The organism is Paenibacillus naphthalenovorans (genome assembly GCF_001465255.1).
GTDB classification, from domain to species: domain Bacteria; phylum Bacillota; class Bacilli; order Paenibacillales; family NBRC-103111; genus Paenibacillus_G; species Paenibacillus_G naphthalenovorans.
The window spans coordinates 1,265,211-1,322,881 of sequence record NZ_CP013652.1; the positions used below are offsets into that span (position 1 = coordinate 1,265,211).

The 57,671-nt window shown below is 50.3% G+C and carries 59 protein-coding genes (1 of these 59 only partly in view); all 59 read left to right on the plus strand.

Annotated elements, in window-relative coordinates; genetic code table 11:
* Positions 1-40 carry the 3' end of a flagellar hook-basal body complex protein FliE gene (gene fliE, locus IJ22_RS06095; RefSeq protein ID WP_062407951.1) on the plus strand. The gene continues 260 nt to the left of window position 1, outside the view, so the window shows 40 of its 300 coding nt (coding positions 261-300); its start codon lies beyond the left edge, outside the window; it ends in the stop codon at positions 38-40.
* Positions 41-94: 54 nt separating this feature from the next.
* Entirely contained in the window at positions 95-1,687 is a 1,593-nt protein-coding gene (fliF, locus tag IJ22_RS06100) for a flagellar basal-body MS-ring/collar protein FliF (protein ID WP_054818881.1), read from the plus strand.
* A gap of 13 nt (positions 1,688-1,700) precedes the next feature.
* Complete coding sequence (fliG, locus tag IJ22_RS06105) at positions 1,701-2,717, plus strand: flagellar motor switch protein FliG (RefSeq protein WP_062407953.1); 1,017 nt, start codon at positions 1,701-1,703, stop codon at positions 2,715-2,717.
* Positions 2,710-3,531 carry a FliH/SctL family protein gene (locus IJ22_RS06110; protein WP_062407955.1) on the plus strand — a complete coding sequence of 274 codons (822 nt, stop codon included), beginning with the start codon at positions 2,710-2,712 and terminating at the stop codon, positions 3,529-3,531. Before fliG ends, IJ22_RS06110 begins: the two co-directional genes overlap by 8 nt.
* A gap of 4 nt (positions 3,532-3,535) precedes the next feature.
* Complete coding sequence (gene fliI / locus IJ22_RS06115) at positions 3,536-4,855, plus strand: flagellar protein export ATPase FliI (protein WP_062407957.1); 1,320 nt, start codon at positions 3,536-3,538, stop codon at positions 4,853-4,855.
* Between the two features lie 8 nt (positions 4,856-4,863).
* Positions 4,864-5,304: a flagellar export protein FliJ gene (gene fliJ / locus IJ22_RS06120; protein WP_054818883.1), complete on the plus strand. Its 441-nt coding sequence runs from the start codon at positions 4,864-4,866 to the stop codon at positions 5,302-5,304.
* A 24-nt stretch (positions 5,305-5,328) separates the two neighbouring features.
* A complete protein-coding gene (locus IJ22_RS06125; protein ID WP_062407959.1) occupies positions 5,329-6,240 on the plus strand; it encodes a MotE family protein in 912 nt (303 codons plus the stop codon).
* A gap of 22 nt (positions 6,241-6,262) precedes the next feature.
* A complete protein-coding gene (locus IJ22_RS06130; protein WP_062407961.1) occupies positions 6,263-7,876 on the plus strand; it encodes a flagellar hook-length control protein FliK in 1,614 nt (537 codons plus the stop codon).
* Positions 7,877-7,917: 41 nt separating this feature from the next.
* The gene (flgD, locus tag IJ22_RS06135) at positions 7,918-8,361 is read left to right on the plus strand and encodes a flagellar hook assembly protein FlgD (RefSeq protein ID WP_062407963.1); all 444 of its coding nucleotides are present in this window, start codon (positions 7,918-7,920) and stop codon (positions 8,359-8,361) included.
* Positions 8,362-8,739 (plus strand): TIGR02530 family flagellar biosynthesis protein, encoded by a 378-nt coding sequence (locus tag IJ22_RS06140; protein WP_062407964.1) that lies wholly within the window; start codon positions 8,362-8,364, stop codon positions 8,737-8,739.
* Positions 8,740-8,837: 98 nt separating this feature from the next.
* Positions 8,838-9,671 carry a flagellar basal body rod protein FlgG gene (flgG, locus tag IJ22_RS06145; RefSeq protein ID WP_062407966.1) on the plus strand — a complete coding sequence of 278 codons (834 nt, stop codon included), beginning with the start codon at positions 8,838-8,840 and terminating at the stop codon, positions 9,669-9,671.
* Positions 9,672-9,728: 57 nt separating this feature from the next.
* The gene (locus IJ22_RS06150) at positions 9,729-9,950 is read left to right on the plus strand and encodes a flagellar FlbD family protein (RefSeq protein WP_062407968.1); all 222 of its coding nucleotides are present in this window, start codon (positions 9,729-9,731) and stop codon (positions 9,948-9,950) included.
* A 24-nt stretch (positions 9,951-9,974) separates the two neighbouring features.
* The gene (locus IJ22_RS06155; protein WP_171005859.1) at positions 9,975-10,430 is read left to right on the plus strand and encodes a flagellar basal body-associated FliL family protein; all 456 of its coding nucleotides are present in this window, start codon (positions 9,975-9,977) and stop codon (positions 10,428-10,430) included.
* Positions 10,431-10,481: 51 nt separating this feature from the next.
* On the plus strand, positions 10,482-11,480 hold the full coding sequence (gene fliM / locus IJ22_RS06160; protein WP_054818887.1) for a flagellar motor switch protein FliM: 999 nt from the start codon (positions 10,482-10,484) through the stop codon (positions 11,478-11,480).
* The gene (fliY, locus tag IJ22_RS06165; protein ID WP_062407970.1) at positions 11,470-12,789 is read left to right on the plus strand and encodes a flagellar motor switch phosphatase FliY; all 1,320 of its coding nucleotides are present in this window, start codon (positions 11,470-11,472) and stop codon (positions 12,787-12,789) included. Before fliM ends, fliY begins: the two co-directional genes overlap by 11 nt.
* A gap of 30 nt (positions 12,790-12,819) precedes the next feature.
* Positions 12,820-13,182, plus strand: coding sequence for a response regulator (locus IJ22_RS06170; protein WP_054818888.1), 363 nt, complete (start codon positions 12,820-12,822; stop codon positions 13,180-13,182).
* A 221-nt stretch (positions 13,183-13,403) separates the two neighbouring features.
* Positions 13,404-13,883, plus strand: a complete 480-nt coding sequence (locus IJ22_RS06175; protein WP_062407972.1) for a flagellar biosynthetic protein FliO — start codon at positions 13,404-13,406, stop codon at positions 13,881-13,883.
* Positions 13,880-14,641, plus strand: a complete 762-nt coding sequence (gene fliP, locus IJ22_RS06180) for a flagellar type III secretion system pore protein FliP (protein ID WP_054818889.1) — start codon at positions 13,880-13,882, stop codon at positions 14,639-14,641. The genes IJ22_RS06175 and fliP overlap by 4 nt, the downstream gene beginning before the upstream one ends.
* A gap of 23 nt (positions 14,642-14,664) precedes the next feature.
* Positions 14,665-14,934, plus strand: coding sequence for a flagellar biosynthesis protein FliQ (fliQ, locus tag IJ22_RS06185; RefSeq protein WP_054818890.1), 270 nt, complete (start codon positions 14,665-14,667; stop codon positions 14,932-14,934).
* 10 nt (positions 14,935-14,944) lie between these two features.
* Positions 14,945-15,724 carry a flagellar biosynthetic protein FliR gene (gene fliR / locus IJ22_RS06190; RefSeq protein ID WP_062407974.1) on the plus strand — a complete coding sequence of 260 codons (780 nt, stop codon included), beginning with the start codon at positions 14,945-14,947 and terminating at the stop codon, positions 15,722-15,724.
* Between the two features lie 20 nt (positions 15,725-15,744).
* Positions 15,745-16,836, plus strand: a complete 1,092-nt coding sequence (flhB, locus tag IJ22_RS06195; protein WP_062407976.1) for a flagellar biosynthesis protein FlhB — start codon at positions 15,745-15,747, stop codon at positions 16,834-16,836.
* Positions 16,837-16,860: 24 nt separating this feature from the next.
* Positions 16,861-18,894 carry a flagellar biosynthesis protein FlhA gene (flhA, locus tag IJ22_RS06200; protein WP_062407978.1) on the plus strand — a complete coding sequence of 678 codons (2,034 nt, stop codon included), beginning with the start codon at positions 16,861-16,863 and terminating at the stop codon, positions 18,892-18,894.
* Positions 18,891-20,177: a flagellar biosynthesis GTPase FlhF gene (gene flhF, locus IJ22_RS06205; protein ID WP_054818891.1), complete on the plus strand. Its 1,287-nt coding sequence runs from the start codon at positions 18,891-18,893 to the stop codon at positions 20,175-20,177. Before flhA ends, flhF begins: the two co-directional genes overlap by 4 nt.
* Positions 20,174-21,049, plus strand: a complete 876-nt coding sequence (locus IJ22_RS06210; protein ID WP_054818892.1) for a MinD/ParA family protein — start codon at positions 20,174-20,176, stop codon at positions 21,047-21,049. Before flhF ends, IJ22_RS06210 begins: the two co-directional genes overlap by 4 nt.
* 50 nt (positions 21,050-21,099) lie before the next feature.
* The gene (locus IJ22_RS06215; RefSeq protein ID WP_062410877.1) at positions 21,100-22,182 is read left to right on the plus strand and encodes a protein-glutamate methylesterase/protein-glutamine glutaminase; all 1,083 of its coding nucleotides are present in this window, start codon (positions 21,100-21,102) and stop codon (positions 22,180-22,182) included.
* Between the two features lie 46 nt (positions 22,183-22,228).
* Positions 22,229-24,283: a chemotaxis protein CheA gene (locus IJ22_RS06220; protein ID WP_062407980.1), complete on the plus strand. Its 2,055-nt coding sequence runs from the start codon at positions 22,229-22,231 to the stop codon at positions 24,281-24,283.
* Between the two features lie 46 nt (positions 24,284-24,329).
* The gene (locus IJ22_RS06225) at positions 24,330-24,797 is read left to right on the plus strand and encodes a chemotaxis protein CheW (RefSeq protein WP_062407982.1); all 468 of its coding nucleotides are present in this window, start codon (positions 24,330-24,332) and stop codon (positions 24,795-24,797) included.
* Positions 24,798-24,829: 32 nt separating this feature from the next.
* Positions 24,830-25,417, plus strand: a complete 588-nt coding sequence (locus IJ22_RS06230) for a chemotaxis protein CheC (protein WP_137670112.1) — start codon at positions 24,830-24,832, stop codon at positions 25,415-25,417.
* Positions 25,414-25,908, plus strand: a complete 495-nt coding sequence (locus IJ22_RS06235) for a chemotaxis protein CheD (protein ID WP_054818894.1) — start codon at positions 25,414-25,416, stop codon at positions 25,906-25,908. Before IJ22_RS06230 ends, IJ22_RS06235 begins: the two co-directional genes overlap by 4 nt.
* Positions 25,909-25,911: 3 nt before the next feature.
* Positions 25,912-26,325 carry a hypothetical protein gene (locus IJ22_RS06240; RefSeq protein ID WP_062407984.1) on the plus strand — a complete coding sequence of 138 codons (414 nt, stop codon included), beginning with the start codon at positions 25,912-25,914 and terminating at the stop codon, positions 26,323-26,325.
* A gap of 18 nt (positions 26,326-26,343) precedes the next feature.
* Positions 26,344-27,126 carry a FliA/WhiG family RNA polymerase sigma factor gene (locus IJ22_RS06245; RefSeq protein ID WP_062407986.1) on the plus strand — a complete coding sequence of 261 codons (783 nt, stop codon included), beginning with the start codon at positions 26,344-26,346 and terminating at the stop codon, positions 27,124-27,126.
* A gap of 21 nt (positions 27,127-27,147) precedes the next feature.
* Positions 27,148-28,557: a flagellar assembly protein A gene (locus IJ22_RS06250; protein ID WP_062407988.1), complete on the plus strand. Its 1,410-nt coding sequence runs from the start codon at positions 27,148-27,150 to the stop codon at positions 28,555-28,557.
* A 42-nt stretch (positions 28,558-28,599) separates the two neighbouring features.
* On the plus strand, positions 28,600-28,923 hold the full coding sequence (locus IJ22_RS06255; RefSeq protein WP_054818895.1) for a hypothetical protein: 324 nt from the start codon (positions 28,600-28,602) through the stop codon (positions 28,921-28,923).
* Positions 28,924-28,948: 25 nt separating this feature from the next.
* The gene (locus IJ22_RS06260) at positions 28,949-29,566 is read left to right on the plus strand and encodes a DUF6115 domain-containing protein (RefSeq protein WP_054818896.1); all 618 of its coding nucleotides are present in this window, start codon (positions 28,949-28,951) and stop codon (positions 29,564-29,566) included.
* A complete protein-coding gene (locus tag IJ22_RS06265) occupies positions 29,559-30,053 on the plus strand; it encodes an MltG/YceG/YrrL family protein (RefSeq protein WP_054818897.1) in 495 nt (164 codons plus the stop codon). The genes IJ22_RS06260 and IJ22_RS06265 overlap by 8 nt, the downstream gene beginning before the upstream one ends.
* A gap of 256 nt (positions 30,054-30,309) precedes the next feature.
* Positions 30,310-31,008, plus strand: a complete 699-nt coding sequence (rpsB, locus tag IJ22_RS06270) for a 30S ribosomal protein S2 (protein WP_062407990.1) — start codon at positions 30,310-30,312, stop codon at positions 31,006-31,008.
* Between the two features lie 94 nt (positions 31,009-31,102).
* On the plus strand, positions 31,103-31,753 hold the full coding sequence (gene tsf, locus IJ22_RS06275; RefSeq protein WP_054818899.1) for a translation elongation factor Ts: 651 nt from the start codon (positions 31,103-31,105) through the stop codon (positions 31,751-31,753).
* Positions 31,754-31,849: 96 nt separating this feature from the next.
* Positions 31,850-32,575 (plus strand): UMP kinase, encoded by a 726-nt coding sequence (gene pyrH, locus IJ22_RS06280; protein WP_062407992.1) that lies wholly within the window; start codon positions 31,850-31,852, stop codon positions 32,573-32,575.
* Between the two features lie 2 nt (positions 32,576-32,577).
* Positions 32,578-33,132: a ribosome recycling factor gene (gene frr / locus IJ22_RS06285; RefSeq protein ID WP_054818900.1), complete on the plus strand. Its 555-nt coding sequence runs from the start codon at positions 32,578-32,580 to the stop codon at positions 33,130-33,132.
* Between the two features lie 57 nt (positions 33,133-33,189).
* Entirely contained in the window at positions 33,190-33,957 is a 768-nt protein-coding gene (locus IJ22_RS06290; RefSeq protein ID WP_062407994.1) for an undecaprenyl pyrophosphate synthase, read from the plus strand.
* 18 nt (positions 33,958-33,975) lie between these two features.
* Positions 33,976-34,764 (plus strand): phosphatidate cytidylyltransferase, encoded by a 789-nt coding sequence (locus tag IJ22_RS06295; protein ID WP_062410878.1) that lies wholly within the window; start codon positions 33,976-33,978, stop codon positions 34,762-34,764.
* Between the two features lie 21 nt (positions 34,765-34,785).
* Positions 34,786-35,937, plus strand: a complete 1,152-nt coding sequence (locus tag IJ22_RS06300; RefSeq protein WP_082660706.1) for a 1-deoxy-D-xylulose-5-phosphate reductoisomerase — start codon at positions 34,786-34,788, stop codon at positions 35,935-35,937.
* Positions 35,938-36,100: 163 nt separating this feature from the next.
* Positions 36,101-37,360, plus strand: a complete 1,260-nt coding sequence (gene rseP / locus IJ22_RS06305) for an RIP metalloprotease RseP (protein ID WP_062407997.1) — start codon at positions 36,101-36,103, stop codon at positions 37,358-37,360.
* A gap of 32 nt (positions 37,361-37,392) precedes the next feature.
* Complete coding sequence (proS, locus tag IJ22_RS06310) at positions 37,393-38,850, plus strand: proline--tRNA ligase (protein ID WP_062407998.1); 1,458 nt, start codon at positions 37,393-37,395, stop codon at positions 38,848-38,850.
* A gap of 181 nt (positions 38,851-39,031) precedes the next feature.
* Positions 39,032-43,345 (plus strand): PolC-type DNA polymerase III, encoded by a 4,314-nt coding sequence (locus tag IJ22_RS06315; RefSeq protein WP_062407999.1) that lies wholly within the window; start codon positions 39,032-39,034, stop codon positions 43,343-43,345.
* 159 nt (positions 43,346-43,504) lie between these two features.
* Positions 43,505-43,963, plus strand: coding sequence for a ribosome maturation factor RimP (gene rimP, locus IJ22_RS06320; protein ID WP_054818901.1), 459 nt, complete (start codon positions 43,505-43,507; stop codon positions 43,961-43,963).
* Between the two features lie 62 nt (positions 43,964-44,025).
* Positions 44,026-45,123, plus strand: coding sequence for a transcription termination factor NusA (gene nusA, locus IJ22_RS06325; protein ID WP_062408000.1), 1,098 nt, complete (start codon positions 44,026-44,028; stop codon positions 45,121-45,123).
* Between the two features lie 43 nt (positions 45,124-45,166).
* Positions 45,167-45,484, plus strand: coding sequence for an RNase P modulator RnpM (gene rnpM, locus IJ22_RS06330; protein WP_054818902.1), 318 nt, complete (start codon positions 45,167-45,169; stop codon positions 45,482-45,484).
* Positions 45,474-45,767 carry a YlxQ family RNA-binding protein gene (locus tag IJ22_RS06335; protein WP_062408001.1) on the plus strand — a complete coding sequence of 98 codons (294 nt, stop codon included), beginning with the start codon at positions 45,474-45,476 and terminating at the stop codon, positions 45,765-45,767. Before rnpM ends, IJ22_RS06335 begins: the two co-directional genes overlap by 11 nt.
* 24 nt (positions 45,768-45,791) lie before the next feature.
* Positions 45,792-48,476 carry a translation initiation factor IF-2 gene (gene infB, locus IJ22_RS06340; RefSeq protein WP_062408002.1) on the plus strand — a complete coding sequence of 895 codons (2,685 nt, stop codon included), beginning with the start codon at positions 45,792-45,794 and terminating at the stop codon, positions 48,474-48,476.
* 7 nt (positions 48,477-48,483) lie between these two features.
* Positions 48,484-48,840 (plus strand): 30S ribosome-binding factor RbfA, encoded by a 357-nt coding sequence (rbfA, locus tag IJ22_RS06345; RefSeq protein WP_062408003.1) that lies wholly within the window; start codon positions 48,484-48,486, stop codon positions 48,838-48,840.
* Positions 48,837-49,820 (plus strand): DHH family phosphoesterase, encoded by a 984-nt coding sequence (locus IJ22_RS06350; RefSeq protein ID WP_062408005.1) that lies wholly within the window; start codon positions 48,837-48,839, stop codon positions 49,818-49,820. Before rbfA ends, IJ22_RS06350 begins: the two co-directional genes overlap by 4 nt.
* Positions 49,817-50,749, plus strand: coding sequence for a tRNA pseudouridine(55) synthase TruB (gene truB, locus IJ22_RS06355; RefSeq protein WP_062408006.1), 933 nt, complete (start codon positions 49,817-49,819; stop codon positions 50,747-50,749). The genes IJ22_RS06350 and truB overlap by 4 nt, the downstream gene beginning before the upstream one ends.
* 51 nt (positions 50,750-50,800) lie before the next feature.
* Positions 50,801-51,754 (plus strand): bifunctional riboflavin kinase/FAD synthetase, encoded by a 954-nt coding sequence (locus IJ22_RS06360; RefSeq protein WP_054818106.1) that lies wholly within the window; start codon positions 50,801-50,803, stop codon positions 51,752-51,754.
* Positions 51,755-51,922: 168 nt separating this feature from the next.
* Entirely contained in the window at positions 51,923-52,192 is a 270-nt protein-coding gene (gene rpsO / locus IJ22_RS06365; RefSeq protein WP_062408008.1) for a 30S ribosomal protein S15, read from the plus strand.
* 267 nt (positions 52,193-52,459) lie between these two features.
* Complete coding sequence (gene pnp, locus IJ22_RS06370; protein ID WP_062408010.1) at positions 52,460-54,562, plus strand: polyribonucleotide nucleotidyltransferase; 2,103 nt, start codon at positions 52,460-52,462, stop codon at positions 54,560-54,562.
* A 143-nt stretch (positions 54,563-54,705) separates the two neighbouring features.
* Complete coding sequence (locus tag IJ22_RS06375; protein WP_054818108.1) at positions 54,706-55,737, plus strand: polysaccharide deacetylase family protein; 1,032 nt, start codon at positions 54,706-54,708, stop codon at positions 55,735-55,737.
* A gap of 65 nt (positions 55,738-55,802) precedes the next feature.
* Positions 55,803-57,053, plus strand: a complete 1,251-nt coding sequence (locus IJ22_RS06380) for a M16 family metallopeptidase (RefSeq protein WP_062408011.1) — start codon at positions 55,803-55,805, stop codon at positions 57,051-57,053.
* On the plus strand, positions 57,046-57,501 hold the full coding sequence (gene dut / locus IJ22_RS06385) for a dUTP diphosphatase (RefSeq protein WP_256830222.1): 456 nt from the start codon (positions 57,046-57,048) through the stop codon (positions 57,499-57,501). The genes IJ22_RS06380 and dut overlap by 8 nt, the downstream gene beginning before the upstream one ends.
* Positions 57,502-57,671 lie beyond the last annotated feature (170 nt).

Sequence of the window (57,671 nt, forward strand, 5' to 3'; positions counted from 1 at the left end):
CATTGAAGCTTATCAAGAGATCATGAGAATGCAGGTCTGATCTGATCTTGATCTTGATAAATTCTGGTGACGGTCAATCGGATGGGGTGAAACAGTGAACGAGAACCTACTCCAATATTGGAATAGAGCGAAGCAATATTGGACTCAGTTTAGCAAAACGCAGAAATTAACATTAATCGCAACTGTGATTATTGTCATACTTACGATTGGAATCATCAGTTATAATTTATCCAAAACGGAATATGCTCTTGCTTATACGAATTTGCAGCCGAGCGATGCGGCAGCGATCAAAGCGTATTTGGACGAGGCCAAGATTCCTTACCAGCTTAGTGAAGACGGGAAGAGCATCGGAGTCCCGAGAAGCCAGGTGGCCGATGTTAAATTAGGCGTTGAGTCCCAGGGGCTGAACAAGAATGGCAACATCGGCTATGGCTCCTTCAACCAAAGCAGCACGTTTGGGACGACGGACCGGGAATTTGACGTCAAGTACCTGAATGCAGTTCAAGGCGAACTTCAGCAGTTGATCAATTCCAACACGGCCATTAATAGTTCAAAAGTACTAATTAATTTGCCGAAGGAAAGCGTCTTTCTGCCTGCCGGCGGAGAACCGGAGAAAGCATCCGCCTCGGTTGTGCTGGATATCAAGCCGGGGTACTCGCTGGATCAGGCCAAGATCGATACGATGTACAATCTGGTTTCCCACAGCATCAAAGATTTGCCTATTGAAAATATTACTATTTCCGATCAGAACGGTAATTTGCTTGAATATTCCAAAGGCCAGAATCAAATCAACAATGCATCGAACATGGCCATGCAGCAGTTTGAAATTAATAACAAATTCCGAAATGACGTACAGCGGAATGTTCAACAAATGCTCGGAGGAATCCTCGGCAGAGATAAAGTGATCGTCAGTGTCTTCTCGACGATGAATTTTGATCAGACCAGACGTAAGGAACAATTGGTAACCGCCCCGAACACGGTAGATCAAACCGGTCTGGACATCTCCATTCAGGAGATTCAGAAAAATTATACAAGCGACGGTGCTCAGCAGGGCGGGGTGCCGGGAACGGGAGCAACGGACGTGCCGGGTTATCCGGGCACCGCCAATAACGGAAGAACCAATTCTGAGGAGCTTCAAAGAACGGTCAACCGCGAGGTCAATCGAATTACGAACGAAATTGTACTCACGCCTTATGTTGTCAAGGATTTAACCATCAATGTGGGCATTGAACCTCCAGACCCGCTGGATATCAATTCATTGACTCCGCAGACGATTGAAGCTGTCCGACAAATCCTGGTGAACATAGTCCGGGCCGCATTGGCGGATAGCGGAACCGCGTTTACGGAAGAAGAATTGGCCAGGAAAGTCACCGTGTTCCCCCAAACGTTCGCTAGAACGAACGATAATCAGGGGGTAAACGCGAATTCGATGCTGCTTTACGGTGCTCTTGGCGGCTTGGCCCTTGCATTGCTCGGGGGCGGCGCTTACTGGTGGATACGCAGACGCAGAGCCCAGCAAGAGGTTGACGAAGAGATTGTGGACGAAACACCAAAAGTGGAGTTTCCGACGATTGATATCGATAATGTAAACAATGAAAATCAGGTGCGTAAACAGTTAGAGCAGTTAGCCAAGAGGAAGCCGGAAGAGTTTGTTAATCTGCTTCGTACTTGGTTAGTAGAAGAATAGAGGTGTACATGGCTTGGCTAAAGTGCAGCAAGCGACTTTGACGGGCCGACAAAAGGCCGCTATTTTATTAATCAGTTTGGGACCGGAAGTGTCCGCTCAAATTTTCAAGCATCTTCGTGACGAAGAAATCGAGCAGCTCACTTTGGAAATAGCCAATGTCAGGAAAGTGGATAATGTCGAGAAGGATGCCATATTGGCTGAGTTTCACCAAATTTGTCTGGCGCAGGAATTCATTTCTCAGGGCGGTATCGCATATGCCAAGGAAATTTTGGAGAAGGCCTTAGGGTCACAGAAGGCACTCGATATCATCAACCGATTGACGGCGACGCTTCAGGTCAGACCATTCGACTTTGCGCGTAAAGCGGATCCGGCTCAGATATTGAATTTTATCCAGAATGAAAATTCCCAGACCATCGCCCTCGTGCTCTCCTATTTGCAGCCGGAGCAGGCTTCCATTATTTTATCGTCGCTGCCGCAGGAAAAGCAGGCCGATGTGGCGAAGCGGATTGCGCTTATGGACAGCACCTCGCCGGAAGTCATCAGTCAAGTCGAGCGTGTGCTGGAACAGAAGCTTTCCGCTACGGTGACCCAGGACTATACGAATGCGGGCGGGATCTCGGCGGTAGTCCAAATCTTAAACGGTGTTGACCGGGGGACCGAACGTACCATTCTGGATTCACTTGAAATTCAGGATCCCGAATTGGCGGAGGAAATCAAGAAACGGATGTTCGTCTTTGAAGATATTGTCAATATCGACAACCGTTCGATTCAGCGCATTATACGCGATATCGAGAATGCCGATTTGCAATTGGCGCTGAAAGTTGCCAGTGAAGAGGTGCGTGAAGCGATCTTCAAGAACATGTCCAAACGGATGGCTGAAACATTCCGGGAAGAAATGGAATATATGGGTCCCGTTCGGCTGCGTGATGTGGAAGAAGCCCAAACACGCATTGTAGCCACGATAAGACGTTTGGAAGAAGCCGGTGAAATTATCATCGCTCGCGGCGGAGGGGATGATATTATTGTCTAATGTCATCAAACTATTTCAGTATGTAGCTGTCGAAGACACGAAAATTGTCGAGCCTCCGGCTGCTTCTGTTCTTAAACAAGAACATCCGGAAGAGACAGAAGATCATCTGCCGGAACATCATCAGGAATTAAACGATCTGCTGCAGATGAAAGAACAGATTCTGCATGATGCCGAGTCGTTTGCTGAAGAACAGGTGCGGGCAGCCATGGAAGAGGCGGCGGCCATCAGACAGCAAGCGCAAGCCGAGATCGAAGCGTGGTGGCATGAACGCAGGCTCAAGGACCAGGAAGCCTTGAACGAAGCGAGAGACCGGGGCCATGCTCAAGGCTATCAAGAAGGAATGGCACAGGTCGAGATGGAGCTTCGTGAGCAATATGAAGCAACGCTTCAGGAAGCATCGCAGATTCTGGAGCAGGCCTATCTGTTGAAGCAGCAAATTATTCAGGAAGCCGAACCGTTCCTGATCGAGCTTAGCTGCTCCATTGCAGAGAAAGTGATCGGGCGCCAGTTGACGCTTGAACCCGAATGGATCATCGATTCCATCCGAAAAGTGCTTTCCCGGCGGAGGGAGAAGGGAATCATTACGCTGTGCGTATCCCCTGCCCAGTTCTCATACATACAAGATGCGCGTGAAGAGCTTTTGCTAGCTATCGATTCGCAGGCGGAACTGCAAATTATACCGGACGCTTCCGTATTGGATCAGGGATGCGTAGTCCGGTCAACCTTTGGGAGCATTGACGCGAGAATCGATACCCAACTGAAAGAAATTAAAACTGCGCTCCAGCAGTTGGCTGTGCGAAACGAGGGATCTTAAGCTTATGCAGGCGCCAAGCGCTCAAAAGTATATCGAACACCTAAATCAAATGGACACGATCCGGGTGAACGGAAAAGTGACGCAGGTGATCGGGCTGACGGTAGAATCGGAAGGACCCGATGCAAGCATAGGCGATGTTTGCTATATTTATCCATTGAAGTCGAACACGCCGCTAAAAGCCGAAGTCGTAGGCTTCAAGAACAATAAAGTCATTCTGATGCCGCTCGGCGAGCTGCAGTCCATAGGCCCTGGCTGTGATGTAGTCGGCACAGGCAAGCCGCTCACTGTACAGGTAGGACATGAACTGCTTGGCAAGGTGCTCGACGGCTTGGGCCAACCGCTCGACGGGACCTATTTACCGTCCCGGATGACGCATTACTCTACCAATAACATGCCTAGCAACCCGTTAATTCGTCCGCGTGTCTTGGAACCGATCAGCGTCGGCGTACGATGCATTGATGGTCTGCTGACGATCGGTAAAGGACAGCGTGTAGGGATTTTTGCCGGGTCAGGCGTTGGTAAAAGTACGCTGATGGGCATGATTGCGCGCAATACGTCTGCGGATGTGAACGTGATTGCACTCATTGGCGAACGGGGCAGGGAAGTGCTTGATTTTATTGAACGTGACCTCGGTCCGGAAGGATTGGCCCGTTCCGTGGTCATTGTCGCAACGTCCGATCAACCTGCTCTCATTCGGATTAAAGGCGCATTGATTGCTACGAGCATTGCCGAATATTTCCGGGATCGCGGCTTGAATGTCATGCTGATGATGGACTCGGTAACCCGCTTCGCCATGGCTCAACGGGAAGTGGGACTGGCCGTAGGCGAACCTCCTGCCACGAGGGGATACACGCCGTCCGTTTTCGCGGCATTGCCGAAACTGCTCGAAAGGTCCGGAACGGGACCTAAAGGTTCCATCACTGCATTTTATACCGTGCTTGTCGACGGGGATGATATGAATGAACCGATTGCCGATGCGGTCCGCGGAATTTTGGACGGGCATATCGTTCTCGACCGGAGCATTGCCAACCGTGGCCATTACCCGGCCATTGATGTATTGTCCAGCGTTAGCCGCGTCATGAAAGAAATTGTTCCGGCAGAACAACTGCTTGCAGCGGAGAAATTAAAGATGCTGCTGTCTACATATAAAGATTCGGAGGATCTCATCAATATTGGGGCGTATCAAAAAGGCTCCAATCCGGAAATTGATCTGGCAATTGATTCCATCCAGTCGATTTGGGATTATACCAAGCAGCGGGTAAACGAGAAGCTGACTTTTGCTGACGCTCAAGAGCGATTAATTCGAGAATTTTACAGGGGATGAGATGAAACATGCGTTTTCAGTACGCTTTTCAAAAAATCGTTGATCTTAAAACGAATGAAAAGACTCAAGCGGAATGGATGTTATCTCAAGCGATCGTAAAACTGCGCGAAGAGGAATCGACTCTGGCTAAGCTGGAGGATGCGAAGAAGGAGCTGCAGGAAAAGCTGCATAAAGTTTCCGAAAATCGTACAACCGTTTCGAACCTGCTGCTGCTGCAAAGTTACGTTGATCATATCGATCTGCGCATAAGAGACAAGCATCAAGATTTGCATACGGCCAAGACGAACGTGCAGATCAGGCAGGACGATTTGACAGGAAAATTGCTGCAAGAAAAGGTGTGGACGAAAGCCAAGGAAAAAGCTTATCAAAAATTTTCCGCCGGCGTGCTGAAAGTTGAACAAAATCGGTTAGACGAAATGGCGACAAACCGATATCAAAGGCTATCATAGTCATAATTTGAAGGAGGTGAGGTCATGGCAAACGCAAATACGGAGCAATCGTCGTCTTACGGAGCCATGGAACGGTTTCTGATCTGGTTCCTCATTCCTTTTGTTTTTACTGCTGTACTGTTAGGCGTGCTGATGACCATCTTCGGCTATGATGTCATGAGTAATGCTGTGCGTACAGTGAGCAAGATTCCGGTTATAAATTCGATCCTTCCAATAACCAATGCCGAGGACGGGAATCAAGATCCGCAGCAGACGCAGGGTGAGGCCGTACCTGGGCAAGAGCCGACGGTTGCAAATTATGCTGAGCAGCTTGAGCAAAAGGAGCAGGAGCTGAAGCAAGCTGAAGCAGCGCTTCAGCAGCGTGATCAAACGATCAAAGATCTGCAATTGAAAAACAGCGGTTTAGAAGAACAGATCAAGACCAAGACGATTTCTGAAGATGAGTACACGGCTCAAATTCAACAGTTGGCCGGGATGTACGCAAAAATGTCACCCTCCAAGGCTGCACCGATCCTGGAGAATTTGACCAAAAACGAATTGGTGCTGGTTCTGGGAATGATGAAACCGGATGAACGGGTCAAAGTTTTGGAGCGCATGGATCCGGCGAAAGCTGCCGAGGCTTCTATTCTGTTAAAAGACCAAACCAGCGTAAGGGATACGCAAATTGCCGCCCTTCAGGAAAGGCTGAATCAATCGGTCTCTGCGACGTCACAAGCGGACACCCATTTAAGCAAAGATGATCTTGGGTCTACATTTGCGAATATGACGCCCAAAAGCGCCGCAACGGTTTTAATAGAAATGCAAAAGTCAAATCCGGACAAAGTTCTCTCCATATTAAAGTCGATGGACAGCATGGGGCGTTCGAGGGTATTGTCCGCTGTCTCCGAGCAATCCAAAGAGACCGCTGCTTTGCTTTCTGCACGACTCGTTCAATAAACCCGAAAGGAGGTGAAATAAAATGGAAATTACAGCCCAAACATCAACAGCCGGATCTGTCGGTACAACGGCCGGTGGAACGGCAGGAGCGGTTAATTCGGGAACCGGCGGCTCCGGTTTTTCCACGACGCTCAACGGGATGCTGATTTCAGCCCATCCGCAGGCAGGTAAGGATTCGGCTTCAGCCGCGACCGGCCTTTCGGTTTTGACGGGCCTGATTACCCCTATTCTGATGGCTGCTGTTCAAACAGACGAATCTGCAGCAGCGCTGACAGGCGAGCAAATCCAAGGCTTAATTCAACTGCTGGAGAAACCGCAGGACGGTGAAGAGGAACATTCCTTATTATCGAACCCTGATCTGCAAGCATGGCTCGTTCAGCTTCAGTCGATCCTGGCGGCTCTTACCCCGAACCCGCAAAATGGTGCTGACGACGGCACATGGGAAGGCGGTTTGGCTCCGGTGTCTCAGGCTAATGATCATTTGGAAGAAGCATTAAATCCAATGCTGTTTATTCCGCTGATTGCAGCTGCGCCCACTGCGGAGAATCAAGGAACGGAAGGGGAGAGCAGCAGTACAATACAGGCAGGAATCTCCCTTTCCGAAGCGGTTCAAATGTTGAATCGGTTGAAAGAAATGATTGAACAAGGCCATAAAGACCCGCAGCTTCAGCAAACGTTGAAGGAGCTTTCTGCGGTCTTGGTTTCTGCAGCAGCAAGCGAAAGCCATCTGCGTAAAGAAGCCGAGCGTGCGGATCGTCCGTCTCAACCGTCGCTCATCGTAAAACCGATAGCGGATGTGGAGACTTCCGGGACACAAGAGACCATCCGGGTGGCCGCTAACCCGCTGAGTAAGCTTGAAATGCTGGCAGCTAAGCAATCGGTTGCCAAGCATTCTGCGGAGCAGCTGGCAACGGATGTGGAGACCTCCGGGACACAAGAGACCGTCCGGGTGGCCACTGCCCAGTTGAGTAAGCTTGAGCTGCTGGCGGTGAAGCATACGGTTGCCAAGCTTTCTGCGGAGCAGCCGGCAATCCAGGATCAACCCTTATTCGAACCGTTGGTGCCGGCTGATTCCGAACCGGTAAACGGACAGCATCCCGTGATGACCGTGCAGGATTGGATGAAGGGAGCTCAAGCGGGAAATGCGATGCCGAAGCATCCGGTACTGCATATGTCCGCTGGTACATTTGCCAATGATATGACGCAGTTTGTCGTCAGCTCGTTTTCTCTTGCCACGTCCGCAGACGGTTTAACCGAAGCCAAGATCTCATTGTTTCCGCAGCATCTTGGACATGTGGAAGTGAAACTGACGATGCACAACGGCATGCTGGTAGCCCAATTCATGGCGGACAGCTTGTCTGGTAAAGAAATGCTTGAAAGCCAGTTAACCCAGCTTCGGACGACATTGCAAAACCAAGGCATTCAAGTCGAAAAGCTCGAGGTCGGCCAGAGTCAGAGCTTCCAGTCCGGCATGTTCCAAGAAGATCGGCGGCAGCAGTCCTCCGGTCAATCCTCCAAGCAAAACAAATCGGGCAGAGGCAGTGTAGAGAGCATGGAGGAAGAACAGCCGATAAACATATCTGCTAACTTGAATAAGGCATTGAACGACAAGGGCTCCATCGATGTGACGGCATAAACCGTCTTATCGGATCATAACGGCCAGCAGGAGGTGATTCCGTGACAGACTCGAATATCAGTACCCGAAACGTATGGCCTTATTACGCCAAAGAAAATGTTCAGCGCGCAGGCTCTGAAGACAAGAATCAATTGGGCAAAGATGAATTTTTGAAAATTTTGATCGCCCAATTAAAAAATCAAGATCCGACCCAGCCATTGCAGGATAAAGAGTTTATCGCCCAAATGGCTCAGTTCACCTCGGTGGAACAGTTGACCAATATGGCCGGTGAAATGAAAATGCTCCGACAATCGCTCGGATTTGCATCCGGATTGATTGGGAAGAGCATTACTTGGACTTATGTGGATAGTAATGGAGACACACAAACGAAATCCGGCATAGTCGAGTCCATCACGGTAAAAAAGGGCGAGCAGTTTGCAAAGGTAAATGGAGAGGAAGTTACGCTCGATAAAATCAGCCAAATTTCGAATCCGGAGGAAAGCTAAATGACGGAGCGAATAACGATTGGCCGTCTTTATCCGAATGTGGTGACTCCAAACCACTCCATTAAGACAGCGGCATCCCCCCCAAACGGTAACTTATCGTTTGATAAAATTTTACAAAAACAAACGCTGCGTTTCAGCCATCATGCCGAAGAACGATTGCGACAGCGGGGGATTCAGTTCCAGCCCGAACATCTGGCCAAAATCAATTCGGCCATCGATAAAGCTGCGACCAAAGGCATGAAAGAATCGCTTATGCTGATCGATGATACGGCCTTGATTGTGAATATTAAGAGTCGTACCGTGGTTACGGCCATGGACGAAGCCTCTATGAAAGACAACTTGTTCACGCAAATTGACAGTGCCATCATCATTTCTTAAATGTTTAGGCCGGCCCGCTGCGCGGAGGCCTCGGTTGTGGATCGACTGAAACAACCGGCATTTCAGTACATATTCGCATTCAGGGAGGAAATCTAACGATGTTAAGATCTCTGTATTCTGGCGTATCAGGTATGAGAGGATTTCAAACCAAGCTGGACGTCATCGGCAATAACATTGCCAACGTCAATACGGTTGGTTTTAAGGCCGGCCGTGTCATGTTCAAGGATATTCTCAGCCAAACCGTCTCCGGCGTGTCGGCACCTACGGACGAACGTGGCGGCGTCAACGCGAAGCAAATCGGACTTGGTGTTACCGTCGGTGCCATTGACACATTGCACACGCCGGGCAGCGCCATGACGACGAACGTCGTAACGGACCTGAGAATTGACGGTGACGGCTTCTTCATGCTGAGAGCAACGGAAGATCAAGAACAGCCTTTTTTGAGCCGTGCGGGGAATTTCACGCTGGACTCCAACCGCAGGCTGGTCAACGCTGACGGACTCTTCGTGTCGGACAGCGAGGGAGGGATTATCCAGCTTGACGATACGGTGACGGCCTTTTCAATCTCACAGTCGGGCGAGCTGATCACTGTAGGAGAAGATGGAACAGCGACTCCGAGCGGTGTCTTTATTGGCGTCGTAAAGGTAGTTAATCCTTCCGGGCTCGAGAAAATCGGCGGTAACTTGTACCGCGTGACGCCTAACGCGATGCCGCCAGACGCGCAAGAGCTGCCTACCGGGGAAGAGGCTCAGGCGAATAATCCGGTTACCGGCACCGGCGCCATTATCTCCGGACAGCTCGAAATGTCCAATGTCGATTTGACCTCGGAGTTTACCGAGATGATTATTGCCCAGCGCGGATTCCAGTCTAACTCCAGAATTATCACGACTTCGGATGAAGTACTTCAAGAGGTCGTTAATCTGAAACGATAATCTGAGGGATGGGGGAGGATTTCCTCCCCCAATTACTAAGTATACCGGAGGTAGCTGATGATTCGCTTGACTCGGCTTAACGGAAAGCAAATTACGATTAATGCTCTCCTGATCGAAACGATCGAGGAGACACCGGATACAATGATTACTCTAGTAACCGGTAAGAAAATAATGGTGCTGGAAAAAGTGGATGATACTGTTGCCATGGTTCAACGATTCTTGCAGTCGGTTGGGCTTGTAGGCAGTATGATAAAAAGCCTGGATTCGGAGGGGTCGTAATTGTTTAGGAGTAAAATATTCATCATGGTGGTGGCCGTCCTCATCGCCATTACATTAATTTTGACGGCAGCTTTCATCCTCTGGAATTATATGGATAAAGCTAACGGCACCCTCCGGGATCAGGCGCAGCAATCGGCCAGTGAAGTCAAGTCGGGCAAGAAGCTTACTCCGGATGAGGTGCGGGACAACACCTTCAGCATGAAGGATGTGTTGACCAACCTTTCTGGCGGAAACAACAAGTTCATTAAAGTAAGCTTTGCCTTTGAACTGGAAAATAAGAAGGCGAGGGAGGAGTTTGAAAAGCTGGAAACGCAGATGAAAGCGATCGTGATCCAAACGCTCGCCGATATGACCCCGGATCAAGTGTCGGGAAGCAAAGGCTTTGACAATCTCACTTCAGCCCTTATGAATAAAATGAACCCGCTTCTGCAGCAAGGAAAACTGAATCAAATATTGATTACCGACATTGTTCTCCAATAGCAGAAATCTTAATAAGGCAAGTAGAGTTACGGCACGAAGGAGGTGACGCTAATGGTAGATGTACTTTCTCAGAATGAGATCGACGCTTTGCTCGCGGCGCTATCATCAGGAGAAATGGATGCGGAAGAGCTTAAAAAAGAAGAGACGCAGAAAAAAGTCAGAGCCTATGATTTTAAGAGAGCGGTTCGTTTCTCCAAAGATCATATCCGAAGTCTTACTCGGATCCATGAGAACTTCGCGCGATATCTGACTACCTATTTTTCCGCCCAGCTCCGTACCTTTGTGCAAATCAATGTCGTACAGGTCGAGCAGCTGCCCTATGACGAATTTATTCGGTCCATACCCAAGATGACGATTCTTAACATCTTTGAAGCCGAACCTTTGGAAGGACGAATGGTGCTGGAAGTACATCCGAACGTAGCGTTTGCGATGCTGGACAGGCTGCTGGGAGGTGTGGGTACGTCCCCAACCAAAATTAATGCACTGACGGAAATCGAAACGATCGTGATGGAACGCATCTTCAGCCGGGCGTTTGAAAGTCTGCAGGAAGCATGGAAAACGGTTGTGGATTTGTCACCGAGGCTGGAAGCCTTGGAAACCAACCCGCAATTTATGCAGATTGTTTCACCTAACGAAACCATTGCACTCATTTCATTGAGTACTAAAATCGGAGATACAACCGGGATGATCAACTTGTGCATACCTCATGTCGTTATTGAGCCGATTATGCCGAGATTGTCAGTTCATCATTGGTTTGTATCCCAGAAAAAGACCAGCGCGCCGGAAGAAATGACAGCCCTTCAATCGAGGCTTCATAAAGCAAAATTGCCAGTGATTGCAGAGCTTGGCACATCCCAAATATCGGTCAGGGAATTTTTGAATCTGAACGTCGGCGATGTGATTACATTGAACCGGTCCGTCGAGGAGCCACTGCATATTCGGATCGGGGATAAGCTGAAATTTTTCGGAAGTCCGGGAACGACCCGAGGCAAGCTGGCTGTGCAAATCAATGAGATTGTCCAAGAAGGAGTAGAAGAGTATGACGAATAATAAGGATTATTTGTCTCAAGAAGAAATCGATGCCTTGTTGAGACAATCGGCTGAAGTCGATTCAGTCGGCGGTTCCGGTTTTGCTCCAAAAGTGGAAGATTATTTGTCCTCGTTGGAACAAGACGCATTAGGCGAAATCGGCAATATTACCTTTGGCAGTGCCGCTACCGCATTATCCACGCTGCTTGGAAAGAAGGTAGATATTACCACGCCTAAAGTGTCCGTCATTGCGCGAGAGGAATTGATCGAGGAATTTCCAAAGCCTCATGTCGCAGTTCATGTCAATTATGTCGATGGGTTTCACGGCATCAATCTTCTTGTCATTAAAACGCGGGATGCTCAAGTCATCGCCGATTTGATGATGGGCGGTGATGGAACAGGGCAAACCGACGAATTGAGCGAGATCCATATTAGTGCGGTCCAGGAAGCGATGAATCAAATGATGGGTTCCTCGGCTACATCCATGTCGACCATCTTTAACCGGTTTGTCAATATTTCACCGCCTGGGATTGATATTCTGAACTTGTCGGAAGGAGAAGGAACGGCTGCGCTGCCTCCGGAAGAAGTGTTCATCAAAGTTTCTTTCCGGTTAACGATTGGAGATCTGATCGATTCGACCATTATGCAGCTGCTTCCGGTCCCCTTCGCCAAAGATATGGTATCCATTCTTATGGGAGGGGGGGAATTTCAGGAAGAGACGGTTGCCGAACCGCCTGCTCCATCGGCGCCGCCCGCACCAGCTGCACCAGCGCCAGAACCGTATGCACAGCATGCAGATCATAAGCCGGTGAACGATTATTATTCAGCGCCGCCTGCACAGCAGCCGCCGCCTTACGGCCAACCGTCCCAACAGCCGATGTACGGTCAACCGCCGCAGCAGCCGCCGGTATATCAACAACCGATGTATGGCCAACCGCCGATGCCGCCAAATCCACAGGCTTATCCGTCGCAGCCTGCCGCTTACGGCATGCCGGATTCACGGAATGTCAATGTACAGCCGGCTCAGTTTACCAACTTTACACCGACGAATCTGACTCCTGCGGAAGATACGAATTTGAACCTGCTGCTCGACATTCCTCTGAAGGTTACTGTTGAGCTGGGGAGAACACACAAAGTCATAAAAGACATATTGGAGTTGTCTCAGGGTTCTATTATCGAATTGGACAAGCTGGCAGGGGAACCGGTCGATATTCTGGTGAACAACAAGCTGATCGCTAAAGGCGAAGTGGTCGTTATTGATGAAAACTTTGGTGTTCGTGTTACGGATATCGTAAATCAATGGGACAGAATTCAAAAATTACAATATTAGATTAAGCAACCTTGGGAGGACTGTGTAATTATGGCAAACCGAATTTTAATTGTAGACGATGCAGCATTTATGAGAATGATGATCCGCGACATCTTGACTAAAAATGGATATGAGGTTGTCGGTGAAGCCAATGATGGAGCTCAAGCGATAGAGAAATTTAAAGAGCTTTCCCCGGATTTGATTACAATGGACATAACCATGCCGGAAATGGACGGGATTCAAGCGTTGAAGGAGATTAAGAAGATTGATGCTAATGCAAAAGTGATTATGTGTTCTGCGATGGGGCAGCAAGCAATGGTTATTGACGCCATTCAGGCAGGGGCAAAAGATTTTATCGTAAAACCGTTCCAGGCTGACCGTGTTATTGAGGCTATTAAGAAAACCTTAGGGTAGATGATACCGAAGCGTTGGGGAGAGTCTACGAAGACGGAAGGGAATGTAGAGCGTTGACCAGACTCACAACCAAATGGTTGTTTTTCGCTGCAGTATTTTGGATACAAACAGCAGCGGCTGCTGCTGTTTGTTACGGCGAAACGGGCACGCCCCCCCATGAGCCGGGGATGCTTGATTCATCGGAGCCAATACCTGGTGTTTCACCAGGGGACACGCTTTGGATGATTGTCAAAGTCATATTGTTTCTTGTTCTTATTATCGGCATTTTCTTCATCATAATGAAGGTCATCTCGCAACAAAAAAACAAATTTTTATCGGGCCGTACGCTTCGCTCGCTTGGCGGACTGTCGCTCGGTCCGAATAAATCCATTCAAATCGTAGAAATCGGGAATGCCTTGTATGTTGTAGGCATCGGTGAAAACATACAGCTGCTTGACAAAATTACCGATGAGGCCGAGGTTGCCCATATCGCGGAGATGATGGCCAGCGGGACGGCTTTTACGGGTCCTTCCTTTGCATCGTTAGGGGAATTCATGAAAAAGCTGCGTCACAAACCGCAGGTAGACGAAGAGATGGAAGTGACCGCATCGTTTCAGCAGGTGTTTCAAACCAAAATGCAGCAGATGACAGACCGAAAGAAAATGATGGAAGAGATGCTGAAGCAAGAGAATAATTCAGATCGGTTGAATGATAAATCATGAATCACAGACGCAGGCTTTACCTGGTTCTCTTACTTTTATGCTTGTCGGGAATGTTATCCGGCCAAGCGTATGCAGCAGATCCGATTCCGGGAATCAATATCGATATCGGGACTTCCGGCGATCCGCAAGGAGCCTCGAACACGGTTACGATATTGCTGATGATCACGATCTTAAGTATAGCCCCGGCTATACTGGTTCTCATGACCAGCTTCACCCGCATCATCATCGTACTCGGCTTTGTTCGTACTTCATTGGGTACGATGTCGATGCCGCCGAATCAGGTGCTCATCGGGTTAGCGCTGTTTCTTACCTTTTTCATCATGGCTCCGACATTGGGAGAGATCAATCAAACCGCGCTGCAGCCCTACATGAGAGGAGAGCTTACACAGACAGCGGCTTTGGATAATGCATCTGTTTCTATGAAAAAGTTTATGTTCCAGCATACGAGGCAGAAGGACCTGAAGCTGTTTCTGGATTATTCCAAAGCGGCTCCGCCGACCGGCGTAGAAGATACGCCTTTGACGGCCCTCGTTCCGGCTTATGCGATCAGCGAGTTGAAGACCGCCTTTCAGATGGGCTTTATGATTTTTATTCCGTTTCTTGTTATTGATATGGTAGTAGCAAGCACATTGATGGCGATGGGGATGATGATGCTTCCGCCGGTGATGATTTCACTTCCTTTTAAAATCTTGTTGTTCATCCTGGTGGATGGCTGGTATCTGGTCGTAAGGTCGTTGCTGCTTAGCTACAACACATAGAAGGCCATCAGGAGGAGAACGATTTGAGCTCGGAATTTGTAATCAGAATAGCAGGAGAGGCCGTCTTTACGACTCTAAAGGCCAGTGCGCCGATGATGGTGCTGGCGCTGGTGGTCGGACTTGTCATCAGCATATTTCAGGCGACAACGCAAATTCAAGAGCAGACGCTGGCATTCGTGCCCAAAATTGTCGTCGTTTTGCTTGCTTTGCTCATATTCGGACCTTGGATTCTTAATACGCTGGTTGATTTTACTTATCAATTGCTGAACAACTTGTATAAATACGTGGGTTAGGTTGTGGATTATGGAATGGTTTCTCACGTATTTTCCGGGATTTCTGCTGATTCTTTGTCGGGTTACTTCATTTTTCGTTGTATCTCCCGTGTTTTCAGCGCAGCATGTACCGGCACAGTTCAAGATCGGCCTTGCGTTTTTTACAGCCTTTATCGCATATTTCGGTGTGGGAACGGCTGCGCCGGTGGCGATGGATTCGCTATATGTTTTGACCGTCATACGTGAAGTGCTTGTAGGCTTGTGTTTGGGTTTCATCGCGTACATGTTTTTTACGATTGTACAAATTGCGGGCTCGTTCATTGACCTTCAGATGGGGTTCGGTATTGCGAACGTCATCGACCCGATGACGGGAGCCCAAAGTCCGATTCTCGGCAATTTAAAATATATTATCGCTTTGTTGCTGTTTCTGTCTTTTAACGGCCACCATTATTTGCTTGAAGGGATCATGAGGAGCTACGAATGGATTCCGCTCGATAACAACTTGTTCTATTTGAATAATAATGGGCAGCTGTCCGATTTTATGATACGTACGTTTTCCAGCGTGTTCTCGATAAGCTTTCAAATCGCTGCTCCTTTGGTGGTCGCCTTGTTTCTGGCTGACGTAGGGCTTGGCCTCCTGGCAAGGGTATCGCCGCAGTTCAATATTTTTGTTATCGGCCTGCCGCTCAAAATTTTGCTCGGATTCGTCATGCTGCTCTTGTTATTTCCCGGCTATGAAACAGTCTACAAAGACATGTTTGCTTCGATGCTGGATGCGATCAGGGATTTCTTCGGATTATTCAACGAATAGGAAAGAACGGAGGCAAGGACGTGGCGCAGTTTCGTTTAAAACTCAATTTGCAGCTGTTCTCTCAAGAAAAAACGGAAGAAGCTACGCCCAAGAAAAAACAAGAATCCAGACAAAAAGGCCAGGTCGCCAAAAGTATGGATTTGCCGGCTGCCTTTATCCTGTTTTTTTCCTTCCTGTCGTTTTCCTTGTTCGGAGCCTTTATGAAGGATCGGTTGTTCGGATTGTTCCAGTCGACGCTTCATGACTTTCTCCTTCTCAATCTTACCGCAGATAACGTTATCGTGTTGTTTGAGAAGATGGCATTACAGCTTCTTCTGATCGTCGGGCCGATTTTCCTGATTGCCGTTGCGGTTGCCGTACTAGGTAATTATTTGCAAATCGGGTTTCTGCTCACCGGAGAACCGCTCATGATGAAATTTAATAAAATCAATCCGATCCAAGGTGCTAAACAGTTGTTCTCCATGAGGGCGTTAGTCGACTTCTTGAAATCGGTGCTGAAGATGTCGATTATCGGGATTGTCGTTTATACGACGCTGGTGGCGCAGAAGGATTATATCTTGAGGCTCGCGCAGATGCCGCTTGAAGAAATTGCTCTGTTTACATGGTCGCTCACCCTATCGCTAGGCCTTAAGATTGGCCTGATCTTAATCATTCTGGCGATCTTCGATTATATGTATCAGCGTTACGAGCATGGCAAGAGTATCCGGATGTCCAAGCAGGACATTAAGGACGAGTACAAAAAGACGGAAGGCGATCCGCTCATTAAAGGTAAAATTCGTGAAAAGCAGCGGAGGATGGCGCTGCAGCGAATGATGCAGGAGATTCCAAAAGCGGACGTCGTAATCACCAACCCGACTCACTTTGCGGTAGCCATTAAGTATGATGCAGGCCAAATGCAAGCGCCGACCGTCATTGCCAAGGGTACCGATTATATTGCTCTTAAGATTAGGCAGGTCGCCAAGGATAACGGAATCATTACGATGGAAAATAAGCCTCTGGCCCGGGCGCTGTATGCTCAAGTGGAAATCGGCGAATCGATACCCGCCGATATGTTCCAGGCCGTAGCTGAAGTGCTTGCCTATGTATACAAATTAAAAGGGAAAGCGAACTAAAAGTAAGGAAAGGAGGGTAATGGAGTGAAAGCCAGAGATTTAGTCGTTCTCGTAGGCATCATCGGAATCGTTCTAATGATGGTCATTCCGCTGCCATTATGGCTGCTGGATTTTCTGCTCATTATGAATATTGCTGCAGCACTGCTGATTATTTTGATTGGCATGAATACGCAGGACGCGCTTCAATTCTCGATTTTTCCGTCTCTGCTGCTGATCACGACGTTGTTTCGCTTGGCCCTCAGCGTATCCACCACGAGAAACATTCTGGCAAACGCGGATGCCGGTAGTGTGGTCAGAACCTTTGGTGAGTTCGTAGCAGGGGGCAACATCGTCGTCGGCTTTGTTGTCTTCCTTATCTTGGTCGTCGTTCAATTTATCGTCATTACCAAAGGTTCTGAGCGCGTTGCCGAGGTTTCTGCACGCTTTACGCTCGATGCGATGCCCGGAAAGCAGATGAGCATCGACGCGGATTTGAACGCGGGGATGATCAATGAGCAGCAAGCCAAGGAAAGACGGGAGAAGATAGCCCGGGAGGCTGATTTCTACGGCGCGATGGACGGAGCCAGCAAATTCGTTAAGGGAGATGCCATTGCCAGCATCATCATGTTGGTTATCAATATCATCGGGGGTTTGATCATCGGGGTGGCTATGCATGATATGTCAATCGCGGAAGCAGGCTCTCTGTATTCCATCCTGACGATCGGAGACGGTCTGGTAAGCCAAATCCCGGCACTGCTCATCTCTACAGCAGCGGGTATTGTCGTCACGCGAGCATCTTCCGAAGGCAATTTGGCCCAGGATCTTACGGCGCAGATGTTTTCTTATCCGAAGCTGCTGTATATCGTAGCCGGAACGATTGCTGCACTCGGTATTTTTACTCCGATCCATGTCATGACCACCTTTCCTATTGCCATATTGCTCGCCTTTGCGGCCTATCGCATGCAGCAGAATTTCACCCGCAAGCAAGCGGAAGAGGTTCAGCTTGAAGAGGAGCAGCAGATCGAGGAGGTCCGCAGTCCTGAAAGTGTCATCGGTTTGCTGCAGGTTGATCCGATTGAATTCGAATTCGGCTACGGTTTGATCCCTCTGGCGGATGCCCAGCAAGGGGGAGATTTATTGGATCGGATTATTCTCATCCGCAGACAGTGCGCGCTGGAGCTTGGCGTTGTCGTTCCCGTCATTCGGATCCGCGACAATATTCAGCTTAGACCTAATGAATATGTGATCAAGATTAAAGGGAATACCGTCGCTCGCGGCGATCTTCTGCTGAACCATTATTTGGCGATGAGCCCGGGCATTGAGGATGATTCCATTACAGGAATTGATACGCTGGAGCCCGCGTTCGGACTTCCGGCGCTCTGGATTGACGAGAGCACCAAAGAACGCGCGGAGCTGTCCGGTTATACCGTGGTAGATCCTCCTTCCGTTGTAGCTACTCATTTGACCGAGGTCATCAAAAAGCACGCTCACGAGCTTTTGGGCCGGCAAGAAACGAAGGCTCTTATCGAGAATGTCAAGGAGAATTATCCCGCCCTTGTGGACGACCTTATTCCCAACGTCTTATCTTTAGGCGACGTGCAAAAGGTGCTGGTCAAACTTCTTCGGGAGAAAATTTCGATTCGCGATCTGGTCACGATCCTCGAGACGTTGGCGGATTACGGCACTTATACCAAAGATACGGAAATCCTTACGGAATATGTAAGACAAGCGCTGTCCAGACAAATTACTCAGCAGTATACGACAAGCGGCGAATCTCTAAAGGTGATTACCGTGGGACCGACCCTGGAGAAGAAAATTGCGGAATCGGTCCAGCAGTCGGATCAAGGAAGCTATCTGGCGCTTGACCCTACGTCCACTCAAGTGATTTATCAGCGCATTAACGATCAGGTCACCAAGCTGATTCAAGCGGGTCAGCAGCCTGTGGTTTTGACATCGCCGACCATCCGGATGTATCTCCGTCAACTGCTGGAGCGCACCATGCAGGATATTCCGGTCCTGTCTTACAGCGAGCTCGAGCCGAACGTTGAAATTCAAAGTATGGGGGTTGTGAATCTATGAGAGTAAAGCGGTACGTCGTTGATTCCATGCCGGATGCCCTCCAAAAAATTCGGACTGATCTGGGGAATGACGCGGTCATTATTAATACGAAAGAAATTCGTTCCGGCGGTTTTCTTGGGATGTTCTCCAAAAAGAAAATCGAGGTCATTGCAGCGACGGATACCGCCATTCCCGCCGGCGGAGCGATGACTTCCAATGCAGCAACGACTGGGGCAATTCCGAAACCGGAGCTTAACGTCGTCCCCGCTGCTCCGATGAGGTTCGGCACCGCGGCTTACGGAGCTCAACGGGAGCGACGGGAACAACCGCCGCTTTCCTTTCCCGAAGTGCCGGATGTGCTGCCGGTGACGGGACAGGCGGCTGCAGCGGCCGCCCAGCCTGCGGGGGCCACAATGGTCAAACCCAGAGAAGAGCTTTTGATGGATGAAATCAGGCAAATGAAAGAAATGATGCTGAAGCTTACCCGGCAGGGCACAGTTCAGGAGGCTGTGAATCCGGTGCTGAAGGAGCTTGAAGCGCGCCTTCTCCGCCAGGAGCTGGATCCTCTTCTCGTGGAAGAACTTTTAATGAACGTATCCAAAGAGGCGGAAGCGGAAGGGGCGGAGCTTACCGAGGAGTGGGCATCTTCCTCATTGAAGAGGCAGTTGGAGGCCATGCTGTGCTCTTCCAAGAACAAATCGATCGCCGCAGATACCCGGATCGCCCACTTCGTCGGACCGACGGGTGTCGGCAAGACGACGACGATCGCCAAACTGGCTGCAGAGCAGGTGCTTAAGCATCACCGCAAGGTCGGATTTATTACTTCCGACACGTACCGAATAGCCGCCGTTGAACAGTTAAAAACATACGCAACCATTTTGAACGTGCCGCTTGAAGTTGTTTTCTCGCCGTTGGATTTGAATAGAGCCTTTGAGCAGCTGCGGGATTGCGATTTGATTTTTATGGATACGGCGGGAAGAAATTTTCGCAACGAGATGTATGTCTCGGAGCTGAATGCGCTGCTGAAATCTAACGGGAAGAGCGAGACGTATCTGGTCCTCAGCATGACGACCAAGTACAAAGATATGCAGGCTATTACACACAATTTCTGCAAATTCAAACTGGATAAGGTGCTGTTCACCAAAATGGATGAGACCGACTCTTACGGCTCGGTTGTGAACCTTATTCGCGAATTCGGACTTCAAACGTCTTATATCGCTAACGGACAGAGCGTGCCGGACGATATCCAAGAGCTGAATGAACATCAATTGATTGATTTGATTCTGGAGGCGGGCAAGTCATGAGCGATCAGGCGCAGGGGTTGCGCAATCTGATACGGAATCAAAGCGAGCCGAAAGACAAAGCGACACGCATTCTTACGGTGACAAGCGGGAAAGGCGGAGTCGGCAAATCGAACTTTACGCTTAATTTCGCATTATCCCTGCAAAAAAAAGGATTCAAGGTACTGGTATTCGACGCGGACATCGGTCTTGCCAATATCGATGTGCTGATGGGGATATCATCCAAATTCAACTTATATCACCTATTGAAAAAAGAAAAAACCATCTGGGAAATTATTCAAACCGGGCACGATGATTTGCAGTTTATTGCAGGAGGATCAGGATTTAACGATTTGATTCGCTTATCCGATGAACAGCTCGATTATTTTGCGGATCAGGTCAACCAATTAACCGGTCATGTCGATTTCATCATATTCGATACGGGAGCCGGCTTGTCCAAGGAGACGATCAAATTCATCGTGGCCGCGGAGGAGACCATCGTCGTCACCACACCGGAGCCTACATCGATCACCGATGCTTATGCCATCATCAAGATGGTTCATTCGATGAACGACCAGGTAGCGTTCCGTTTGGTGGTAAACCGGGCGACGGATTGGAAGGAGGGTCGGCAGACAGCAGACAAAATCAGCATGGTAGCCAAACAATTTCTGAATTTGGACATACCTGCGCTGGGATTTGTATTGGACGACAGCAACGTCTCCAAAGCGGTGAAGAAACAAGTTCCGTTTACCGTTGCTTTTCCGTTTAGTGCCGCTTCCAAATCAATTAGTGAATTGACAGACAATTTTATCGCCAAACAATCTCCGGCGGAGATGCAAACAGGAGCGGTCAAAGGCTTCTTAACCAAAATGATCAGGCTGTTGAAGCAAGGTTAAGGGAAGGGCTTAAAAGTCCTCTGACCGAGACAACGAAGAGGAGTGGAATGATGCCGCCGTATGATGTATTGGTAGTGGACGATTCGGTTTTTATGAGGAAAATTATTTCGGATTTTATCGGTGAGGATCCGGAGCTTCGTGTAGTGGGAACCGCCAGAAATGGGCGGGAGGCGATAGAAATGGTCAAAAAGCTGAATCCGAATGCTGTGACCATGGATATTGAAATGCCGGAAATGAACGGCCTTGATGCACTCCGGACGATCATGAGAGAGCATCCTGTGCCGGTGATCATGCTCAGCAGCTTGACTCAGGCCGGCGCAATGGAGACGATTCGTGCGCTGGATCTCGGGGCATTCGATTTCGTCGGCAAGCCTTCCGGCTCTATCTCGCTTGACTTATATAAGGTGAAGCAAAATTTGTTGGAGAAACTGCGTGTTGCCGTTAGAACGAAGGTGAAGGGCGTTCACGCTCCGATCCGCCCCGTATCGTCACAGACAGTTAAACCGGCTGTAAAGACGGAGAAAAGATCCGTGGCGCAGCCGGCTCCGCTTGAGCATCTTGTGGCGATCGGCACCTCTACGGGCGGTCCCAGGGCACTGCATCAAGTGCTGTCGCAAATACCGGACGGCTTTCGTGCTCCGGTTTTGATTGTGCAGCATATGCCGCCCAATTTCACCAAATCGCTTGCGCAGAGGCTTGATTCCGATTCCTATTTGCGGGTCGTTGAGGCGGAGCCCGGGATGGTGCTGAAGAGCGCAACAGCTTATGTGGCGCCGGGAGGTTATCATATGACGGTAGCGAGGAACGGGGCGAATTCCTACAAAATTCATTTGTCCAAAGAGGACCCGCGCAACGGTCATCGTCCTTCTGTGGATGTATTGTTCGAATCGCTGCTGCCGCTTAAGGAATTGAAGCGCCATATTGTGATCATGACGGGGATGGGCTCTGACGGTGCAAAGGGGATGTTGGCGCTCAAGCAATCAGGGGCCATAACCACCATTGCCGAAGCGGAACAAACTTGCGTCGTTTACGGTATGCCTCGTGCCGCGGTTGAATTGGGATGCGTAACCGATGTATTGCCGCTTCAGCAAATTGCCGCCAGATTGATGCAAGCCGTCGGCGGGCAGTCTTGACTGCCTGGAAGTATACATAACAACGATCAATGATGGAGGTGTGGTTATGGAAATGAATCAGTATCTCTCGATGTTTATCGACGAATCCAGAGATCATTTGCAAGCCATGAACGAGCATTTACTTAGCCTTGAGAACAGTCCGGAAGACGTGAGCATCGTCCAGCATATTTTTCGATCCGCTCATACGCTGAAGGGGATGTCGGCGACCATGGGCTTCGAGGATTTGGCCTCGCTTACCCATGAGATGGAGAACGTGCTCGATCTGGTTCGGAATCACAAGCTACAGATGGATTCATTCATATTTGATTGTATTTTTAAAAGCTTGGATGCGCTGGAAATGATGGTGGAGGATATTATTCAAGGAGGAACCGGAAAGGCGGATGTCACCGACATCGTCTCCGCGCTGAAGTCGATTGTTTCCGGGGACTATCTCAAGAACGGCTCTGCTGCCGGCGCATCGGGTTCCGCGGCTGCGAAAGCGGATAAGGCCGGGGGAAACAAAGAGCTGGACGAATTTCAATACTCCATTTTGCAGCAATCGATTGAAGCGGGAATTCCCGTTTTTCGAATCGAGGTGACCATTCGTCAGGAATGCGTGTTAAAAGCGGCCAGAGCGTATATGGTGTTTAACGTGCTGGAGCAAAACGGCGAGGTGATTCAATCCACACCTTCCGTCGAGGATATCGAACAGGAACGGTTCGAGCAATCATTCACCGTATATTATATTTCACAGTTGGCGCAGGATCAGCTTGCAAGTCAAATCGCCGGCGTTTCCGAAATAGACAAAGTAGACGTTGTATTGCTTGATCGGTCCAAGCTGGATGAGCTGATGAAAGCTCCGGAGCCGGCACCGGCTCAATCCAAGCCTGCCGCAAGCGAAGCTTCGGCGTCCCGGCCGGAAACGCCCAAACCTGAAGCGAAGAAGGCCGCCGGGGGAGGAGCGCCTGTAGCAGGACGTACCATCCGGGTGGACATCGAGCGCCTGGATACACTGATGAATTTGTTCAGCGAACTGCTCATTGATCGCGTCCGTCTGGAGCAGCTTGCCAGCGAGATCCGCAGAAGCGATCTGACGGAAACCGTGGAACATATGGCCAGAGTGAGCGGCGATTTGCAGAACATCGTCCTGAAGCTGCGCATGGTTCCCATCGATTCGGTGTTCAACCGTTTCCCCCGGATGATTCGCGATGTGGCCAAGACGCTCGATAAAAAGGTGGATCTGATCATTACCGGCGCCGATACCGAATTGGACCGGACGGTTATCGATGAGATTGGCGATCCGCTGGTCCACTTGTTAAGAAACGCCGTAGACCACGGGATCGAACCGGTGGCGGAACGCGTGCAAATCGGCAAGCCGGAGACCGGCACGATCTATCTCCGTGCCTATCACAGCGGCAACCATGTATTTATCGAAATCGAGGAAGACGGACGAGGGATTAACAGGGATAAGGTGATCAGCAAGGCCATCCAGAACGGAGTCATAACCGCAGAGCAATCCGGGAAATTGTCCGACGAGGATGTATATCAGCTTCTGTTTGCTTCGGGGTTTAGTACAGCGGACAAGATATCGGATATTTCCGGCCGCGGCGTAGGTCTGGATGTCGTTAAAACCAAGATCGAGAGTTTGGGAGGGCAAGTTCACGTCAGCGCCAATTGGGGCAAGGGAACGAAATTTACAGTCCAGCTTCCGCTGACGCTTTCGATTATCTCGGCCATGCTCATTCGGCTGGGTGATGAGAAATACGCCATTCCGCTTTCCTCCATTGTCGAAACGATGGCTGTCAAAAGCGATCAAATTCGCGTTGTGCACGGCAGTACCTTGATCAATTACCGCAGCTCCGTCATTCCGCTTGTTCACTTGGCCCAGCTGTTTGACGTACCGGGCTTTACCGGAGAGCCGGCCGCCGAAATACAGATCGTGGTGATCCGCAAGGGAGATAAAATGGCGGCGCTTATCGTCGACGAGTTTATAGGTCAGCAGGAAATTGTCTTGAAATCGCTGGGTAAATATTTAACCAACCTGTTTGCGGTTTCGGGAGCCACCATTCTGGGTGACGGGCAGGTCGCTTTGATCATTGATACGAACGCTTTAATAAAGTAAAAGCGGCAATTCTCGCTTCTCACGATAACTATAGGAGGCTGATAGTATGGGACAGGAGTTAAAAGTGATCGTTTTTTCACTAGCGCATGAAGAATATGGGGTGGAGGTGGAGAGTGTACGGACTATCGAGCGGATGCAGCCGATGACCCGTGTTCCCAAAACTCCGGATTTCGTCCGGGGCGTCATTAATCTCCGCGGTGTGGTAACGCCGGTTATTGATTTGCATGGCCGCTTTGGCTTCCCGCCGAGCGAATATACCGACAACACGCGCATCATTATCGTAGCTGTAGGGGATTTGGAAGTCGGTTTGATTGTGGATGCGGCCAATGACGTTATCGATATCGACAGCGACTGCATTGAGGATCCTCCGGAAGTCGTAGGCGGAATCAAAGCGAAATATTTGCGGGGTATCGCAAAAGTGAGCGACGAACGCCTGCTGGTGCTTTTGAATCTGAAGGAAGTACTCAATAAAAATGAAATCATCCAATTGGAAAAGTTAGAGGAGCAGGTTTAGTGGAAACTTTCAACTCTTTTGCAGAGTTCCAGATGGATGTTCTAAAGGAAGTGGGCAACATCGGCGCCGGACATGCCGCTACGGCATTGTCCAAGCTGCTCGATAAGCCCGTCGATATGCTGGTCCCCAAAGTGCGGCTGCTCCCGTTTGAAGAAGTAGCGGAAAGCGTGGGCGGTGCGGAAGAGGTGGTTATCGCCATCTTCCTGCGGGTAGAGGGGGAGACGCCCGGCAATCTGTTCTTTATCCTTACCATGGATTCCGCCAAAAAGCTGCTCCGCAATGTGGTTGGCATCGAGGAGACCGGCGAAGAAGAATATTCGGAGATGGAGCTTTCGGCCTTGAACGAGATCGGTAATATATTGGCTGGCTCCTATCTAACCTCGCTGGCGGATTTTACAAACCTGAATATGCAGCCCACCGTACCTTCACTGGCCATGGATATGGCAGGGGCGATTCTAAGCTACGGCCTGCTTCAATTCGGTCAAATGGGAGATCAGGCGCTGCTCATCGATACGAAATTTTTGGACGGTCATGATGAAATTGAGGGTCATTTTTTCCTGATCCCGGATCCGGAATCGTTTGAACGAATTTTTGTTGCTTTGGGAGTACAGACTCCATGATTCAAGAAAACCTCATTAAAGTTGGAATGGCCGACCTGAATGTAGCACACAAGACCGGGGTGTTGAAAACAACAGGTTTGGGATCTTGCGTAGGCGTTACTTTGTACGATGCCAAGGTAAAAGTGGCGGGAATGGCGCATATCATGCTCCCCAGCTCGGATATCGCAAGAGAAGGAAAGTTCAACATTGCCAAATATGCGGACTCTGCCCTTCCGGAGCTGATCCGTCTGATGCAAGCGCTTGGTGCAGAGATTCGGCGTATGGAAGCCAAAATGGCCGGGGGCGCACAAATGTTTTCATTCGTCACCCAATCCGACTCGATGCGGATCGGTCCGCGGAATGTAGAGTCCTGCAAAGAAGTGCTCCACCGCTACAGCATTCCGATCAAGGCGGAAGATACCGGGGCCAATTATGGCAGAACGATAGAGTTTGATTGTCAAACGGGTATTCTTGTAGTTCGCAGCGTACAACACGGCGTGAAGGAATTGTGAACCATGATTGGATCGATTCGTTGGAATTTTATCATAGGCGCTTTGGCGTTTATTGTCACGTTTGTACTTTCCATGTCCAAAAATATTTGGCTAACAACCATCATTCGTAGCTTTTACAGCTTTGCGATACTGTTTATTCTCGTGTTTTTGTGTCGTTTTCTGCTGGGCACCTTTGCCGGACTGAACCGTCTTTCTGTACAAGAACAGGAAGCCGGGGAAACGGAAGCCAAAGGTATCGCAGTCGATGCGGTGACCCCTGACGAGGACGAGGAGCTGCATGAGCTGCTAAAACCCGGAGCCGATCCGAAATCAGCAGCGGCTGACTTTACTCCGTTGAATCCTCCGAAGCTCCGGGTAAAAAAACAGCCGGATCCGGAAGAGATGGCGCAAGCGGTTCGTCGAATGTCTGATGAATAAGGGTGGTGACAGTCCGTCATGATCAGCCAAAAATCCCACTTAGCCAATATGGACGTATGGGTGCAATGGAGAGAAAATAAGATATTGGAAGCAAAAAAGGCACTGATCGAAACGTACTTGCCGCTTGTGGACTATGTGTCCAGCCGTCTCTCCATCGGCCTGCCCAAAAATGTGTCCAAAGAAGATTTGTCCAGCTTCGGCGTGATGGGACTTATCGATGCTATAGAAAAATTTGATTATCAGCGTGGATTGCAGTTTGAAACTTATGCTTCATGGCGAATCCGCGGCGCTATCATCGATGGCCTCCGTCAAGGAGATTGGGTTCCCCGTTCAGTGCGCGAGAAAGCCAAAAAGATTGAAGAAGCTTACCAGGTGCTCGAACAGCGCTATTTACGTTCCGTTTCGGATACCGAAATGAGCGACTATTTGGGAGTTAGCGAGAACGATTTTCAACAAATGGTGCAGGACGTTGCCGTTTCTACCGTTTGTTCCATTGATGATCCCATTAGAGAAGAGGATTCGGAGACGAGACTTTCTTTATTGATCGATGAGAAGGCCAAAAACCCTGAATTCAAAGTAAACGAGGTTTATATAAAGGAAACGTTGGCAAAAGCGATAGAGCGGTTGACGGAAAAGGAAAGAACCGTGGTTTCGCTTTTCTATTATGAAGAATTGTCTTTAAGCGAGATTGCCGAGGTCATGAGCCTTTCCCCCTCGCGAATTTCCCAGCTGCATTCCAAAGCGATTCAGCGCTTGAAGGGCGCTTTGAGCCGGCACAAGACCCATTTGTTATACGATTAACCAATGGAAGGCGGAGTAACGATGAGTGATTCGGAGTTGCCGATCAGTTTTTACTTGGATATCTCCTTGTCAGACGATAAATTGTCCGCATATTTACAGTTAACGAATTGTGACCAATCCTTTCAGATTTCGCGTGAAGCGCTGGAGGAATTTTTAAAATCTCACCATATCGTGTTCGGAATCGATGAGGAGAAGCTGACTGCCATCGCCGAGAATCCCGCAGCCTTTTTCAATTCCAGGACGCTGATTGCCCAAGGCCACCCTCCGATTGACGGTCAGGACGGCCATATCCACATGTTGTACAATTTGGATGACAAATTGAAAAAACCGGCGGAGCTTGACGACGGCAAAGTGGATTACAAGGAAGTGACGTCGATCCACAATGTACGCAAAGGCCAGCTGATCGCTCAAAAGGTTCCTGCCATTCCAGGCACGCCGGGAAGAGCGGTTACAGGTGAAACCTTGTTTGCCAAAGACGGCAAAGAAGCCAAATTCAAAATCGGCAAAAACGTTGTTGTGGACCCGGAGCAAACAGCCATGTACGCGGCCATCGACGGTATGGTGACGAAAACGGACCGGGATAAGATCAACGTATTTCCGATTTTTGAAGTGAACGGGGACGTGGACTATAACATAGGCAATATTGACTTTGTCGGGGCGGTTGTCATCCGCGGCAGTGTGCTCCCGGGCTTTCGGATCAAAGCAGCCGGCGATATCCGGATCACCGGAAGCGTGGACGGAGCCGATCTGGAAGCAGAAGGCTCCATCGAAATTACCGCCGGCATTCTTGGACATTACAAAAGTGTCATTCGGGCAGGCAACCGGGTGAAAAGCTCCTTTATTCAAGACGCCACGGTGGAAGCGGGAGAGGAAATTCTCGTCAGTCAAAGCATTATGCATTCGCAAATCCGCGCGGGCAAGCGGGTGGTTTGCAAAGGCACGAAAGGGCTCATTGTCGGCGGAATGATTCAGGCGGGAGAGTGGGTCGCTGCCCGCACCATCGGAAACTCCATGTCAACGACGACAGTCATTGAGGTAGGGGTGCTTCCTGAGCTTCGCAATGAGCTGCAGCAGCTTCGCGCCCATCTTAGAACCATGAGCGAGAATATGGAAAAAACGGAGAAAGCACTTACTTTGCTGGATCAGTTGGCTGCCGCCGGGCAGCTTGGGCCGGATAAAGTGTCCATGCGCATCAAGCTGAACCACAACAAAAAGCAGACCGCCGAAGAGATGGCCGCAGCCAAAAATCGGATCTTCGAAATCGAGAAGTCGCTGGAGGATTCGGAAAAAGCCAAGGTGGAAGTCATTTCAACGATCTACAGCGGAGCGAAAATCGTGATCGGGCGATATACGAAATTCGTTAAAGACACATCGCATCGGGTGAAATTTCAATTGCTCGACGGAGATATTGCCATGCTTCCAATCGTTTAACGGCTGATCATGTAAGCCCCGGCTTAAAGGAGGGTACCTGAAATGAGCCTAAAATCCATTGAGATGCAGTTCGCTCTTCATAAGAATGATGAAGCCGGACTAAAGCAGCATCAACTGATGAACAAGCCTGTTCAGGATCAGACGGTGCTCTCAAATGAAGCTGAAAAACATACGTTGAAAGAGCGACAAGTCGCTGCCAAAGCGGAGGAGACCAACGGCTCCACCGTGAAGGACGATGGGCCAAAGCGGCAGCACGGGCAAGAAAAACGCCGTAGGGACGGCAAGTTTGCTGGTCAGAGCGGCGCCAGGCCTGAGCCCCGGAGAGACCATCCGTTCAAAGGACAGCATATCGATTTGTCGCTTTAACCCTTGTGTGAAAAAGGTGAATGCAGTGAACCAACCTTGGATTTATATTGTGCTTGTCGGTCTCGTGCTGATCGTGTATGCCAGAATGGTTCCGAGAAGCTCGGGAAACCAAGGAAGCAAATCGCAGAGCGGCAGCATGCTCAGTGAAATGGAAGAAACAATGGACCATTTTGCCGCCGAGCTTGACGAACAGAACAAAGCGTTAATTCAGATGGTTGCCGAAACGAAGAAGGAATACGAGCTGCATTCGGCTAAGCTCGTTTACCGCATAGAAACACTCGAAAAGCAAGGGAGCCAGCTTCAGCAGGAGATAAGCCGGATAGGGTATGTTTGCGAGCAGCTTCAAGCGCGGCTGTCTGACCAAACGCGAAGCGATGCGGGAAACTCTGGTGAAACCGCCGGTTCGGTTGAACCCGAACGGCATGCCGAAGCGGTGAATGCGGCGAGCCCTCCTGAGCCGGTCACGCAGGAGCCGCCTGCCGTATCGTTCGTTTCGGATATGAAGGAACGGTACAGTGAGCTGTTCGCATTGTATCAACAGGGCAAATCGACCGATTATATTGCGAAGAAGCTCGGTAAGAACAAAGGAGAAATCAACCTGATTCTGCAACTGGCCAAGCAGGAGGAGCTGTCCGATGGCTAACAATAAATCGATGCTTACCGGACTCGGCGCCGGAATGATTTTGGGTGCGGTGCTTCTTCAATTGATGAATGCGTCTTCCTCAACGGCAGTGTCCGGTCCCGACCTGGAAGAAATGAATCCGGCGCAGCTGAAGGAAGCCGCGTCCGTATATTTTCAGGTGTATGACAAAGACCAGAAGCTGTATGATCAGACCCAACTCGATGCATTGGTCCTGCAAAAACTGCAGCAGGAAAAGGAAAAACTGGCGGCCGAACAGCAGTCTGCGGCTTCCGCACCGGTCAAAGAAACCTACATTTATATCTCCGGCGGCCTGACAGCGGGCCATGTGGCGGATATGCTGCTGGCGAGCGGTATCATTACGGACAGAAAAGCGTTCGCGGACGAGATGCGCCGCAAGCGGTTAAATGATAAAATCGTTACCGGGATTCATGTATTCAAGAGCCCGATGGAGCTTTCCGAAGTAATTACGAAGCTGACTACACGTTAGGATCGGAACCGGCTGACCGGGTCCGATTTTGTCGTTATTAGGTTTAAAATCGCGGGTGTTGCATACCAATGTCAGTTATGGTATATTAGTTGTCGGTGTTAAAATCCACACGCTGATTAATTCCGGCAAGGGTGCTCTGAGGGCAATCGCAACAGCTATTACATAACATGATGGTTGGTGTGTCAATGGAGTTTTGCCGCGAAGATGAGATTGGCGGAGGAAACCAAAAAACCAAAACCAGAGGAGGTGCGTGAGGATGGCAGTAATCTCCATGAAACAGCTGCTTGAAGCTGGGGTGCACTTCGGTCATCAAACCCGTCGTTGGAACCCGAAAATGGATCGATACATCTTCACCGAAAGAAACGGAATTTATATCATTGACCTGCAAAAAACGGTCAAAAAAGTTGAGGAAGCTTATAACTTCGTCAAATCCATTGCTGAAGAGAACGGTACAATCTTGTTCGTAGGAACGAAGAAGCAAGCGCAAGATTCCGTTAAGGAAGAAGCAGAACGTTGCGGAATGTACTACATTAACCAACGTTGGCTCGGCGGAACGCTGACGAACTTCAAAACGATCGAAAACCGGATCAACCGTCTTCATGAACTGGAAAGATGGGAAGAGGACGGCACATTCGATGTGCTTCCTAAGAAAGAAGTAATTATCCTGCGTAAAGAAAAAGATCGCCTTGAGAAATTCCTGGGCGGTATCAAGCATATGAAAGGTTTGCCGAGCGCTCTGTTCGTCATCGACCCTCGCAAAGAGCGGATTGCCGTTGCCGAAGCTCGCAAGCTGGGTATTCCGATCGTCGGTATTGTCGATACAAACTGCGATCCGGACGAAATTGACTATGTCATTCCGGGTAACGATGATGCTATTCGTGCGGTAAAACTGCTGACAGCCAAAATCGCTGACGCAGTCATCGAAGCGCATCAAGGCGAACAAACGACAGCCTAATGGATTGAATACATGAAAGGGTGGTTTGAAGGTGCAAAATCCTTTCACCGCCCTTTTTTTAGGGTTACATATTGAACTCGAGGAGGCCAAACTTATGGCAGTTAATGCGGCAGCAGTAAAAGAATTGCGCGAAAAAACCGGAGCGGGTATGCTCGATTGCAAAAAAGCATTAGAGGAAGCAAACGGAGATTTGACGAAAGCGGCTGAGATCCTTCGTGAGAAAGGCTTGTCTGCGGCAGCAAACAAGGCTGGCCGGATTGCAACGGAAGGTGTTGTGGAATCCTATATTCATGCCGGCGGAAGAATTGGCGTACTGGTTGAAATCAACTGCGAAACCGACTTCGTGGCCAAAACGGATTCTTTTAAAGAATTCGCCCGTGACATCGCAATGCAAATTGCAGCGGCGAATCCGAAATATGTTCGCCGTGAGGATGTTCCGCAGGAAGCTTTGGATAAAGAACGCGAAATCTTGAAAAACCAGGCTTTGAATGAAGGCAAACCGGCTAACATCGTTGAAAAGATGGTGGAAGGCCGCATGAGCAAATTCTTTGAAGAATTCTGCTTGCTGGAGCAGTCCTTCATTAAAGATCCGGACAAAACGATCAATGCTCTTCTGAACGAAAAAGTGGCCACCATCGGAGAGAATATTTCGATCCGCCGCTTTGTTCGTTATGAGCTCGGAGAAGGCTTGGAGAAGAAGCAGGAAAACTTTGCGGAAGAAGTTATGTCGCAAGTAAAACGTTGATCGAAGTGAATAGGCAAGGAAATGTGGGAACACTTGGTGTTCCTTCTTTTTTAACAAGAGAGGGAATGCGGTCTGATTGAAACGGAGGGTTGTTGTTTGGAACATCCGATATATAAAAGAGTGGTTTTGAAACTTAGCGGTGAAGCTTTGGCAGGACAGCAGGGATACGGCATCGACGCTGAAGTGATTTCATCCATCGCCCAGCAGGTGAAGGAAGTTGTGGACCTGCAAGTCGAGGTTGCCATTGTCGTCGGGGGAGGAAACATTTGGCGCGGAATTGCCGGCAGCGCGAGAGGCATCGACCGTGCTACCGCAGATTATATGGGCATGCTTGCGACCGTGATGAATGCGCTGGCGCTTCAGGATGCTCTGGAGACGATCGGAGTGCCTACCCGCGTTCAATCATCGATAACGATGCAGCAGGTTGCCGAGCCTTATATCCGCCGGAGAGCAATGCGTCATTTGGAAAAAGGAAGAGTGGTTATTTTCGCGGCAGGCACAGGAAATCCGTACTTCTCCACCGATACGACAGCTGCGCTCAGAGCGGCTGAGATCGAGGCAGAGGTTATCCTGATGGCGAAAAACAAAGTCGATGGCGTTTATTCCGCGGATCCGTTCAAACATGCGGATGCTCAAAAGTTCGAAACGCTCACTTATCTTGAAGTGCTCAACAAAAATTTGGGTGTAATGGATTCAACCGCATCCTCCTTATGTATGGACAACAACATACCGTTGATCGTTTTCTCGATTACGGAAAGCGGCAATATCAAGCGAGTGGTACTCGGTGAAAAAATCGGTACGATAGTAAAAGGGAGTGTATAACGATGCCTCAATCGATAAAGAAAAATGCGGAAAACCGTATGGAAAAAGCGATTGGTGCGCTGAAGAAGGAGCTGGCTTCGCTTCGTGCGGGGCGCGCAACACCGGCACTGCTCGATCGTGTGCAGGTGGAGTACTACGGTACGATGACCCCGGTGAACCAACTGGCCAATATTAACACGCCGGACTCCCGGACGCTGATGATCCAGCCTTGGGATAAAAGCTCTGTGTCCGCTATTGAGAAAGCGATCATGAAATCGGATCTTGGCCTTACACCTACCAATGACGGCAGCTCCATTCGTATCGTCATTCCGGCATTGACGGAAGAGCGCCGTACAGAGCTGGTTAAAATGACGAAGAAGTACGGCGAGGAGGCCAAAGTCGCCATCCGCAATATTCGCCGCGATGCCAATGACGATATCAAGAAGTTGGAAAAGACGGGGATTTCCGAAGACGAATCCCGTCGCCATCAAGACGATATTCAGAAATTTACGGATAAGTATATTGCTGAAGTCGACAAAGTGCTCGCAGCTAAAGAGAAGGAAATTATGGAAGTGTAATTGGTGAAGACCCCCTTGTTTGAGGGGGCTTTTAGTCTTTCCTGATGGGGGATTAGCATGATACCTTTCAAGAAATGGTTTGGAAGCAAACCGGAGGGTGAGGAGCTCGCCCGGCAGCTCGATGCAGATAATATTCCAAATCATGTGGCTGTGATTATGGACGGTAATGGCCGCTGGGCGCAAAAGCGCGGACTGCCGCGGGTTGCCGGACACCATTCCGGGATGAAAAACGTGAAGAGAATCACGATGGCGGCGGACAGCATCGGTGTGCAGGTGCTTACGATGTATGCCTTTTCCACGGAAAACTGGAAGCGGCCGAAAGAGGAAGTCGACTATTTAATGAAACTTCCGCTTGAATTTTTCCCCAAGGAAATCGACGAACTCATAGCCAACAACGTCCAAATCCGTATGACCGGCTGGCAAGAGGGCCTTCCGGATCATACGCTTAAAGCCATTGAAGACGCGATCGATCAGACGAAGCGGAATACAGGTCTTATTTTAAATTTTGCACTGAACTACGGCAGCCGCAAAGAGATGCTTCGGGGCATCCAACAGCTTGTACAAGATGCGAAAGAGAACAAAGTACATCCGGACGGAATCGACGAAACCTTGTTTTCCAAATATTTGCTGACCGATCCGCTTCCGGACCCCGATTTGTTAATTCGCACGAGCGGGGAGAAACGCATCAGTAATTTCATGCTGTGGCAGCTCGCATACTCGGAGCTGTGGTTTACGGATCTTTGCTGGCCTGATTTTACGGAGCGGCATTTCTTCGAAGCTATACAAGAGTACCAGCGCCGGGCCAGAAGATACGGTGGGTTGTAGTTCTATGGAGGAATGGAATTGAAGCAGAGAATCGTCACAGGGATCGTCGCAGGGATCGGGTTTTTCATCATGCTTTATTTGGGCGGTTATTGGTTTGCCGGGCTTCTTTTGATATTGTCGATGATCGGTTACGATGAGTTTCTGCGGATGAACGGACTGAAGGGAAACAAAGCCATTGTCATCATCGGCTATTTAGGGGTGTTTTGCCTTACCCTGCAGTGGCAGCATACCGGAGTTACGCTGAGTCAACTGGTCTGGTTGTTCATGTTTCTTTTTATGGCCGCAACGGTCATTTCCAAAAACAAAACAACGATAGATCATATTGCGATGGCCTTCATCGGCATGGTGTATATCGGTTTCGGATTTCATTACATGATTGCGACAAGAGACCTGACCGAAAACGGGTTGTATTGGACGCTGCTTGTATTCCTTTGCATTTGGTCAACAGATTCCGGCGCCTATTTTGTTGGATCAAAGTTTGGGAAAACACCGCTTTGGCCGGCGATCAGCCCCAAAAAATCAGTGGAAGGCGCCATTGGCGGAGTGGTGATTTCGATCCTTGTTGCGTTGATCTTCGCCTCGTTTAAACCCGAGCTTCTCGATTATGCTCGCGCGGCTTGGATTGGACTGATGATTGCTGTCGTTGGCCAAATGGGGGATTTAATGCAGTCCGCTTACAAACGGGTAAAAGGCATTAAAGATACGGGTGCGATTCTTCCGGGTCACGGCGGCGTGCTGGACCGGACGGATAGCTGGTTGATTGTTTTTCCGTTTCTTCACCTGCTGTCATGGATCCCTCACGTATAATATAGCCGGAGGTAAACAATTGTGAAAAAAATCAGCATTCTGGGCTCCACCGGCTCTATCGGCACGCAAACGCTGGATGTCATTTCCCATTATCCTGAGCAGTATACGGTGGAGGGCTTGTCCGGAGGACATAACATTAAGCTGCTGGCGGAACAAATCCGGCAGTTTCGTCCGCGCAAGGCTTCGGTAGCGACAAAGGAGCTGGCAGAGCAGTTATCACTGGAAATCCCCTCGGATGTAAAGGTATATTACGGAGAAGAGGGGCTCATCGAGATCGCGGCAGGTACGGATGCCGAGTTTGTCGTCACGGCGGTTGTGGGTAGCCAAGGCTTGGCGCCGACTATCGCGGCTATAGAAGCAGGGAAACAAATCGGACTGGCCAATAAAGAAACCTTGGTCAGTGCCGGTCATCTCGTAACCGGGCTTGCGAATCGGCGGGGCGTTCGCCTTTTGCCGATCGATAGCGAGCATTCCGCTATTTTCCAATGTTTGCAGGGTGAGCGCCAAGAACAAATACATACGATTACGCTGACCGCTTCCGGCGGAAGCTTCCGGGACCGTACTCGTGACGAGCTTAAGCATGTTACGGTTGAGGATGCATTGAAGCATCCGAATTGGGCCATGGGCGCCAAAATTACGATCGATTCGGCGACCATGGTCAACAAGGGTTTGGAAGTGATTGAAGCTCATTGGCTCTTTGACTTGTCTTACGACCAGATCGAAGTGCTGATTCATCCGGAGAGCATCATTCATTCCTTTGTCGAGTTTAAAGATTACAGCGTCATCGCACAGATGGGGCTGCCCGACATGCGGGTGCCGATTCAATATGCGTTGACGTATCCGAACCGGATGAAAACACCTGCCGGGCGGCTGCGGTTGAAAGATATAGGCAGACTGCATTTTCGCGAGATGGATTTCTCGCGGTATCCGTGCCTGCGAATGGCTTTTGAAAGCGGCAGAATCGGCGGATCTATGCCGACGGTGTATAATGCAGCCAATGAAGTGGCGGTGGAACGGTTCTTAAAAGGAGAGATTTCCTTTTTGGACATCGAGCGCGTCATTGAACAAGTGATGGCCGAACACGAACCGGTCGCATTCCCCGACTTGCCTGCGATCTTCGAGATCGACAAATGGGCAAGGCTGGCCGCGCGGAACGTCATGCCACAGCTATAATGGCAGCCTGAAGCAGCAAGCATTTTTCCGGTAAACCGGTCATAGGTTCATATCACGGGGCGGCTTGTATTCCTTTCATCATTAATGTTAATCTTAAGATAAGGAAACGCCTTTTACGTAACTATCGATGTGAACATTCGTGCTTAAGGAGGCCGTAAAAGTATTGGCGACGCTGCAGAATATATTTCAAATTGTGCTCTTGTTTTTTGTTCTCGTATCGATTCATGAGTGGGGACATTTTTATTTTGCTAAACGTGCAGGCATTTTGGTCAGAGAGTTTGCCATTGGATTTGGACCGAAGCTGCTGTCCTTCAAACAGGATGAAACCCGATATACACTGCGTCTTCTTCCGATCGGCGGTTTTGTAAGAATGGCCGGAGAAGATCCGGAAATCGTTCAAATCAATCCGGGACAACGCATCGCCGTAAAGCTGACCGACGATCAAGTTACCCACATTTATTTAAACGACTTTGACAGTCGTACAGGCAGCTTGGAAGGTGTGGTTGAACAGATCGATTTGGAGAAAAAGTTGTTTGTCCGCCTGGACGTCGACGGCGACATCCAACGGTTTTCCGTCCATCCCAAAGCGATGATGATCAGCAAAGACAAGGAAATTCAAATCGCTCCCTGGGACCGCCAATTTGGCAGCAAAACGGTAGGCCAGAGGGCTCTATCGATATTTGCCGGCCCTTTGATGAACTTTATTTTGGCGTTCATTCTGTTCGTGACCGTTGTGTTTATTGCCGGCGTGCCGCATAAAGTGAAAATTGCCGGTACGGTGCCGGGTTCCGCCGCTCAGCTTGCGGGGCTTCAATCCGGGGATTTGATTTTGAACGTAAACGGAGTGGACATCGGAGCGGATCGAAACAAGCTGACCTCCCTTATTCAAAGCTCCGTCAATAAACCCATGGATTGGACGATTGAACGTAACGGGGAGATCATCAGGAAGAATGTGACGCCGGCTGTCGACCAGGACGGGGTGATTCGCGTCGGCGTTACGCTCGTTGCCGAGACGAGACCGGCTACCGTAATGGAAGGACTGAAAAGCGGCTGGAACAGCCTTTCTTCCGCTACCATGCTGATATTGGATGGATTCGGCAAGCTCGCGACACTGCAGTTTAAACTTGACGATTTGGGAGGACCTGTGAGGATCGTCGAGTTTACAAGCGAGCAGGCCAGCGCAGGATGGGCGCAGTATATTTCGTGGACTGCCATTATGAGTCTGTATTTGGGGCTTTTCAATCTTCTGCCGATTCCGGCTTTGGACGGAAGCCGCCTAGTCTTTTTGGGACTTGAAGCGGTGCGGGGCAAACCGGTCGATCCCAGCCGTGAGAGCATGGTCCATTTTGTCGGCTTCGCCATGCTGATGCTGCTTATGATTGCCGTAACGTATAACGATATTTTGCGTTTGATGAACGGGTAAGAACTGCCTTCTGTAGGGGGAGAATCAGAGTGATGTCGAATTCAAAACAGGAAAAACAATTTGTAAAGGAAATCACGCCGCAAAGCGAAGATTTCTCGCGCTGGTACATTGACACGATCAAAAAAGCGGATCTGATGAGCTACTCTCCGGTCCGCGGCTGTATCGTGTTTAAACCGGACGGATATGAAATATGGGAGCATATACAGAAGGAACTGGATGCGCGGTTTAAAGAAACCGGACACCGCAACGCCTATTTTCCGATGTTTATCCCTGAGAGCTTTTTTCAGAAAGAAAAAGAACACGTCGAAGGCTTCAATCCGGAACTGCCTTGGGTAACCGAAGCGGGCGGAGAGAAGCTGGAGGAGCGGCTTGCCATTCGCCCGACGTCCGAAACCATGATCGGTCATATGTATTCCGAGTGGATTAACTCTTATCGGGACCTGCCGCTGCTCATTAACCAGTGGGCAAACGTTGTCCGGTGGGAGAAGCGTACCCAGCCGTTCCTGCGTACAAGCGAATTCCTGTGGCAGGAAGGCCATACGGCCCATGAGAATGAGGAGGACGCACGCAAAGAAACGATGCAGATGCTGGAGATTTACCGTGATTTTGTGGAAAATTTCCTTGCGATTCCTGTCATCATGGGACAAAAAACACCTTCCGAGAAGTTCGCCGGAGCCGTTGATACATATTCTATCGAAGCGATGATGAAGGACGGAAAAGCGGTACAAGCCGGAACCTCCCATTATATGGGCACGAACTTTGCCGTAGCGTTCGACATCAAATATTTGGATCGGGAAAACCAGCATCAATACTGCCACACCACTTCATGGGGCGTCAGCACCCGGTTAATCGGGGCCCTGATTATGGTCCATGGAGATGACCGCGGGCTTGCATTGCCGCCGAAAGTGGCTCCGACGCAGGTGGTTATGATCCCGATTGGACCGCCCAAAACACGCGATCAGGTGGTCGGCCGGGTTAACGAGCTTTATGATCAGTTGAAGAAGGCCGGTGTGCGCGTGAAAGTGGATGACCGTCCGGACCAAAGCCCGGGTTGGAAATTCAATGAATACGAAATGCGCGGCGTTCCGGTTCGCGTCGAGCTCGGACCGCGCGATATGGAGAACGGTCAGGTGGTATTGGTTTCCCGGATTACCGGCGAGAAGCGCATCGTGGCCCAGGATCAATTTACGGAAGAAGTGCAAAAGCTGCTGACGGAAACGCAGCAGGAAATGTATGATCGGGCCAAGCGTTTCCGCGACGAGCATATGACAGAGGCGGACTCCGTGGACGAGCTGAAGTCGTTTTTCGAACAGAAACGGGGGTTCGCGCTATCGGGCTGGTGCGGATCGGAGACTTGCGAAGCGCACGTGAAGGAAGAGACAGGCGCTACAAGCCGCAATATCCCGTTTGAGCCGGGAACGAACAAAACCAAATGTCTTGTTTGCGGTTCGGATGCCAAGCATACCGTTGTATTCGGACGAGCGTACTAAAATACGAAACCAATTTAGGGGTTTGTCCATACAAGCCCCTTATTTTTTAAGAATACATCATCTGAAAGTTTCAACGGAGCCGGAGGATTCTATAATCGCAAGAAAAGCTGCAGTTAAACCACGAACGGTTCTTTAACGAAAGGGCTTTGATCAGGAGCTTTTCTTTAGATAGGAGGTCAAGATGAGCAGCAGCAGTACGGCGCATAAACGCGACAGGTTTGAGATGCTGATGCATCAGGCGGGCGTTCCGACGGATGTAGTTCAGTCTTTTTTTTCGGACGGATATATTGATAAGGTAGAGACGAGTCGTAAAAATAAAGAATGGGTCTTCTTTATCGTGAAAAGCCAAATCGTCCCTTCTGACATCTATCGTTCCTTCTGCAAGATGATACGCGATAAATTTTCACATATTGCCGCGATACGTTTCGTGCTGCAGTACACGGCGGAGGTCAAACCGGAAGCGGTCGCGCATGAGTATTGGAGCATGTTTATCGAGTGGGTGCAGCGGGAGGCGGCGTCCATCAACGGATGGATGACCAAGGCGCACATTGAAGTGAAGGATAACGTGCTGACGCTTCATCTGCTGGATTCCATCGGGCTTGAGCTGGCGAAGAAGAAAAATATCGGCGGCTTGATTCAGAACTATTTCAGCCAATTCTTCGGCGTTGATTTTTATGTGAAGTATGCCGTGAGCGGGTCACGGGAGCAAGAAATGGAGAAATTCGCGAAGCAGATCGCTCAGGAAGAAAAAGAGGTCGCAAGTGTCATCATGACGGCGGTGGAAGCGGAGAACGAAGCGGCATCGCAGTCAAATGAAGAACTTAAGCTGATGGTCGGCTATGACATCAAGGAACCGGCCGTACCGCTGCAAGAGGTACAGGACGAGGAAAAGAAAATTACGGTGCAGGGAACCGTATTCGGCATGGAAGTCAAGGAGCTGAAAAACGGAAGCACTTTATATATGTTTAACATCACGGATTTTACCGATTCCATTATGGTGAAGGCATTCGCCAAAACGAAGGAAGACGTAAAAATCTACAACCTCATCACCAACGGCAAATGGCTGAAGCTGCGTGGACGGGTGGAGTACGACCGGTTTATGCAAACACCCGAGTTGGTCATGATTCCATCGGATATAAACGAAATCGTGGCGCCGCCGGATCGTATGGATGATGCCGAGGAGAAGCGCGTAGAGTTTCATTTACATACGACGATGAGTACGATGGACGGGATTACTCCTGTGGATCAGTATATTAAAACAGCGGCCAAATGGGGGCACAAGGCGATCGCCGTCACCGATCACAGCGGCGTTCAGAGTTTTCCCGAGGCTTATAAAGCTTCGAAGAAACACGGCATTAAGGTCATATACGGACTGGAGGCCAATGTGATTGACGATTCGGTCCAAGTGGTCATGAATGCGACCGACATCGCGATTGCCGACGCGGAGTACGTTATTTTCGACATCGAGACGACCGGTTTGTCCGTGACCAGCAACAAAATCATTGAAATCGCCGGCGTCAAAATGAAGGAAGGCAAGGAGATTGACCGTTTTGCTACATTCATCGATCCGCACGAACGGATTCCGTACAATATCCAGCAATTGACCAACATCACCGATGATATGGTAAAGGGCGCTCCGGAACTGGAGGATGTGCTTCCTAAATTCATCGAGTTTGTCGGGGATAGCGTTCTGGTCGCGCACAACGCCAGGTTCGATATCGGATTTATTCAGGCCAACTGCAAGCGGCTTGGCCTGCCGGAAGTGAGCAATCCGGTGCTGGACACGCTGGAGCTGGCGCGTTTATTGTTCCCGACGATGAAGAACCACCGTCTCAATACACTGGCGGATAAGTTCAAGGTGAGTCTGGACAACCATCACCGGGCCATCGACGATTCGATTGCGCTTGGCTTCGTGCTCTTCCATCTGTTAAAGGAAGCGGCGGATAGGGGATACACGCAGCTGGATCGGCTTAACGATCAGGTGGGCAAGAACCTGGCTACCCAACGGCCGTTCCACTGTTGTATTTATGCCAAGAACATGATAGGCAAAAAGAACCTGTTCACCCTGGTATCCTTATCGCATACGGAATATTTCCACCGGGTGGCGTGCATTCCCAAGAGTAAGCTGCAGGAAATGCGCGAGGGCCTGATCATCGCTTCCGGATGCGAAAAGGGCGAGTTTTTTGAAACGGTGCTCAATAAATCGTTGGAAGAAGCGGAGAACGTTGCAGCGTTCTACGATGTGCTGGAAATTCAACCGACCGGCATCAATATGCATTTGGTGGAAAAAGGCCTGGTTGGAAGCCCTGCACAGTTGGAGGATGCTAACCGTAAAATCATTGAGATCGGACGCAAGCTCGGCAAACCGGTCATTGCAACCGGCAATGTGCACTACCTGCATCCGCGTGAAAAAATATCGCGCGACATTACGATTCACGGGATTACGGGCTTTAGTCCTTTGAAAGACATCCGCAAGCCGGACGTTCATTTCAGGACTACGAAGGAAATGCTGGCCGAATTCGAATATTTGGGTAAAGAGACGGCTTATGAGGTCGTTGTCAAAAACACCTCCGAGCTTGCCGACCAGTTCGAGGAGCTGGAGCTGTTCCCGACGAAGCTTTTCACACCGATCATCGAGGGTGCGGACGAAGAAATCCGCAACACTTGCTACGAAACCGCGCGGCAGATTTATGGGGATCCGCTTCCGGAAGTGGTGACGGCGCGGCTGGAGAAGGAATTGGTGCCGATCATCAAGTACGGCTTCTCTGCGAACTATTTGATATCCGAGCGGCTTGTGAAAAAATCCAACCAAGACGGCTATCTCGTCGGCTCCCGGGGGTCCGTCGGCTCCTCCGTCGTGGCTACGTTTCTGGGGATTTCCGAGGTCAACCCCCTGCCGCCTCATTATGTATGCAAATCGTGCAAACACAGCGAGTGGATTCTCGACGGGTCGATTCCGAGCGGCTTCGATCTTCCGGATAAAAATTGCCCGAATTGCGGCGAGAAGTTGAAAGGTGACGGTCAGGACATTCCGTTTGAAACGTTCCTTGGCTTTAAAGGGGATAAGGTCCCCGATATCGATCTGAACTTCTCCGGCGAATACCAGCCGCATGCTCACAACTACACGAAGGTGCTGTTTGGCGAGAAAAACGTATTCCGGGCCGGAACGATCGGTACGGTTGCCGAAAAGACGGCTTACGGATTCGTGAAAAAATATGAAGAGGAGCACGGCAAAAAGTGGCGCGGAGCGGAGCTGAACCGTTTGGCTATGGGTTGTACGGGGGTTAAGCGAAGCACAGGACAGCATCCCGGGGGGATCGTGGTCGTTCCGGATTATATCGATGTTAATGATATTACGCCGGTCCAGTACCCGGCCGACGACACAAGCGCGGAATGGAAGACGACGCATTTTGATTATCACGCGTTCGATGCCAATCTGCTCAAGCTTGATATACTGGGACACGATGATCCAACGATGATGCGGATGCTGCAGGATTTGACGGGGGTCGATCCGACAACGATCCCTATGAACGATCCGAAGGTCATGAGCATGTTCAACTCCGTAGAAGCGCTTGGCGTCACGCCGGAACAGATTCGGACACCCGTAGCGACGTACGGCGTTCCGGAGATGGGGACGAAGTTCGTGCGTCAGATGTTGGAAGAGGCAAAGCCCAGCAGCTTCGCGGATCTGCTGCAAATATCCGGGCTGTCTCATGGCACCGGAGTGTGGCTCGGCAACGCGCAAGAGCTGATAAGAAAAGGCATATGTACGATCAAAACGGTAATTGGCTGCCGCGACGATATCATGCTGTATTTGATTTATAAAGCGGGAATGGACGCGGGACTCGCCTTTAAAATTACCGAGAGCGTGCGTAAGGGTAAAGGGCTTACCGAAGAGTGGAAAGAAGAGATGAAGAAGCATAATGTCCCGCAGTGGTACATCGACTCCTGCGAGAAGATCGAGTACATGTTCCCGAAGGCGCACGCCTCTGCCTATGTCATTTCCGCCGTACGTACCGCTTACTTTAAGCTGTACCATCCGATTGCTTACTATGCGACCTACTTCTCCGTTCGGGCGACGGACTTTGAGATTGAGCTCCTGTGCCAGGGCTACGACGCGATTCTCAGCAGGCTGATCGAGATCGAGGAAAAGGGCTTTCAAGCCTCCCCGAAAGAAAAAAATATGATATCGATCCTTGAGATGGCGCTGGAGATGACTGCGCGCGGGTTTACATTCAAAAGCATCGATTTGTACAAATCGGACGCTACCAAGTTTCTGATTGACGGAGACTCCCTTATACCGCCGTTTTCGGCTGTTGGCGGAATCGGCGAGAATGCGGCCAAAAATATCGCAGCGGCCCGAAACGATGGTCCGTTCTTGTCCATCGAGGATTTCCAAACGCGCAGTAAAGCGTCGAAAACGATTGTAGAAATTTTGGCCGGCATGGGTTGCTTCCGAGGTTTGCCGGAGACAAACCAGCTTTCGCTGTTTTAAACGGAAGAGGTTGTCGTTTTCATCATTATTGCAAATTGAACGGCACTTATGGTATAATCTTCTACGGTAGTAATGTTATATCTCGTAACCAGAGAGTGGGGAAACCCACTCTTTACATTTTGTATAAGGCATTCAAGCGAGTGAATAGGAGGAAGCAGGTTGAGCACACACATCAAATCCACAGTGGAAGAGCTGGTCCGGCCTTTTTTGGACGAGAACGGATTTGAACTGATCGACATTGAATATGTCAAGGAAGGCGGCAACTGGTTTCTAAGGGTGTACGTCGACAAGGAAGGCGGCATCGACATTGACGACTGCGGGCGCATCAGCGAATATTTGAGCGCAAGGCTGGACGAAAAGGACCCGATACCAAACGCCTATTTCCTTGAGGTGTCGTCCCCGGGAGCAGAGCGCCCCTTAAAGAAAACCCAGGATTATCACAAGGCGGTAGGGGAGCATGTTTTCGTTACGACTTATGAACCGGTTGACGGTTTAAAAGAGTTCGAGGGCAAGCTCCTGTCGTTCGACGAGCAGACGGTAGTGATTGAAGTCGGCAAGAAACAGCATGTTATACCTTTTGCGAAAGTGGCAAGCGCACGGCTTGCCATTGTGTTCTGATAAAGCATTGAATTGTCGTTAGTCACATTTCTCAATTATACGAGAGGGGGAACTCCGTTCAAATGAACATGGATTTTATTGAAGCGTTAAATGAAATTGAAAGAGAAAAGGGCATTTCCAAAGAAGTGCTCATCGATGCCATCGAGGCGGCTCTAATTTCCAGTTATAAGCGCAACTTCAATACAGCGCAGAACGTGCGCGTCGATATCAACCGCCATACGGGTCTGATTAAAGTTTATGCGCGCAAGACGGTTGTGGATGAAGTGCTCGACCCTCGCCTGGAGATTTCACTTCACGCCGCACGGGAGATAAATCAAAACTATCAATTAAACGATATCGTCGAAATCGAAGTGACGCCGCGGGATTTCGGGCGTATTGCGGCGCAGACCGCAAAGCAGGTCGTCACGCAGCGGATCCGTGAAGCGGAACGCGGTTTGATATATAACGCTTATGTGGACAAGGAAGAAGACATCGTCAACGGGATTGTACAGCGTCAGGACCAACGCAACCTGTACATTGATCTCGGCAAGATTGAGGCGGTGATGCCGCTTGGCGAGTTGATGCCTACGGACAAATTCAAACAGGGCGACCGTGTGAAAGCTTATATCACAAAAGTGGAAAATACGACCAAAGGTCCGCAAATTGTGCTGTCACGTACCCATCCGGGTCTGCTTAAACGTTTGTTCGAGCTGGAAGTTCCGGAAATTTTCCAAGGCGTGGTGGAAATCCGCTCGGTAGCGCGAGAAGCCGGGTACCGTTCCAAAATCGCCGTGCATTCCCGCAACGAGGAGGTTGATCCGGTCGGCTCCTGCGTAGGTCCCAAGGGCATGCGCGTACAAACGATCGTCAACGAACTGAAAGGCGAGAAGATCGACATTGTCCGCTGGATGGAAAACATTGAAGAATATGTGGCCAATGCCTTGAGCCCTTCCAAGGTTCTGGAGGTACAGGTGTTCGAAGCGGAAAAAATGGCACGAGTCATCGTTCCCGACTACCAGTTGTCTCTTGCTATCGGAATTAAAGGGCAGAACGCCCGGCTTGCCGCAAAGCTGACCGGTTGGAAGATCGATATCAAGAGCGAAACGCAAGCGGAGCAGGAGTATGGGCGTCCTAAAGCCAACTCCGAAGAAATGCATCAGGATTCGGTCAGCATCGACTAAATCAGGCGGGTCGGTGGATTAGCATACGGGAGGGAATGAAACGATGAAGCAGCGAAAAATACCTCTACGCAAATGCGTGGCCTGCCAGCAAATGATGCCAAAGAAAGAACTCATCCGAGTGGTAAAGACTCCCGACGGCGAGCTCCATATCGATCTGAAGGGAAAGAGAGCGGGGCGAGGAGCTTATTTGTGCGGAAAGCAGTCCTGCTTCAGGCTGGCCAAAAAGTCGCGTGCCTTGGACCGCGCACTGAAGACTGCGGTCCTTCCGGACATTTACGATGCGCTTGAACAGGATTTCATTAAGGTGGAAGACGAGTTTATTGCCGGAAAAGATGCGGTGGACGACGAAGATGAAGAATGATAAATTTTTTTCGAATTTGGGGCTGGCTATGAGGGCAGGAAAACTGGTCACCGGAGAAGATATGGTCATTGAAGCAATACGAGGCGGCCAGGCGAAGCTGGTGATCGTAGCCGAAGACGCTTCCGAAGGTACATTCAAAAAAGTTAACGATAAATGCAGTTATTATGGGGTTCCTATTTATCAGTACGGCCGTCGGGATCAGCTGGGGGCAAGCATCGGTAAGGAAACGCGGGTCGTTATTGCGGTAACGGACGCGGGGTTTGCGCGCATGTTGAAGCAGTAGGAGAACGCACGGAGGTGGACTGTATTGACAAAACAAGATAACAATAAAGATAAAATTAGAGTGTATGAGTATGCGAAATCCTTGAACATGAGCAGTAAAGAGATTATTACGATTTTAAAACGACTGGGCAAGCCGGTGAACAATCATATGAGCGTAATGGAGAATGATGCGGTGGAAAGTGTGGAGAAATTTTTCAAAGATGTAAAGGCAAATGCAGCGGCAAAGAGAAATGATGGAGCGGCGGCCGCCAAATCGGCCGACAAACCGGCAGGACGACAGGAACCTAAGCAGCAGACGGTTGCAGTTCAATCCAAGCCGGAGCAAAGAAAGTCGGCGGCGCAAGTGCAATCGGCGGCAACCCGACCAAGCAACGCGCCTTCATCGGGCAGACCGCAAGGCCAAGGCGGCGGACAGTCAGGCAGACCGCAGGGCGGTCAAGGTCAAGGGGGGCCATCCTCCTCCAACAGACCGCAGGGCGACAGCAGACAAGGTCAGGGCCAGCATCGTCAAAGCGGTCAAGGAAACCAAGGCGGCGGACGCCCTCAAGGCGAACGCCGTGGCCCGGCGGGCTCCGGTCAAGGACAAGGTCAGGGAGGCGGCTTTAACCGTGGCGGCGGCCAAGGCGGCCGGGGTCCCGGGCAGCGTCCGCAAGGTCAGCAAGGCGGAGGTCAGCAGGGGCAAAGACCGGATGCCCGCAGAAACGGATTGGACCAGCGCGGAGGCAGTAATCGGACTCCCGGGTCTGGAGAGTCCCGATCGCTGGGGAGCGTGCTTCAGGTGGATGTCGACGATAATGTAGCAGCTAAAGGCGCAGCCAACAAGAAAACAAAACTGGGACAAAAACGTTTTGACGATTTTAAATCGGGCGGCAAAGGGCTTCAAAACCGCGGCAATCAAAAGAATCAAGGCAAGGGCGGTAAAAATCACTCCGAGCCTCCGAAGCCGAAGATCGACAATACGCCCAAGAAAATTATCGTTCGCGGTACCATGACGGTAGGCGAGTTGGCCAAGGCGCTTCACAAGGACGCTTCCGAGGTGATTAAGAAGCTGTTGTTCCTGGGCGTGATGGCTACAATCAACCAGGAGCTTGATTTGGATGCGATTCAATTGCTGGCTTCTGATTACGGAGTCGAAGTGGAACTGAAGATTCCGGTTGAGGAAGACAAGTTCGAGCAGTTTGAAGAAATTGACGACGAAGCCGATCTGCTCGAGCGTCCGCCGGTCGTTACCATTATGGGTCACGTTGACCATGGTAAAACGACACTGCTGGATGCGATCCGCAAGACCAACGTAACGGAAGGCGAAGCCGGAGGCATCACTCAGCATATCGGTGCGTATCAAGTGGAAGCTCACGGCAAAAAAATCACGTTCCTGGATACTCCGGGCCACGAAGCATTTACGTCGATGCGTGCCCGCGGAGCTCAGGTGACGGATATTACGATTATCGTTGTAGCTGCGGATGACGGCGTCATGCCGCAAACCGTCGAGGCGATCAACCATGCCAAAGCGGCAAAAGTACCGATCATTGTCGCTGTCAACAAAATTGATAAGCCGGATGCTAATCCGGACCGCATCAAGCAGGAGCTGACAGAATACGAACTGGTACCTGAAGAGTGGGGCGGGGATACGATCTTCTGCAACATTTCCGCTAAACAGCGCATCGGTCTTGAGAACCTGCTCGATATGATTTTGCTTGTCGCCGAGGTTCAGGAATTAAAAGCCAATCCGAATAAACGGGCAAGAGGCACGGTCATCGAGGCAGAGCTGGATAAGGGTAAAGGGCCGGTTGCCCGCATTCTGATTCAGCACGGTACGCTGAAGGTGGGCGACAGTTTCGTAGCCGGCGTTTGCTTTGGCCGCGTACGGGCGATGGTCAACGACAGGGGCCGTAAGCTTAAAGAAGCGGGACCTTCTACACCGGTTGAGATTACCGGCTTGACCGAAGTTCCACAGGCTGGCGATCCGTTCCTTGTCTTTGAAGACGAACGTAAGGCAAGAGCCATTGCCGAGAAGCGTGCGGTGACGCTGCGTCAATCCGAAATGGGGGCGAATGCCCGTGTAACGCTCGATGATTTGTACAAGCAAATCAAAGAAGGCGAAATCAAGGATCTCAACGTCATCATTAAGGCGGACGTACAAGGTTCTGCCGAGGCGCTCAAAGGCTCGCTCGAAAAAATCGATGTTGAAGGCGCACGGGTTAAAATCATACACAGCGGTGTAGGCGCGGTTACGGAATCCGACGTTATTTTGGCATCGGCCTCCAATGCGATCATCATCGGATTTAACGTTCGTCCCGAGCCGCAGGCGAAGAATACGGCTGAGCAGGAAAAAGTCGATATTCGTATGCACAGCATTATTTACAAAGTGATGGAAGAAATTGAGCACGCTATGAAAGGGCTTCTTGATCCTGAATATAAAGAAGTGGTTATCGGCCATGCGGAAGTGCGCAATACCTTTAAAGTGTCCAAAGTCGGCGTGATCGCCGGTTGTATGGTGATCGACGGCAAAATTACACGCAATGCGGAAGTGCGCCTGGTTCGCGACGGCATTGTCGTCTACCAAGGAAAAATCGATTCACTCAAACGTTTCAAAGATGACGCCAAAGAGGTTGCTCAAGGATACGAATGTGGTATATCTCTAGACAAATTCAATGATATTAAAGAAGGAGATACGATTGAAGCCTTCGTAATGGAAACTGTAGAGAGGTGATCCGCATATGGCTAAAATTCGCGTGGGCAGAGTCGGAGAACAAATCAAAAAAGAGCTGAGCCAAATCATCCAGTCGGAGTTAAAAGACCCTCGGATCGGTTTTATTACGGTGACGGGCGTGGATGTAACGAATGATTTTTCTCAGGCGAAGGTCTTTTTGAGCGTTCTCGGCACCGATGAGCAGAAGGAAGAAACGTTGAAGGGACTGACCCGCAGCACCGGTTTTATCCGTTCGGAGCTCGGCAAGCGAATTCGGATGCGCAAGATACCGGAACTCCTGTTCAAATTCGATGAGTCGATTGATTACGGTTCTAAGATTCAAGGGCTCCTTCAGCAAATTAAACAGGAGAACCCGAATATATGACCGCCGGTTACGAAGCTCAGCTCCGATCAGCGGCTGAGTTTATCCGCAATAACGATGATTTCCTGGTGGTATCCCATGTCCAGCCTGACGGGGATGCCTCCGGTTCCACGTTCGCTATGGCATGGCTGCTGAAGTCCCTTAATAAAAAGGCCACGTTGATCAATGAGGGCCGGATTCCGGAGAAGTTCATGTACATGGCCGGCTCGTTTTCTGTCATACCTTACGAATTGGAACGTCCCGAACGGACGTTCAGGACGATTATTTCGGTCGATTGTGCTGATTTTGAGCGTATCGGCCAAGTACGGAGCTGCTTTGCCCCGCAATGGCAGCTCTTAAATATCGATCATCATGCGACAAACGATAACTTCGGGCAAGTCAATCTGGTCCGGGCCGATGCTGCAGCTACAGTCGAGGTGCTGTACGATCTGGCACTGGAGCTTGGCGTCGAGCTGACCCGTGAGCTGAGTATTTGCATTTATTCCGGTCTTCTTACCGATACGGGCGGCTTCCGTTACGCCAATACCACTCCCAAAGTGCTGCAAATTGCCGCCGACATGCTGGCGCGCGGCGTGCAAGGACACAAGCTCGCCGAAAGGCTGCTCGAAACGATGACTTACGGTCAGGTTTCGCTGCTCAAGCGGAGCTTGAGTACATTGTCTTTCGCCCATAATAATCGGGCGGCCTGGCTGTATGTGACACTGGACGATTTGTCGTCCACCGAAGCGACCTCTGAGGATATGGACGGGCTGGTGAACTATGCCCGTAATGTGGAGGGCGTGGAGGTCGGTATGCTGTTCAAGGAGAAGCAGCCCGGATCTGTAAAAGTAAGTCTGAGGTCAGCGGGCCAAGCGGATGTGGCTGCCATTGCCAAGCGGTTCGGGGGCGGCGGGCACGTTCGTGCCGCGGGCTGTACGATCAGCGGCAGTCTCGAGGAAGCGATTGAGCAAGTAGTCAAGGAAGTAGGGAAGGAGCTCTCATGACGCTCGAAGGCATTTTACCGATTTGGAAGCCGAAAGGCTTTACTTCTCATGATGTGGTGGCAAAGGTTCGCCGGATCATACGAATTAAACGAATCGGCCATACGGGCACACTGGATCCTCAAGTGACCGGCGTGCTGCCGCTTTGTATCGGGCGTGCGACCCGGTTGGTCGAGTACGTGCAGGAAATGCCCAAGGCATACGAAGCCGTACTCCGTCTGGGTCTTTGTACGGATACGCAAGATATGAGCGGACAAGTGCTTCAAAGATTGGAGAATCCTGGAGGAAGGGTGACTCCTCAGCAGGTGACCGAGACGATAGCACAGTTCGTTGGAACGATGGAACAAGTGCCGCCTATGTATTCCGCTGTGAAAGTGGAGGGCAAGCGCTTATACGAGTTGGCGCGGCAAGGCGTTGAAATCGAGCGCAAGGCACGCACCGTTACGATCTATAGTATAGAAGTGCTGAAAACGGATTGGTCGGGAGAATTTCCCGAAGTCCGGTTCCGCGTGAAATGTTCCAAGGGTACGTACATCCGGACGCTGTGCGCCGACATTGGTGCAGCGCTCGGAATCCCTGCGGTGATGGGAGAGTTGGTGCGAACGTCTTCGGGCAACATCGGTCCGGAGCAGTGCTTGACCTTGGAGCAGGTGGAAGAGCTTCACGAACGGGGGGCGCTGTCGGATAAGCTGATACCGATGGAACATGTGCTGAGCTGTTTGCCATCGGTCCGTTTGGATGATGAATCAGCCCGAAGAGCGCTGTCAGGACAAAAAATTCGTTTGGAGCCGGCTCATTGGCCGCAGACGGACAATTCACATGCGGATTCCGGCAAACCTATTGCCGGATTCTCCGGCGAAGGCCGGTTGATCGGTATTTTTGAATGGGATCCGCGGCGCGGTCTTTTATTACCAAACAAAATCTTTTCTTGAAGATGGGCGGCAAAGCGTGCCCTATAAGAAATGTAGGTGAAATAAAATACGATGCATACGGTACAGCTAACGTTTCCGCTCCCTGAGGCGTGTGTTGCAGACTCCCGGGTGCTGGCTATCGGCGAATTTGACGGCGTACATCTCGGTCATCGGGAAGTGATCCGTCGTGCGGTCGAGCGTGGGGCCGAATTGCGCCTTCCGGCTGCCATTATGACGTTTCATCCGCATCCCCGTCAAGTGCTGGGGATAGATAAATACACTCAACTGCTGACACCGCTTGCTGCCAAAAAGGAGCAGCTTGAAGCACTTGGAGTTCATACGACGTACATCGTCGATTTTAACGAAACTTTGATGCGGGTATCCCCTGAGCAGTTTGTTGAACAAATGCTTATTCCTTTGAGGGTGAATACCGTATTTGTCGGGTTTGACTTTACCTTCGGCTTTAAGGGCGCGGGCACATCGGACACGCTTTGCAATCTCGCTGGAGGGCGCTTTGCCGTAGAGGTGGTACGTCCGTTCGAGCTTCGCGGAGAAAAGGTGAGCAGTACGCAAATCCGCAACCTGCTTCTAAGCGGCGACGTTCAAGAAGCCGGTCTTCTTTTGGGCCGCCCGTACAAGCTTCAAGGGAGAGTAGTTCACGGAGACGGCCGCGGCCGCACGATCGGGTTTCCCACGGCTAACATTGAGGTGTCGGAAGACTATGTGATTCCGGCCAATGGCGTGTATGCCGTTGTTGCAACCGTTCGGGGACGTAAAGTAGGCGGTGTTATGAATGTCGGAGTCAAGCCGACATTCGATACCGGCCTGCTGCAGCCGGTATTGGAAGCGCATTTGTTTGACTTCTCCGATATGGTTTATGGTGAGACCATAGAGGTGGAGCTGCTCGGATTTATTCGACATGAAAGGAAATTTGGCTCCGTTCAGGAGCTGATTTCCCAAATCCGCCAGGATGCGGACCAAGCGCGTTTCATCATAGCAGAACGCAGATCCATGCAAAACTTATAATATGATTTTACTTTTACAGATGGAATATGATATACTTTGTAACGTTGCCCGAGTGCATATCTCTGGGGATAACAAGCGGGACAATAGAGAAACCTTGGCGTGGAGAATCGAACACTCCAACGATCTCTGGGCCAAAGGAGATTAGATTATTTATGGAGGTGAATTGGAATGGCATTGACTCAGGAACGCAAGCAGGAATTAATCCAAACTCATAAGACGCATGAGAACGATACAGGATCTCCTGAAGTGCAAATCGCAATTCTTACGGAAAACATCGTCAATTTGACCAACCATCTGAAGACGCACAAGAAGGACCATCACTCTCGTCGCGGCTTGCTCAAGATGGTAGGCCAGCGCCGTAAGCTGCTGACGTACCTCAAAAACAAAGACGTTCAGCGTTACAGCGCCTTGATCGAAAAGCTCGGCTTGCGCCGTTAATTTACGGTCATAACAAAAGCAACCACGCTTGTCCTTTGTGCACGCCAGGCCTATGGCGATGGATGCATAGGCTTGCGGGGTTGCTTTTTTTCGGCTACTATTTTCGCAAAAGAAGGAAATACTAATCATTATGCAGAATGCATTATAGATAAACTCGATCCGGCCGCCGCGGTAAATTTCTCCGAAGACGGTCGCTAACACTACATAAGCGATTTCTCGTGTATATGTTTTTTCATGGAGCGAACGCAAATTTTTAGGAGGTTGTTTATGGAGAAGAAGGTGCAAATGGATCTCGGGGGGCGTCCGCTGATTCTTGAAACCGGACGTTTGGCCAAGCAGGCCAACGGAGCTGTTTTAGCCCGCTACGGTGAGACGGTCGTGCTTTGCACGGTTACGGCATCGGCTGAACCGAAAGATTTGGATTTTTTCCCGCTGACGGTAAACTATGAGGAACGGCTTTATTCTGTAGGGAAAATTCCGGGGGGATTCATCAAGCGGGAAGGACGTCCGAGCGAGAAAGCCATACTCGCCAGCCGTTTAACGGATCGTCCGATTCGGCCGTTGTTCCCGGAAGGTTTCCGTAACGATGTGCAGGTCGTAGCGATGGTCATGAGCGTGGATCAGGAATGCGCGCCGGAGATTACGGCGATGATCGGCGTATCCGCGGCGCTCAGCATTTCGGACGTGCCGTTTCACGGTCCGATCGGCGGTGTGATTGTCGGAAGGGTAGATGGACAGTTCGTCATCAATCCGACAGTGGAACAGGCCGAGAAAAGCGACATTCATCTGGTAGTGGCCGGGACCAAGGATGCCATTATGATGGTGGAAGCCGGTGCGGAAGAAGTTCCCGAGGAAGTGATGCTCGAAGCGATCATGTTCGGGCATGACGAAATCCGTAAAATCGTTGCCGTACAAGAGCAATTTGCTGCAGAAGTCGGCAAACCGAAGATGGAAGTCAAGCTACACAGCGTGGACGCGGAAGTGAGCCAGGCGGTTCGCGAGTTTGCAGCTGCCCGTCTGATCGAAGCGGTGAAGGTTCCAGAAAAGCACGCCAGACAAAATGCGATCGATGCGGTAAACAACGATGCTATAGAGCACTTTGCCGCAGTTTATGCAGAAACTCCGGAAAAGATGGCGGATGTGAAAGAAACGCTTTACGATATCGTAAAAGAAGAAGTGCGCCGTTTGATTACGCACGACAAGGTGCGTCCGGACGGACGCGGATTGGAGGAAATCCGCCCGATCGAGTGCGACATCAATCTGCTGCCTCGTACGCATGGATCAGGACTCTTCACCCGCGGCCAAACACAGGCGCTCAGCGTTTGTACGCTTGGGGCACTGGGCGATGTGCAAATTCTTGACGGGCTGGATTTGGAAGAATCGAAACGGTTTATGCATCATTACAACTTCCCTCCGTTCAGTGTGGGCGAGGCGAGGCCGTTGCGTCCTCCGGGTCGTCGTGAGATCGGTCACGGAGCGCTTGGCGAACGTGCGCTTGAGCCGATTATTCCTTCGGAATCCGAATTTCCTTATACCATTCGGCTTGTTTCGGAGGTATTGGAATCCAACGGTTCGACGTCGCAAGCAAGTATTTGCGCCAGTACACTGGCTTTGATGGACGCAGGCGTTCCGATCAAGGCGCCGGTGGCAGGTATTGCCATGGGACTGATTAAAGATGGAGATCACTTCTCCATTTTGACAGATATTCAAGGGATGGAAGACCACCTCGGCGATATGGACTTTAAAGTGGCCGGTACGGCCAAAGGCGTTACGGCACTGCAAATGGACATCAAAATTGACGGCATTGACCGGGCTATCTTGTCGCAGTCGCTGGAGCAGGCCAAGAAAGGCCGAATGTTCATCCTGAACAAAATGCTCGAGCGCATCGATCAGCCGAAATCCCAGTTGTCGCAATATGCGCCGAAAATTGTCACGATGCAGATCAATCCGGACAAAATCCGCGATGTCATTGGAGCAGGCGGTAAGATCATCAACAAAATCATTGAGGAAACCGGCGTGAAAATCGATATCGAGCAGGATGGCCGTGTGTACATTGCCTCGTCGAACGAGGAGATGAACGAGAAGGCTCGTCAAATCATCGAAGGCATCGTCCGCGAAGTCGTTGTAGGAGAAACCTATCTTGGCACGGTCAAGCGCATCGAGAAATTCGGCTGCTTTGTTGAAATTTTACCGGGCAAAGAAGGATTGGTGCACATCTCGCAGCTGTCTACCGAACGCGTTGGCAAGGTAGAGGATGTAGTGAAGATCGGTGACGCGATTACGGTTAAAGTCACTGAAATTGATGCCCAGGGCCGCGTGAATTTATCGCGCAAAGCGGTATTGACGGCACAAGTTCCGGCACAAAACTAAATCTCATAGTCTTAATAAAGCGGGAATGAAGAAAGAGTCAGAGCAGTCTGTCTCTTTTTTGTTTGGCCTGTTGGTTCTCCGGTTCTAACCTTGTCCCAAAAGGCATATGAATGGGACAAATGAGGAACGACAGGAGAATGCGAATGAAACGCTACCAGTTGTTGTTCACAGCAGCTTGCTTCGGTGCGGTGCTTGTCTTGGTGCAGCAATCGCCTCAAGTGGAACGATTTGTGCAGCATGCGATACAAAGCAGTGCCTCAACGAATCTGATCGGATCTCCTCTGGGCCAATTAGCCAGGCAGGTATGGCGAGAAGACCCGGATACCCGTAAAGCGAAGCTGCTCGAGCATATTCAAGCGGAGGCGAAGCGGCTGAACGTTGCACCGATTAACGCGAAGGTCGACCGGGTTTGGAAGGCGATACCCGGATATAACGGACTTGAAATCGATGTGGAGAAAACGTTGGAGCTTGCCGAGCGGGAGTCGTTTCCAGACCCGCCCAAACTTCTTTTCAGGGAGGTTCCTCCTCAAGTCGGCTTGGAGCAGCTCGGGCCTCATCCGGTCTACAAGGGGAATCCGAATAAGCCGATGGCTGCTTTTATGATCAACGTCGCTTGGGGGGAAGAATATTTACCGGTCATCCTGGAGACGTTGAAGAAAGAAAATGTGCGCGCAACGTTCTTTTTTGACGGATCGTGGCTTCGTAAAAATATTCCCATGGCCCGGACCATCATGGAGCAGGGGCATGAGATGTCCAATCACGCGTATTCCCATAAGGATATGAGTAAATTAAGCCGGGCGCAGGCATTCGCCGAGATCAGTAAAACCGAAGAACTGTTAAAGCGGGAACTCGGTGTAGACAATAAGCTTTTTGCACCGCCTTCCGGGGACTTCAATCAGACTACGGTGGAGATCGCGCACAGCATGAAGCTGAGAACCATCCTTTGGACGCTCGATACCGTAGACTGGAAAAACCCTGAACCTTCCAGCATCGTCCGTAAAATTGAGACAAGAATAGAACCCGGCTCGCTTATTCTCATGCATCCGACCTCCTCCAGCAGTAAAGCGCTCCCGGGAATGATTCGCGTGATCAAATCCAAGGGGCTCCAGCTTGGCACCGTCAGTGAAGTCATTTCCCCGCAGCGGGTGCCCAAGGTTGAGTCGGCTGAATATTAATGTTAATATCTAAATATTATGCGCAAGCGTATCATTCATAGCAGGACTTAAGGAGGCTCGATGGCTTGGACAAATATACGCTTAACAATGGGCTGAGAGTCGTGGTAGAGAAAATACCGACAGGCCGCTCGGTGGCTTTCGGCATTTGGGTCAAAACCGGATCTCGCGATGAAAATGAAACGAACAACGGTATCTCGCACTTGATTGAGCACATGCTCTTCAAAGGTACGGATAAATATTCGGCAAAGGATATTGCCGAAATTTTCGACGGTATCGGCGGCAACGTGAATGCATTCACGTCCAAGGAATATACCTGCTATTATTGCAAAGTGCTTGATGAGCATCTGCCGATGGCGGTGGAAGTATTAGCCGATATGTTCTTCCGTTCCACGTTTGACCCCGTGGAGCTGGAGAAGGAAAAAAATGTGATCTATGAAGAAATCTCCATGTATGAAGATACGCCGGACGATATGGTTCACGATTTGATTGCCAAAGCGGCTTTCGGCAACCACTCGCTCGGATTTACGATCATCGGCACGCAGGACAACTTGGCGGCCATGAGTTCCGATACGCTCAAGGATTATATGAAATCCCGTTATACGATAGAGAACACGGTGGTCAGTATTGCCGGTAATGTAGATGACAATGTCGTTGAACTGATTGAACGTCATTTCGGTGAATTTTCCGTTCAAGGCGGGGACCGCATCACGCCTCCGCCAGGATTTCGCAGCGACCTTCAGTATTTTCAGAAAAAGACGGAACAAAACCATATCTGCCTTTCGTTCCCGGGTTTTTCAGCCAAGGATGATCAACTGTATGCAATGATTCTGCTGAATAATGCGATCGGCGGAGGGATGAGCTCCCGGTTGTTCCAGGAAATTCGCGAAAAGCGCGGACTTGCCTATTCCGTGTACTCTTATCATACGGCTTATCAGGATGGCGGCTTGTTCACGATTTACACCGGAACGGCTCCAAAGCAAACAGAAGAGGTGCTTAAGATTACAATGGAGCTCCTCGCTGATTTGAAAGCAAACGGCTTAACGCCGGCGGAGCTGAAAAAAGGCAAGGAACAAATGAAGGGCAGTCTCATTCTAAGTCTCGAAAGCACCAGCAGCCGTATGAACCGTCTCGGCAAGAACGAACTGATGCTGGGTAAGCATTACAGCTTGGATGAGATGATCGAGCGGATTGAAAGGGTAGAGATGGAGCACATTCAACAGCTGACGGCAAGGCTGCTTTCCGAGCCGTTCGCTTTGGCAATGGTAGGGCAAACGGATGAAGCCATCGCCGGGTTCGGGAGGGATCGCCTTGTTTAATGCATTTGAAGTTAGAATCAAGCGTCTCCCGGGCAATGAGGATATCCCGCTTCCACAGAAAATGTCCCAGCTGGCAAGCGGGTTCGATCTGTATGCCGCGGTAACCGAGCCTGTGACGCTTGAGCCGGGCGCCCGGGCACTGATTCCTACCGGTTTTGCGCTTGCCATGCCTGACGAGCTGGAGGCGCAAATCCGGCCTCGCAGCGGGCTGGCATTCAAACACGGCATTACCTCCCTCAACAGCCCCGGGACGATTGATGCGGATTACCGGGGAGAAGTGAAGGTGCTGCTGATCAATCACGGTCAGGAGCCCTTCATTATCGAGCGGAAGGAACGGATTGCGCAGATGGTTTTCCAACTGGTGCCGCAAATCCGGCTTACGGAAGTTGAAGAACTGGACGATACGGTGCGCGGAGCAGGAGGCTTCGGGCATACGGGCACAAAATAATATCATATCCCGGAAGAAGGCGTTCTCCCGTTCCAAGCCACGGCTCGGAATGGGAGAACGTTTTTTTTTGTTCAGGAGAAGATGCGGCAGGGGCATTAGCCGGATTTTTTCAGAGTTCCGCTGTTTCCCGGCCGGCCCCTTGGAACCCATCTTTGGGCTTACGCATAAGA

Coding starts and splice junctions, on each gene's coding strand:
- fliI (WP_062407957.1), top strand. CDS start 3,536: ATGCAGGCGCCAAGCGCTCAAAAGTATATCGAACACCTAAATCAAATG.
- fliJ (WP_054818883.1), top strand. CDS start 4,864: ATGCGTTTTCAGTACGCTTTTCAAAAAATCGTTGATCTTAAAACGAAT.
- IJ22_RS06125 (WP_062407959.1), top strand. CDS start 5,329: ATGGCAAACGCAAATACGGAGCAATCGTCGTCTTACGGAGCCATGGAA.
- IJ22_RS06130 (WP_062407961.1), top strand. CDS start 6,263: ATGGAAATTACAGCCCAAACATCAACAGCCGGATCTGTCGGTACAACG.
- IJ22_RS06140 (WP_062407964.1), top strand. CDS start 8,362: ATGACGGAGCGAATAACGATTGGCCGTCTTTATCCGAATGTGGTGACT.
- flgG (WP_062407966.1), top strand. CDS start 8,838: ATGTTAAGATCTCTGTATTCTGGCGTATCAGGTATGAGAGGATTTCAA.
- IJ22_RS06150 (WP_062407968.1), top strand. CDS start 9,729: ATGATTCGCTTGACTCGGCTTAACGGAAAGCAAATTACGATTAATGCT.
- IJ22_RS06155 (WP_171005859.1), top strand. CDS start 9,975: ATGGTGGTGGCCGTCCTCATCGCCATTACATTAATTTTGACGGCAGCT.
- fliM (WP_054818887.1), top strand. CDS start 10,482: ATGGTAGATGTACTTTCTCAGAATGAGATCGACGCTTTGCTCGCGGCG.
- fliY (WP_062407970.1), top strand. CDS start 11,470: ATGACGAATAATAAGGATTATTTGTCTCAAGAAGAAATCGATGCCTTG.
- IJ22_RS06170 (WP_054818888.1), top strand. CDS start 12,820: ATGGCAAACCGAATTTTAATTGTAGACGATGCAGCATTTATGAGAATG.
- IJ22_RS06175 (WP_062407972.1), top strand. CDS start 13,404: ATGATTGTCAAAGTCATATTGTTTCTTGTTCTTATTATCGGCATTTTC.
- fliP (WP_054818889.1), top strand. CDS start 13,880: ATGAATCACAGACGCAGGCTTTACCTGGTTCTCTTACTTTTATGCTTG.
- fliR (WP_062407974.1), top strand. CDS start 14,945: ATGGAATGGTTTCTCACGTATTTTCCGGGATTTCTGCTGATTCTTTGT.
- flhF (WP_054818891.1), top strand. CDS start 18,891: ATGAGAGTAAAGCGGTACGTCGTTGATTCCATGCCGGATGCCCTCCAA.
- IJ22_RS06210 (WP_054818892.1), top strand. CDS start 20,174: ATGAGCGATCAGGCGCAGGGGTTGCGCAATCTGATACGGAATCAAAGC.
- IJ22_RS06215 (WP_062410877.1), top strand. CDS start 21,100: ATGCCGCCGTATGATGTATTGGTAGTGGACGATTCGGTTTTTATGAGG.
- IJ22_RS06220 (WP_062407980.1), top strand. CDS start 22,229: ATGGAAATGAATCAGTATCTCTCGATGTTTATCGACGAATCCAGAGAT.
- IJ22_RS06225 (WP_062407982.1), top strand. CDS start 24,330: ATGGGACAGGAGTTAAAAGTGATCGTTTTTTCACTAGCGCATGAAGAA.
- IJ22_RS06230 (WP_137670112.1), top strand. CDS start 24,830: ATGGATGTTCTAAAGGAAGTGGGCAACATCGGCGCCGGACATGCCGCT.
- IJ22_RS06235 (WP_054818894.1), top strand. CDS start 25,414: ATGATTCAAGAAAACCTCATTAAAGTTGGAATGGCCGACCTGAATGTA.
- IJ22_RS06240 (WP_062407984.1), top strand. CDS start 25,912: ATGATTGGATCGATTCGTTGGAATTTTATCATAGGCGCTTTGGCGTTT.
- IJ22_RS06245 (WP_062407986.1), top strand. CDS start 26,344: ATGATCAGCCAAAAATCCCACTTAGCCAATATGGACGTATGGGTGCAA.
- IJ22_RS06250 (WP_062407988.1), top strand. CDS start 27,148: ATGAGTGATTCGGAGTTGCCGATCAGTTTTTACTTGGATATCTCCTTG.
- IJ22_RS06255 (WP_054818895.1), top strand. CDS start 28,600: ATGAGCCTAAAATCCATTGAGATGCAGTTCGCTCTTCATAAGAATGAT.
- IJ22_RS06265 (WP_054818897.1), top strand. CDS start 29,559: ATGGCTAACAATAAATCGATGCTTACCGGACTCGGCGCCGGAATGATT.
- rpsB (WP_062407990.1), top strand. CDS start 30,310: ATGGCAGTAATCTCCATGAAACAGCTGCTTGAAGCTGGGGTGCACTTC.
- tsf (WP_054818899.1), top strand. CDS start 31,103: ATGGCAGTTAATGCGGCAGCAGTAAAAGAATTGCGCGAAAAAACCGGA.
- frr (WP_054818900.1), top strand. CDS start 32,578: ATGCCTCAATCGATAAAGAAAAATGCGGAAAACCGTATGGAAAAAGCG.
- IJ22_RS06290 (WP_062407994.1), top strand. CDS start 33,190: ATGATACCTTTCAAGAAATGGTTTGGAAGCAAACCGGAGGGTGAGGAG.
- proS (WP_062407998.1), top strand. CDS start 37,393: ATGTCGAATTCAAAACAGGAAAAACAATTTGTAAAGGAAATCACGCCG.
- IJ22_RS06315 (WP_062407999.1), top strand. CDS start 39,032: ATGAGCAGCAGCAGTACGGCGCATAAACGCGACAGGTTTGAGATGCTG.
- nusA (WP_062408000.1), top strand. CDS start 44,026: ATGAACATGGATTTTATTGAAGCGTTAAATGAAATTGAAAGAGAAAAG.
- rnpM (WP_054818902.1), top strand. CDS start 45,167: ATGAAGCAGCGAAAAATACCTCTACGCAAATGCGTGGCCTGCCAGCAA.
- IJ22_RS06335 (WP_062408001.1), top strand. CDS start 45,474: ATGAAGAATGATAAATTTTTTTCGAATTTGGGGCTGGCTATGAGGGCA.
- rbfA (WP_062408003.1), top strand. CDS start 48,484: ATGGCTAAAATTCGCGTGGGCAGAGTCGGAGAACAAATCAAAAAAGAG.
- IJ22_RS06350 (WP_062408005.1), top strand. CDS start 48,837: ATGACCGCCGGTTACGAAGCTCAGCTCCGATCAGCGGCTGAGTTTATC.
- truB (WP_062408006.1), top strand. CDS start 49,817: ATGACGCTCGAAGGCATTTTACCGATTTGGAAGCCGAAAGGCTTTACT.
- IJ22_RS06360 (WP_054818106.1), top strand. CDS start 50,801: ATGCATACGGTACAGCTAACGTTTCCGCTCCCTGAGGCGTGTGTTGCA.
- rpsO (WP_062408008.1), top strand. CDS start 51,923: ATGGCATTGACTCAGGAACGCAAGCAGGAATTAATCCAAACTCATAAG.
- pnp (WP_062408010.1), top strand. CDS start 52,460: ATGGAGAAGAAGGTGCAAATGGATCTCGGGGGGCGTCCGCTGATTCTT.
- IJ22_RS06375 (WP_054818108.1), top strand. CDS start 54,706: ATGAAACGCTACCAGTTGTTGTTCACAGCAGCTTGCTTCGGTGCGGTG.